The 55,840-nt window shown below is 67.1% G+C and carries 44 protein-coding genes (1 of these 44 running past the window's edge); 19 read left to right on the plus strand and 25 right to left on the minus strand.

All coding sequences use genetic code 11. The annotated features are described in order from the left end of the window. A protein-coding gene (locus ABD260_RS31605; RefSeq protein ID WP_344239501.1) for a hypothetical protein crosses the window boundary here: on the plus strand, nucleotides 1-244 show its end. The gene continues 413 nt to the left of window position 1, outside the view; only the last 244 of its 657 coding nucleotides appear in the window; the start codon falls outside the window, past its left edge; its stop codon occupies nucleotides 242-244. 31 nt (nucleotides 245-275) lie between these two features. On the opposite strand, the gene ABD260_RS31610 is transcribed toward ABD260_RS31605, so the two are convergent. Together ABD260_RS31610 and ABD260_RS31615 are read right to left on the minus strand one after the other, a co-directional pair. Continuing rightward, nucleotides 276-1,316, minus strand: a complete 1,041-nt coding sequence (locus tag ABD260_RS31610) for a LacI family DNA-binding transcriptional regulator (RefSeq protein WP_344239503.1) — start codon at nucleotides 1,314-1,316, stop codon at nucleotides 276-278. Between the two features lie 4 nt (nucleotides 1,317-1,320). Continuing rightward, nucleotides 1,321-3,693 carry a glycoside hydrolase family 3 N-terminal domain-containing protein gene (locus ABD260_RS31615; protein ID WP_344239505.1) on the minus strand — a complete coding sequence of 791 codons (2,373 nt, stop codon included), beginning with the start codon at nucleotides 3,691-3,693 and terminating at the stop codon, nucleotides 1,321-1,323. 234 nt (nucleotides 3,694-3,927) lie between these two features. On the opposite strand from ABD260_RS31615, the gene ABD260_RS31620 reads away from it, so the two are divergent. The 5 genes from ABD260_RS31620 (at nucleotide 3,928) to ABD260_RS31640 (ending at nucleotide 10,945) form a co-directional block, all read left to right on the plus strand. Continuing rightward, entirely contained in the window at nucleotides 3,928-5,274 is a 1,347-nt protein-coding gene (locus ABD260_RS31620; RefSeq protein ID WP_344239507.1) for an extracellular solute-binding protein, read from the plus strand. Nucleotides 5,275-5,369: 95 nt separating this feature from the next. Next, on the plus strand, nucleotides 5,370-6,212 hold the full coding sequence (locus ABD260_RS31625; protein WP_344239578.1) for a carbohydrate ABC transporter permease: 843 nt from the start codon (nucleotides 5,370-5,372) through the stop codon (nucleotides 6,210-6,212). 1 nt (nucleotide 6,213) lies between these two features. After that, nucleotides 6,214-7,059: a carbohydrate ABC transporter permease gene (locus tag ABD260_RS31630; protein ID WP_344239509.1), complete on the plus strand. Its 846-nt coding sequence runs from the start codon at nucleotides 6,214-6,216 to the stop codon at nucleotides 7,057-7,059. 114 nt (nucleotides 7,060-7,173) lie between these two features. Continuing rightward, on the plus strand, nucleotides 7,174-9,600 hold the full coding sequence (locus ABD260_RS31635; protein ID WP_344239511.1) for a penicillin-binding protein: 2,427 nt from the start codon (nucleotides 7,174-7,176) through the stop codon (nucleotides 9,598-9,600). A gap of 79 nt (nucleotides 9,601-9,679) precedes the next feature. After that, a complete protein-coding gene (locus ABD260_RS31640; protein WP_344239513.1) occupies nucleotides 9,680-10,945 on the plus strand; it encodes an aspartate aminotransferase type Ic in 1,266 nt (421 codons plus the stop codon). Here the strand turns inward: ABD260_RS31640 and ABD260_RS31645 are convergent. Continuing rightward, on the minus strand, nucleotides 10,933-11,451 hold the full coding sequence (locus tag ABD260_RS31645) for a PaaI family thioesterase (protein ID WP_344239515.1): 519 nt from the start codon (nucleotides 11,449-11,451) through the stop codon (nucleotides 10,933-10,935). The genes ABD260_RS31640 and ABD260_RS31645 overlap by 13 nt on opposite strands. A gap of 334 nt (nucleotides 11,452-11,785) precedes the next feature. On the opposite strand from ABD260_RS31645, the gene ABD260_RS31650 reads away from it, so the two are divergent. Beyond that, nucleotides 11,786-12,412: an excalibur calcium-binding domain-containing protein gene (locus ABD260_RS31650; protein WP_344239580.1), complete on the plus strand. Its 627-nt coding sequence runs from the start codon at nucleotides 11,786-11,788 to the stop codon at nucleotides 12,410-12,412. On the opposite strand, the gene ABD260_RS31655 is transcribed toward ABD260_RS31650, so the two are convergent. The 3 genes from ABD260_RS31655 to ABD260_RS31665 form a co-directional block, all read right to left on the minus strand. Next, entirely contained in the window at nucleotides 12,349-13,230 is an 882-nt protein-coding gene (locus ABD260_RS31655) for a hypothetical protein (RefSeq protein ID WP_344239517.1), read from the minus strand. The two genes, ABD260_RS31650 and ABD260_RS31655, sit on opposite strands and share 64 nt — an antisense overlap. 42 nt (nucleotides 13,231-13,272) lie before the next feature. Further along, nucleotides 13,273-14,724: a tetratricopeptide repeat protein gene (locus ABD260_RS31660; protein WP_344239519.1), complete on the minus strand. Its 1,452-nt coding sequence runs from the start codon at nucleotides 14,722-14,724 to the stop codon at nucleotides 13,273-13,275. A 137-nt stretch (nucleotides 14,725-14,861) separates the two neighbouring features. Next, the gene (locus tag ABD260_RS31665; protein ID WP_344239521.1) at nucleotides 14,862-16,223 is read right to left on the minus strand and encodes an NAD-dependent succinate-semialdehyde dehydrogenase; all 1,362 of its coding nucleotides are present in this window, start codon (nucleotides 16,221-16,223) and stop codon (nucleotides 14,862-14,864) included. Nucleotides 16,224-16,338: 115 nt separating this feature from the next. Between ABD260_RS31665 and ABD260_RS31670 the strand changes: the two genes are divergently transcribed. After that, complete coding sequence (locus ABD260_RS31670; RefSeq protein ID WP_344239523.1) at nucleotides 16,339-17,370, plus strand: beta family protein; 1,032 nt, start codon at nucleotides 16,339-16,341, stop codon at nucleotides 17,368-17,370. Nucleotides 17,371-17,471: 101 nt separating this feature from the next. Then, complete coding sequence (locus ABD260_RS31675; RefSeq protein WP_344239525.1) at nucleotides 17,472-19,565, plus strand: M6 family metalloprotease domain-containing protein; 2,094 nt, start codon at nucleotides 17,472-17,474, stop codon at nucleotides 19,563-19,565. Here ABD260_RS31675 and ABD260_RS31680 read toward each other — a convergent pair. Beyond that, a complete protein-coding gene (locus ABD260_RS31680) occupies nucleotides 19,555-20,055 on the minus strand; it encodes a histone deacetylase (protein WP_344239526.1) in 501 nt (166 codons plus the stop codon). The two genes, ABD260_RS31675 and ABD260_RS31680, sit on opposite strands and share 11 nt — an antisense overlap. 308 nt (nucleotides 20,056-20,363) lie before the next feature. Between ABD260_RS31680 and ABD260_RS31685 the strand changes: the two genes are divergently transcribed. Continuing rightward, a complete protein-coding gene (locus ABD260_RS31685; RefSeq protein ID WP_344239528.1) occupies nucleotides 20,364-22,514 on the plus strand; it encodes an HNH endonuclease signature motif containing protein in 2,151 nt (716 codons plus the stop codon). Between the two features lie 719 nt (nucleotides 22,515-23,233). Here ABD260_RS31685 and ABD260_RS31690 read toward each other — a convergent pair. From ABD260_RS31690 to ABD260_RS31715, 6 genes are all read right to left on the minus strand, one after another. Continuing rightward, nucleotides 23,234-24,115: an ABC transporter ATP-binding protein gene (locus ABD260_RS31690; RefSeq protein ID WP_344239530.1), complete on the minus strand. Its 882-nt coding sequence runs from the start codon at nucleotides 24,113-24,115 to the stop codon at nucleotides 23,234-23,236. Further along, entirely contained in the window at nucleotides 24,112-24,921 is an 810-nt protein-coding gene (locus tag ABD260_RS31695) for an ABC transporter ATP-binding protein (RefSeq protein ID WP_344239532.1), read from the minus strand. The genes ABD260_RS31690 and ABD260_RS31695 overlap by 4 nt, the downstream gene beginning before the upstream one ends. Then, nucleotides 24,914-25,789, minus strand: a complete 876-nt coding sequence (locus ABD260_RS31700) for an ABC transporter permease (RefSeq protein WP_344239534.1) — start codon at nucleotides 25,787-25,789, stop codon at nucleotides 24,914-24,916. Before ABD260_RS31700 ends, ABD260_RS31695 begins: the two co-directional genes overlap by 8 nt. 5 nt (nucleotides 25,790-25,794) lie before the next feature. Beyond that, entirely contained in the window at nucleotides 25,795-26,889 is a 1,095-nt protein-coding gene (locus ABD260_RS31705) for an ABC transporter permease (protein WP_344239536.1), read from the minus strand. Further along, on the minus strand, nucleotides 26,886-28,733 hold the full coding sequence (locus ABD260_RS31710; protein ID WP_344239538.1) for an ABC transporter substrate-binding protein: 1,848 nt from the start codon (nucleotides 28,731-28,733) through the stop codon (nucleotides 26,886-26,888). Before ABD260_RS31710 ends, ABD260_RS31705 begins: the two co-directional genes overlap by 4 nt. Before the next feature lie 279 nt (nucleotides 28,734-29,012). Then, nucleotides 29,013-32,366 (minus strand): hypothetical protein, encoded by a 3,354-nt coding sequence (locus ABD260_RS31715; RefSeq protein ID WP_344239540.1) that lies wholly within the window; start codon nucleotides 32,364-32,366, stop codon nucleotides 29,013-29,015. Nucleotides 32,367-32,405: 39 nt separating this feature from the next. On the opposite strand from ABD260_RS31715, the gene ABD260_RS31720 reads away from it, so the two are divergent. After that, nucleotides 32,406-33,203, plus strand: coding sequence for an SGNH/GDSL hydrolase family protein (locus tag ABD260_RS31720; protein WP_344239542.1), 798 nt, complete (start codon nucleotides 32,406-32,408; stop codon nucleotides 33,201-33,203). Between the two features lie 189 nt (nucleotides 33,204-33,392). Here ABD260_RS31720 and ABD260_RS31725 read toward each other — a convergent pair whose 3' ends face one another. Then, complete coding sequence (locus ABD260_RS31725) at nucleotides 33,393-33,566, minus strand: hypothetical protein (RefSeq protein WP_344239544.1); 174 nt, start codon at nucleotides 33,564-33,566, stop codon at nucleotides 33,393-33,395. A 74-nt stretch (nucleotides 33,567-33,640) separates the two neighbouring features. Next, the gene (locus ABD260_RS31730; RefSeq protein WP_344239546.1) at nucleotides 33,641-34,135 is read right to left on the minus strand and encodes a MarR family winged helix-turn-helix transcriptional regulator; all 495 of its coding nucleotides are present in this window, start codon (nucleotides 34,133-34,135) and stop codon (nucleotides 33,641-33,643) included. A 67-nt stretch (nucleotides 34,136-34,202) separates the two neighbouring features. Here ABD260_RS31730 and ABD260_RS31735 point away from each other — a divergent pair, with 67 nt between their 5' ends. Further along, nucleotides 34,203-34,973 (plus strand): hypothetical protein, encoded by a 771-nt coding sequence (locus tag ABD260_RS31735; protein WP_344239548.1) that lies wholly within the window; start codon nucleotides 34,203-34,205, stop codon nucleotides 34,971-34,973. Here ABD260_RS31735 and ABD260_RS31740 read toward each other — a convergent pair. Then, nucleotides 34,927-35,625, minus strand: a complete 699-nt coding sequence (locus tag ABD260_RS31740; protein ID WP_344239550.1) for a YqjF family protein — start codon at nucleotides 35,623-35,625, stop codon at nucleotides 34,927-34,929. The genes ABD260_RS31735 and ABD260_RS31740 overlap by 47 nt on opposite strands. Nucleotides 35,626-35,677: 52 nt before the next feature. On the opposite strand from ABD260_RS31740, the gene ABD260_RS31745 reads away from it, so the two are divergent. Then, nucleotides 35,678-36,733 (plus strand): epoxide hydrolase family protein, encoded by a 1,056-nt coding sequence (locus ABD260_RS31745; RefSeq protein ID WP_344239552.1) that lies wholly within the window; start codon nucleotides 35,678-35,680, stop codon nucleotides 36,731-36,733. A gap of 11 nt (nucleotides 36,734-36,744) precedes the next feature. Here ABD260_RS31745 and xylA read toward each other — a convergent pair whose 3' ends face one another. From xylA to ABD260_RS31765, 4 genes are all read right to left on the minus strand, one after another. After that, complete coding sequence (gene xylA / locus ABD260_RS31750) at nucleotides 36,745-37,905, minus strand: xylose isomerase (RefSeq protein WP_344239554.1); 1,161 nt, start codon at nucleotides 37,903-37,905, stop codon at nucleotides 36,745-36,747. Beyond that, on the minus strand, nucleotides 37,902-39,065 hold the full coding sequence (locus tag ABD260_RS31755; protein WP_344239555.1) for a Gfo/Idh/MocA family protein: 1,164 nt from the start codon (nucleotides 39,063-39,065) through the stop codon (nucleotides 37,902-37,904). The genes xylA and ABD260_RS31755 overlap by 4 nt, the downstream gene beginning before the upstream one ends. A 13-nt stretch (nucleotides 39,066-39,078) precedes the next feature. Beyond that, nucleotides 39,079-40,314, minus strand: coding sequence for an ROK family transcriptional regulator (locus ABD260_RS31760; protein ID WP_344239557.1), 1,236 nt, complete (start codon nucleotides 40,312-40,314; stop codon nucleotides 39,079-39,081). Nucleotides 40,315-40,384: 70 nt separating this feature from the next. Continuing rightward, nucleotides 40,385-40,933 carry a hypothetical protein gene (locus ABD260_RS31765; RefSeq protein WP_344239559.1) on the minus strand — a complete coding sequence of 183 codons (549 nt, stop codon included), beginning with the start codon at nucleotides 40,931-40,933 and terminating at the stop codon, nucleotides 40,385-40,387. Nucleotides 40,934-41,130: 197 nt separating this feature from the next. Here ABD260_RS31765 and ABD260_RS31770 point away from each other — a divergent pair, with 197 nt between their 5' ends. From ABD260_RS31770 to ABD260_RS31780, 3 genes are all read left to right on the plus strand, one after another. After that, nucleotides 41,131-42,825, plus strand: coding sequence for a glycoside hydrolase domain-containing protein (locus ABD260_RS31770; RefSeq protein ID WP_344239561.1), 1,695 nt, complete (start codon nucleotides 41,131-41,133; stop codon nucleotides 42,823-42,825). A 111-nt stretch (nucleotides 42,826-42,936) separates the two neighbouring features. Further along, complete coding sequence (locus ABD260_RS31775; RefSeq protein WP_344239563.1) at nucleotides 42,937-45,816, plus strand: S8 family serine peptidase; 2,880 nt, start codon at nucleotides 42,937-42,939, stop codon at nucleotides 45,814-45,816. Nucleotides 45,817-45,847: 31 nt separating this feature from the next. Next, nucleotides 45,848-46,579 (plus strand): SGNH/GDSL hydrolase family protein, encoded by a 732-nt coding sequence (locus tag ABD260_RS31780; protein WP_344239565.1) that lies wholly within the window; start codon nucleotides 45,848-45,850, stop codon nucleotides 46,577-46,579. Nucleotides 46,580-46,601: 22 nt separating this feature from the next. Here ABD260_RS31780 and ABD260_RS31785 read toward each other — a convergent pair whose 3' ends face one another. The 5 genes from ABD260_RS31785 to ABD260_RS31805 all read right to left on the minus strand — a co-directional run bounded on the left by ABD260_RS31785 (nucleotide 46,602) and on the right by ABD260_RS31805 (nucleotide 50,786). Next, nucleotides 46,602-46,922 carry a carboxymuconolactone decarboxylase family protein gene (locus tag ABD260_RS31785; RefSeq protein WP_344239567.1) on the minus strand — a complete coding sequence of 107 codons (321 nt, stop codon included), beginning with the start codon at nucleotides 46,920-46,922 and terminating at the stop codon, nucleotides 46,602-46,604. Nucleotides 46,923-46,938: 16 nt separating this feature from the next. Beyond that, on the minus strand, nucleotides 46,939-47,769 hold the full coding sequence (locus ABD260_RS31790; RefSeq protein WP_344239568.1) for an oxidoreductase: 831 nt from the start codon (nucleotides 47,767-47,769) through the stop codon (nucleotides 46,939-46,941). A gap of 32 nt (nucleotides 47,770-47,801) precedes the next feature. Continuing rightward, nucleotides 47,802-48,356: a flavodoxin gene (locus ABD260_RS31795; RefSeq protein WP_344239569.1), complete on the minus strand. Its 555-nt coding sequence runs from the start codon at nucleotides 48,354-48,356 to the stop codon at nucleotides 47,802-47,804. Nucleotides 48,357-48,531: 175 nt separating this feature from the next. Continuing rightward, nucleotides 48,532-49,389 carry an aldo/keto reductase gene (locus tag ABD260_RS31800; protein WP_344239570.1) on the minus strand — a complete coding sequence of 286 codons (858 nt, stop codon included), beginning with the start codon at nucleotides 49,387-49,389 and terminating at the stop codon, nucleotides 48,532-48,534. 8 nt (nucleotides 49,390-49,397) lie between these two features. Next, entirely contained in the window at nucleotides 49,398-50,786 is a 1,389-nt protein-coding gene (locus tag ABD260_RS31805; RefSeq protein WP_344239572.1) for an MFS transporter, read from the minus strand. 283 nt (nucleotides 50,787-51,069) lie between these two features. Here ABD260_RS31805 and ABD260_RS31810 point away from each other — a divergent pair, with 283 nt between their 5' ends. The 3 genes from ABD260_RS31810 (at nucleotide 51,070) to ABD260_RS31820 (ending at nucleotide 55,271) form a co-directional block, all read left to right on the plus strand. Then, nucleotides 51,070-51,948 carry a helix-turn-helix transcriptional regulator gene (locus ABD260_RS31810; protein ID WP_344239574.1) on the plus strand — a complete coding sequence of 293 codons (879 nt, stop codon included), beginning with the start codon at nucleotides 51,070-51,072 and terminating at the stop codon, nucleotides 51,946-51,948. 680 nt (nucleotides 51,949-52,628) lie between these two features. Continuing rightward, entirely contained in the window at nucleotides 52,629-53,558 is a 930-nt protein-coding gene (locus ABD260_RS31815; protein WP_344239576.1) for a phosphotransferase, read from the plus strand. Nucleotides 53,559-54,413: 855 nt separating this feature from the next. Next, complete coding sequence (locus ABD260_RS31820; protein WP_344239582.1) at nucleotides 54,414-55,271, plus strand: alpha-ketoglutarate-dependent dioxygenase AlkB; 858 nt, start codon at nucleotides 54,414-54,416, stop codon at nucleotides 55,269-55,271. Nucleotides 55,272-55,840: the final 569 nt, after the last annotated feature.

A 55,840-nucleotide genomic window follows, 5' to 3' on the forward strand; every position in this document is an offset into this window, starting at 1 on the left:
TCTGCTCTGTTCGCGGCTGGTCATTCCGCGGGTCGGCATCTCGATGCTCACTGCGGCCGCCGCGATTCTCGTCGTCCTGCTGGTCCGCTGGAGCTCGCCGATCCGGCCGATCATGACGGTGCTGTCGAACGAGAAAGCAGCGAGCACCAACGCCGTACCTCTCACGTTGCTCGCCGCCTTGTCGCTGGCGCTGCTGGTGGCCGCCACCTTCGCCACCAGAGGCCTGTCTGACCGCAAGGACTAGCCCGACCGGAGGGACTACGCGGTCGAAAGGACTAGGCGACCGTCGACATCTCGTGGGGTGCGGCCGACCCGCGGACGATCAGTGACGTGGCCAACTCGACGTGGTGCGACGCGACCTGCTCCCCCGCTGCCAGCTGCAACGCGGTCCGCAGCGCCACCGCGCCCATCTCGCGCAACGGCTGCCGCACCGTGGTCAGCGGCGGCGACGCGAGCCGCGCCACTTCGGTGTCGTCGAACCCGACCAGGCTGAGATCCTCCGGCACCCGCAGCCCACGAGCCCGGGCCGCTTCGAGTACGCCGAGCGCCACCTCGTCGCTGCCCGCGAAGATCGCCGTCGGCCGATCGGCCAGGTCGAGCATCGACGCCCCACCGGCCAGCCCGTCGTCGTACAGGAAGTCGCTCAGCCAGATGTACTCCGGCGGCACCTCCGCGCCGACCGAATCCATTGCGCTCCGGAAGCCGCTCATCCGCGCCTGGTTGCAGCCCGAGGTCGGCTGCCCACCGACGTACCCGATCCGGCGGTGGCCGAGTGACAGCAGGTGCTGCGCGGCGGCCATCCCACCGGCGAAGTTGGTCGAGCCGACGCTCGTCACGTCCGGCTGCGGGATGTTCGCCGGGTCGACGACCACCAGTGGCAGCCGCGCCCGGGACAGCGCGGCCAGATCCGCGGCAGACAGCTGGCTGGTCAGCCCGATCGCGGCGCGGCGGCCGTTGCCGATCAGGTCCCGGATCCAGCGCGCGGCTCGGCCGCTGCCGGCTGTCTGCGGGTGCGGCGGATGCGCGTTCAGTACGACGTCCACGCCGGCCGCCTGCCCGGCCTCGACCACACCTTGGATCACCTGGACCGAGTACGCGTTCAGGACGCCCTGGTAGAACAGCTCGACCGTGTCGCGATGCGCCGGCTCAGGACGCCGCCCGACGTACCCATGCCGCTCGAGCACCTCCTGCACCCGCGCCCGGGTCACCGCCGAGACATCGCTCCGCCCGTTGAGCACCTTGGACACCGTGGCAACCGAGACCCCCGCGGACCCGGCCACCGTGGCCAGGGTGACGCGACCCTTCAACCGCGACATCTCATCACCCTCCGCCCGGATCATCCTGAATCGTGACCGGCGTCGTCAGCACCCGGTCGTGTCCCACCACCCTCACATCCCCGGTGATCCGGACGGTGGCGCGACACGGCAGGTCCAGCGACGACGTGCCGACCATCACGTCCAGCTCCCCGGGCTCGACGATCCGCCGCAGATCCGGACCCGTGTACGCGGTGCGATCGGCATGTACGCGGAACGTGACCTCGGCCGCCTGCCCCGGCGCGAGCGTGACGCGTGCGAACCCGGTCAGCAGCTTCAACGGCCGCGCCACCCGCGCAACCACATCCCGTACGTACAACTGCACGACCTCGTCACCCGCACGATCACCGGTGTTCCGGACCCGTACCGTCGCAGTGAACTCGCCATCGACGGCAATCTCGTCCGTACTCAACCGCAGCTCACCAACGTCGAAGGTCGTGTACGACCCGCCGTACCCGAACGGATACAAGGGCCTGGTCTCGAGCCCGCTGATGCCCGCGCTCTCGACACTGCCGAGCGCCGGCTGCAGGTACGTACCGGGCTGACCGCCGACCTGCCGCGGGATCTGCACCGGCAACTTCCCGCTCGGCACGATCCGCCCGCTCAGTACGCCCGCGATCGCCGCCGCACCCTCCTGCCCTGGAATGAACGCCTGCACCAGCCCAGCCACCCGGTCCGCGAACTCACCCAGCGCGTACGGACGGCCCGAAACGACTACGACCACCACCGGCTTCCCGGTGTCGAGCAGTGCGTGCAGCAACTCGCCCTGAACTCCCGGCAACCGCAGGTCCTCGGCGTCGCACCCCTCCCCCGACGTCCCATGACCGAACAGTCCGGACAGATCACCCACGTACGCGACGCACACATCCGCGTCCCGCGCCGCCGCGACCGCGTCCGCGAATCCGGACCGGTCGTCGCCGATCACCTCACATCCCTTGACCTGAAGGATTTCCGCGGCAGGCAACTCGTTGCGTAGGGCATCGACCGGCGAGACAACCTCGATCCCCAACCCACGCTCGGGGTAGCGCGGCAGGACGTGGTTCGGGAACGCGTAACAGCCCATCATCGTCCGCGGATCGCCCGCGATCGGGCCGACCACGACGATCTTCGCCGCCTGCAGCGCCGTGCCCGGGTCCAGCGGCAGCGCCGAGCCCTGGTCCAGCAGCACGACCGACTTCTCGGCCAGCTCGCGCGCGATCGCCCGGTTCGCCGCCGAGTCCAGCTCGACACCGTCCGCGTGCACCTCGGGCGACCAGTCCTCGTCGAGCAAACCGAGCTGCACCTTCTGCAACAACACCCGCCGGACCGCGCGGTCGATCAGCTCCTCGGACAGCTCACCGGACTGCACCTTGTCCAGCAGACCCGCGTACCCGATCGTGTCCGGTAGTTCCACGTCGGTCCCGGCGGTCAGCGCCAGTACGCCCGCATCCGCTGTATCCGCCGCGACCCGGTGCATCGAGGCGAGGAACGGCACCGCCCAGTAGTCGGAGACGACGGTCCCCTCGAAGCCCCATTCGTCGCGCAGTACGTCGGTGAACAACCACGGATCGGCGCTCGCGGGCAGCCCGTCCAGGTCCGAGTACGAGCTCATCACCGACCCCGCGTTGGCTGTCGCGATCGCGGTCTCGAAGGTCGGCAGGATGAAGTCCAGCAACTCCCGCTTGCCCATCGACACCGGGCCGTGGTTCCGCCCGGCGCGCGATGCCGAGTACCCGGCGAAGTGCTTCAGGGTCGCCAGTACGCCGGCGCTCTGCAGGCCGCGGACGTACGCCGATCCGAGCATCGCCACCACGTACGGGTCTTCGCCCATCGTTTCTTCGACACGACCCCATCGGTAGTCGCGGACAACGTCCAGTACCGGTGAGAGTCCTTGGTGTACGCCGACCGCGGCCATGTCCCGCCCGATCGCGGCCGCCATGCGTTCGACCAGCTCCGGATCGAACGTCGCGCCCCACGCGATCGACGCCGGGTAAACGGTCGCGCCGTACGTCGTGAAGCCGGTCAGGCATTCCTCGTGGACCAACGCGGGTACGCCGAGCCGTGATCCCTTCAGCACCACTTCGTGCTGCCGGAGCACCTCGGCCACTCCCTGCTCGATCGTCTGCGGGTAGCTGCCCCAGACCCGGGTGAGGTGACCGAGCCCGTCCCTGCTGGCGTCCTCCAGCGACAGCGAGCCACTGGTCGCGAACATGTCCTCCATCGGTGCCACGTTGATGGTCTCGTCCGCGGGAAGCTCGGCGTCCGCCATGTCGTTGCCGGCCCAGCGGCTGCCCAGTTGCGCGACCTTCTCCGCCGGAGTCATCGCCGCGAGCAGCAACGCGACCCGCTCCGCGGCGGGCCGAGCGGGGTCCCGCCAGGGCCGGTCAATCGAACTGGACACAAAAAATCTCCCTTGATCATCGACCACGGCCGTGAGCAAGTTTCGAAAACATTTCGAAACTCTTGGGTGATACCGCGAAAACTGTGGATCACCTGTGCCACCAGGGCTTATGTGACCTCACTGTGACCCTGAAGTGCCCTTAGTTCAAGTCTTGACAGTCGTATCCACGAAATCTATGTTTCGAAAACAAGTCATCATGGCAGGTGCTTCCGCAAGGAGATCACAGTGGATCCCATGACTAGTTCCCGGCGTACGTTCCTAGGCCTCGTGGGTGGTGGCGCGCTGGCCGCCGGTCTCGCGGCCTGCGGCAGCTCCGGCCCGAAGAGCACACCCGGTTCCACCACCGGCGCCGCGGCCGGCAGCGGCGCCACCTACTGGTTCCTCACCGGACAGCCGCAGCAGGCCATCCGCGAGGCGCAGGTCAAACGGTTCAACGACGCGAACTCGGGCTCGCAGCTGAAGACCACCGAGTTCCAGAACGACGCGTTCAAGCAGAAGATCAAGACCGCCATCGGCGCCGGCCAGGGACCGACGCTGATCTGGGGCTGGGGCGGCGGCGGCCTGAAGAGCTACGTGGAAGCCAACCAGGTCGAGGATCTGACCGACTTCTTCAGCCAGAACGCGAAGCTGAAGGACTCGATCTTCCCGTCCGCGTTCGGCGCCGCGACGGTGAACGGCAAGGCGTACGCGATGCCGGTCGAGACCGTGACCCCGATCGTGCTGTTCTACGACAAGCGCCAGTTCGAGAAGATCGGCGCCGAACCGCCCAAGTCGTGGGGCGACATCATGGACCTGGTGCCGAAGTTCAACGCGAAGGGCATCGCGCCGTTCTCGCTCGGCGGGCAGTCGCGCTGGACCAACATGATGTGGCTGGAGTTCCTGTTCGACCGGATCGGCGGCAAGGAAGTCTTCCAGAACATCTACGACGGCAAGGCGAACAGCTGGTCGGATCCGTCCGCGCTGAAGGCACTGGACGAGATGCAGAAGCTGATCAAGGCGAACGGTTTCATCAAGGGCTTCTCGTCGATCACCGCCGACTCGAACGCGGATCAGGCGCTGCTCTTCACCGGCAAGGCGGCGATGATGCTGCACGGTGCCTGGACGTACGGGAACATGAAGTCCTCTGGTGGCGACTTCGTCACGGGCGGGCACCTCGGGTACATGAACTTCCCGCCGGTGGACGGCGGCAAGGGCGATCCGACCGACACGGTCGGCAACCCGGGTCAGTACCTGTCGATCTCGTCCAAGGCGAGTGCTGCCGACAAGGAGACCGCGAAGAAGTTCCTTGCCAACAACACCCTTGACGACGCGTCGGTCGAGGCGTGGGTGAAGTCCGGCAACATCGCGGTCGCGAAGAGCTCGAAGGACAAGCTGTCCGCGATCACCGACAAGAACGACTCGGAGTGGCTGAACTTCGTCTACGACACGTCGGCGAACGCGAAGAACTTCGCCCAGTCCTGGGACCAGGCGCTCAGCCCCACCCAGGCCGAAACCCTCCTCGACAACATCGCCAAACTCTTCCAGCTCTCCATCTCCCCCCAGCAGTTCGCGTCGAACATGAACGCGGTGATCGGCCAGTGACTGCTACCGCTCCGCCCGTAGCACCAACAGCGGGCAGTACGGCCGCGTCGCGCGCCGGGGCGTCCGCTGCTGGGCGGAGCGGGCCGGTGGCTTGGATGGTGCTGCCCGCGCTGTTGCTGTTCGTCGTGTTCGGGGTCGTACCGCTGGCCGGCGTCCTGGTGCTGAGCTTCACCCAGTGGGACGGCCTCGGCGCGATTCACGCCGCCGGGTTCTCGAACTGGAAGTCCGTGCTCTCCGATCCCCAGTTGCCGCACAGCATCCTGGTGACCTTCGAGATCATGATCCTGTCCTGGGCCGTGCAGACCCCGATGAGTCTGCTGCTCGGTACGTTCCTGGCCGGGCGGCAGCGGTACCGGGCGTTCCTCGCGGTGCTGTACTTCGTTCCGCTGCTGCTGAGCTCGGCCGCGATCGCGATCACCTACAAGGCGCTGCTCGACCCGAACTTCGGGCTCGGCGCCGGACTGCACATCGGCTTCCTGACCCAGGACTGGCTCGGCCAGAGCAACCTCGCAATCGGCGTGGTGATCTTCATCGTGTCCTGGCAGTTCATCCCGTTCCACTCGCTGATCTACCAAGGCGGCGTCCGGCAGATCCCGACCACGATGTACGAGGCCGCGTCGATCGACGGCGCCGGCCGGGTCCGGCAGTTCTTCAGCATCACGATTCCGCAGCTCAAGTACACGATCATCACCTCGTCGACGCTGATGGTGGTCGGGTCGCTGACCTTCTTCGACCTGATCTTCGTCCTCACCGCGGGTGGTCCCGGTGACGCGACCCGCGTCCTCGCCCTGGACATGTACAAACGTGGCTTCATGTCGAACCAGATGGGTCCGGCCAGCGTGATCGCCGCGCTGATCGTGCTGCTCGGTCTGGCGCTGGCCCTGCTGCTGCGGCGGCTCGGCGGCAGCACGACGGCAAGCCAGCAGGAAGGTGCCTGAGATGGATCGTGACGTCCGGGTCCGCAAGCTGCTGCAGCTCAACTGGTTCGGCGGGCTGGGCGGCTGGGTGTGGCTGCTGATCGTACTGATCCCGCTGTACTGGATCGTCGTCACCAGCTTCAAGGACCAGAGCGCCTACTTCACCCAGAACCCGTTCGCGCTGCCGTCGGCACCGACGATGACCAACTACCAGCTGGTGATCCAGTCCGACTTCCCGCGCTACTTCCTGAACAGCGTGATCGTCACCATCGGCACCATCGTTCCGGCGGTCGGGATCTCGTTCATGGCCGCGTACGCCATCATCCGCGGCGCGGGCAGCAAGTTCCTTGCCGGGGTCAACGGCCTGTTCCTGATGGGCCTGGCGATTCCGTTGCAGGCCACGATCATCCCGGTGTACCTGCTGATCATCCGGATGCGCCTGTACGACAGTTTGCTGGCCCTGATCCTGCCGTCGATCGCGTTTTCGATCCCGCTGTCCGTGCTGGTGCTGTCGAACTTCATCCGCGACGTACCGAAGGAACTGTTCGAGTCCATGCGCGTCGACGGCGCCACCGAGTGGGGCATGCTCCGCGGGCTGGCGTTCCCGCTGACGCGACCGGCGCTGGTCACGGTCAGCATCTACAACGGCCTCGCGGTCTGGAACGGCTTCCTGCTCCCGCTGATCCTGACCCAGAGCCCCGACAAGCGCACGCTTCCGCTCGCGTTGTGGACCTTCCAGGGTCAGTACAGCGTGAACGTACCGGCGGTGCTCGCCTCGGTCGTCCTCACCACCCTGCCGATCGTCATCCTGTACGCCGTCAGCCGCCGCCAGCTGCTCAGCGGCCTGACCGCCGGATTCAGCCGCTGATTGTCGCTCGACGGTGAAGATTTGGTCACGGAGGGTGAAATCGATGGGCAAATGCGTAAATTCTGTAACGAGGAGACTCCCGGAAGTGCCTGACCTGACGTAATCTGCCCAACCATGCACAGAGGCGAGCGGCGAGCCGGCCGGCCCAACGTCGTGGGGTCGGTGTTCGTGTTTCTCCTGGTCAGCGCTCTCGCGGGCGCGCTGGCGGCCGGCCTGGCCCTTCCGTTCGCCGGGCTGGCCGGGGTGACGACGGCAGCGGCGCACGACAGCGTCCAGTACCTGCCGCAGGACCTGAAGACCGCGCCGCTGGCGGAGCGGACCACGATCCTGGCCGCCGACGGCAGCACGATCGCGACGCTGTACCAGCAGAACCGGACGCCGGTGACGCTGAAGCAGATCAGCCCGATCATGCTGAAGGCGATCGTCGCGATCGAGGACGACCGGTTCTACCAGCACGGCGCGCTGGACGCGAAGGGCACATTGCGGGCGCTGCTGCGCAACCAGTCCTCCGGGGGCGTACAGCAGGGTGGATCGAGCATCACCCAGCAGTACGTGAAACTGAGCCTGGTCAACAAGGCCCGGACGCCCGAAGAGGTGAAGCTGGCCACCAACGACACGTACGAGCGCAAGATCGCCGAGCTGCGGTACGCGATCGCGGTCGAGAAGGAACTCAGCAAGGACGAGATCCTGACCCGGTACCTGAACCTGGCCTTCTTCGGCGACCGCTCGTACGGGATCGACGCCGCCGCGATGCACTACTTCGGCGTGCACGCCGCCAAGCTGAACCTGCCGCAGGCCGCGATGCTGGCCGGCCTGGTGAAGAACCCGAAGGGCTACGACCCGATCGACAGCCCGAAGCGGGCCAAGGACCGCCGCGACGTGGTGCTGCGCCGGATGAACGAGCTGAACATCATCACCGCCAAGCAGGCCCAGGACGCGATCAAGACGCCGGTGATCGATCCGGCCAAGGTCCGGGTGGTGCCGAGCGGCTGCGCGAACTCGCGGTACCCGTTCTACTGCGAGTACGTGGTCGCCAAGCTGAAGGCGAACCCGGCCTTCGGCAAGACGCCGGACGAGGCCGAGAACTACATCGAGACGGCCGGCCTGGTGATCCGGACCTCGCTCGACCCGAAGATGCAGACCGCCGCCGAGAACTCGATCAAGCAGCACTCGAAGGCCGGCGACCAGGCCGTCGCCGCGGTCACCCTGGTCGAGCCCGGCACCGGGCTGGTCCGGGCGATGGCGCAGAGCCGGCCGTACGGCGCGAAGAAGGGGCAGACGGCGTACAACTACAACGTCGAGAAGTCCTACCCCGGTGGTTTCGGCGGCTTCCAGAACGGGTCGACGATGAAGGCGTTCACCATCGCCGCCGCGATCAAGAAGCAGATCCCGACCACGTACCGGATCAACTCGCCGCAGACGATCGACCTGAGCGGCAAGGCGTTCAGCACCTGCACCGGGACCGTTTCCGATCCGAACTACACGCCGAAGAACTCGACCAAGACGATCGCCGACCCGTCCATGGTCGACGCCGCGAGGGCCTCGACCAACACCTACTTCCTGCAGCTGTCCCAGCAGATCGGTCTCTGCCCGATCGCCAGGGTCGCGGCCGACCTCGGGATGTACGACGCGCAGACGATGAAGCCGCTCCAGCAGGTGCCGTCCTTCACGCTCGGCTCGGTCGGTCTGATCACCCCGGTGATGCTGTCGAACGCGTACGCGACCTTCGCCGCCCGCGGGATGTACTGCACGCCGGTGGTCGTCACCTCGATCACCTCGCTGAAGACGAAGAAGAACATCCCGACGCCGGGGCCGAACTGCCACCGGGTGCTCTCGCCGGGGGTCGCGGACGGTGTCAACTACGTCCTGAACCAGGTGATGCAGAGCGGCGGCACCGGCGCCAAGGTGCGGTTCGGCAGCAGCGACCTGGCCGGCAAGACCGGAACGATCAACGAGAACCACGCCGTCTGGTTCGCCGGGTACTCGTCCAAGCTGGCCGGCGCGGCCGTCGTCGGCGACGCCGATCCGCCTGCAAAGGACATCATCGGCCAGGTCTTCAACGGCAAGAAGCTTCGCGACGCGTCGGGTTCCGGCACCGCCGGGCCGGTCTGGGAGACCGCGATGCAGCAGGCGCTGCAGGGCCTGCCGTCGACCAAGTTCGTCAAGGCCGACGACAAGATCATCCGCGGCAACGTGAAGGACCTGCCGTACCTGAAGGGCATGACGCCGGCCGACGCCGCGGCGAAGCTGCTGCAGATGGGCTTCAAGCCGGTCATGTCGCACGGCGACCGGGTCGACTCCGACGCGCCGAACGGCACGGTCGCCTGGACCACCCCGCGGCAGGAGGACGGCGCTCCGGAAGGCGCGATCGTCACGCTGATCATCTCGAACGGCAGCAAGGCCAAAACGCCGCCGCCGGTGACACCGCCAGTGACGCCGCCGGTCACCCCACCGGTCCCGCCGCCGACGATCAAACCACCGACGATCCCGAACTGCCCGCCCACGGATCCGAGGTTCCCGAGATGCAAGCGGGGCAGGTGAGCTTCCCCCCGGCGTAACTCGCCGGGTGGGAGTCACTACGCTGGTCCTCGAAGACCGGTACTTGTGAAAGGACTCCCCCGTGAGTGTCGAAGAGCTGACTGCCCAGGCCGAGCGTGCGCGCCAGGACTACGAGGCGCTGGTGGCGAAGGGCCTGAAGCTCGATCTGACCCGGGGCAAGCCGTCGCCGAAACAGCTCGACGCCGCCAACGGCGTGCTCGGGCTGGCCGGTGACCCGGTCGCCGCGGACGGCACCGACCTGCGCAACTACGGCGGTCTGCAGGGCCTGCGCGAGGTCCGGGAGATCTTCGCCGCGGACCTGCAGGTGCCGGTCGACCAGCTCCTGGCCGCGGGCAACTCGAGCCTCGAGCTGATGCACGACGCGATCGTGTTCGCGCTGCTCGGGAAGGTGCCGGGCGCGGAGCGGCGCTGGGCCGACGTCGACGGACTCTCGTTCCTCTGCCCGGTGCCCGGCTACGACCGGCACTTCGGCATCTGCGAGCGGTACGGCATCAAGATGATCCCGGTCCCGATGACCACCGACGGCCCGGACATGGACGTGGTCGAGCGGCTGGTCGCCGAGGACGCCGGCATCAAGGGCATCTGGTGCGTACCGAAGTACAGCAACCCGGACGGCACGGTGTACTCGGACGAGACCGTCCGGCGGCTGGCCGCGATGAACACCGCCGCACCGGACTTCCGCATCTTCTGGGACAACGCGTACGCCGTACACCACCTGACCGACTCACCGGTCGAGCTCGCGGACGTGCTCGCCCTCTGCGCCGAGAACGGGCACCCGGATCGCGCGTTCGTGTTCGGCTCCAGCTCGAAGATCACCTTCGCCGGATCGGGCGTCGCGTTCTTCGGGTCGTCGCCCGCGAACATCGAGTGGTGGCTGAGCCACACCGTCAAGCGCAGCATCGGTCCGGACAAGATCAACCAGCTGCGGCACGTACAGTTCCTCCGCGACGCGGACGGGCTGCGTACGCACATGCGCACCTTGGCGGGGCTGATCCGGCCGAAGTTCGACGTGGTCGACAAGGTGCTGACGACTGAGCTCGGCGGCACCGGACTAGCTTCGTGGACCGCGCCGGCCGGTGGGTACTTCATCAGCTTGCAGGTGCCGGAGGGCTGCGCCCGCGAGGTGGTCGCGAAGGCGAAGGCGGCCGGGATCGCGATCACCCCGGCCGGCGCGACGCACCCGTACGGCGATGACCCGACCGACCAGGTGATCCGGATCGCGCCGACGTACCCGGAACTGCCCGAGGTCGAGGCCGCGATCACCGGCCTGGCCACCTGCGTCCGGCTGGTCGCCACCGAGAAGCTGCTGGCGGATCAGACGGTTTGATGGCTCGGCAGCTCGAAGATCAGGCAGGTCGAGGTCGCGTGGGCGAGCAGCTTGCCGCGCTCGTCGTACAGGTGTGATTCCGCTACCGCGGTCCGACGGCCGCGGCTGATGATGCCGCCCTCGCAGCGGAGCACACCGGACGCGACCGTGACCGGCTTGACGAACCGGGTCATCAGGTCGAGCGACGTGTACCCGAAACCGGCCGGCAGCGTCGAATGCACCGTGCAGCCGGCGGCGGTGTCGAGCAGGGTCGCGATCACGCCGCCGTGCACCGACCCGAGCGGGTTGTAGTGGAACTCGGCCGCCGGCATGAACACGGTGACCTTGCCCTCCTCCGCCTCGAACCCGGTCGCGCCGACCAGCCGCAGAATCGGCGGCGCCGGCAACCGGCCGTCCTGCATCGCCCGCAACGTCTCGAGTCCGGTCGAGCTGCCGATCAGCGCCGCCGTCTCGGCCGGATCCGACCAGCTGAAGGTCCGGCTCCGATCCACCTGAGTCTCCGTCATGTCCTGAGCCTCACACCCACCGGCTGAGTCTGTCAACGAGACTTAGGCCGCATTCGGCGGGTGCCCGGGCGTGTTCGTGCCGGGATCGCTAGGCTGCCCGGCGGGGAGGGTTCGAGTGAGGCAATTCAATACACCACCGGAATGGCCGGAGCCGCCGCGGCGAGGCTGGCGACCACCTCGGCGCTGGCAGCCGCCGGAGAACTGGCCGGCCGCACCGGCTGGGTGGGCGTTCTGGGTGGACAAGCATGGGCGGGCGGTTCGGGGACCGATCGGAAGGTACGGCGGGCCGCCGCGGGTGGCCGCGCTGGGGATCGTCGCGCTGCCGGTGGGGTTGATGGCGTTGGTGGTGCTGAATCCCTTTAGTGGTGGGGAGAGCACTGGGACAGCGCCGGAGTTTGTGCCGAGCGCGTCGGCTAGGCGAACGGGCGGGCCGGCTGTGGCTCCGCCAGGTGTGGTGACGCCCGTGGGTACGGCGACTGAGGTGCCGAGCAGTTCGCCGTCGGCGGGTGCGGCGACGTCCGTGCCGGCACAGTCCCCGACGCCGGGAGCGACCGAGGCTGCGACTGGAGCACCGACTGGAGCACCGACTGGTGGTACGACATCAGCGCCGACGGTTGGGTCGACGGTTGGGTCGACTGCAGTGCCGACCGGTGCACCGACTGATGCGCCGACTGATGCGCCGACGGGGGTGCCGACTGGCGTGCCATCGACGGGGCCGACTTCGGGGCGGACGTGGACGCCGACGCGGGGTCCCACCTGGGGACCAACGTGGGGTCCGACCGACGGGCCGGGGCGGGCGAGCACCACCCCGACGGCACCGCGGACGACCGTGTACTACCGCAACTGCGACGAGGTCCGCGCCGCCGGCAAAGCCCCGCTGTATCGAGGTCAGCCCGGCTACTCCCGCGAGCTCGACCGCAACGGCGACGGCGTGGCTTGTGGCGACCGCGGCAACTCCTGACGCACTCCTTCGTTCCACAGCTCCTGCGTCTGGCTGATCCAGAAGGCCGCGAACAGCACGATCAGTGTGCCTTCGATCCACAGCACGGCGTGTGCCCAACCGAAGAGCGCCCGCCAGCCGACCATCGCCAACGGCAGGACCACCATCGCAAGGGCAATCACCGAGTACCGGTTCGCGAGCGACTGCGGTGCGGTGTGCCGGTACCGGAACTCCACGGCGTTCACCAGCACCACCACGATGATGCAGAGGAACATCACGATCGCCGCCGCGTAGTGCGCGTTCCCGATGAAGCCGGATCGATCGGCGAGGAACCAGGCCAGTCCGCCGCCGAAGATCAGTGCCGCGACGCCGAGCCCGACGACGTACATCGGTGTCCATCCGGCCGGCCGGCGCATCCGGTCGCGGATGATGAAGTACGCGGTCAGCAGCAGGCACGGTACGCCGAGGATGAACAACGCGAGCATGTTGTTCGAGACGTTGGCCGCCGCGTCGCCGAGCGCGACCGGTACCGAATGACAGCTGCCCTGTCCGGGCGTCGGCACCAGCGCGACGCCCGGCGCGAGGATGCCGGCCACGTTCAGCAGGATGTCCTCGGTCTCGGTGTTGCCCTTGAGCACCACCATGCACACCCCGATGGTGATCAGGCAGCCGACGAAGATCGCGCGCACCGGCGTGTAGTAGTACGCGCTGATCGACGTCTGCAGGCAGCGCGGATCGGTCTTCGACCATTCGATCACCAGCGCGACGGCGAGCAGCAGGATCATCGCCACCATCGCCATCCGCAGGTACCGGTAGGTCTTGATGGAGTAACCACTCATCCGCGGCCTCCCTCGTCCGGGCGTACCGTCAGTATGCGCGCCCTACCGCACCACCAGCGCGCGAAACGCGTCCTGGATCGTGGCGGTCGTCGGCCGGACGTCCTGATCGGGATCCGGCGCGCCGACACCCTTGAAGGTCATGTACGAGATGGTCGCCGGGCAGACCGTACCGGTGATCTGAATCGTGCCGGTGCGGATCAGGCTGCCGGTGCGCAACTCGTACACCTTCACGCCGACGGTGATGTTGTGGAAGGTCACGTTCGTCGCGCTGCCACCGCCGACGATGGGCGTGTAGCGGCAGGTACGAACCGCCGGCCCGGTGCCCTTCGAGCCGACGCACACGATCAGCGCGGTGTTGTCCGCGGTCGTGCCCTTCCACTGCGACGGCAGTTTGGCCGGGTACTCGCTCGAGCCCTCGAACATCGCCCGGTTCACGCCGGCCCGGATTCGCGGCGCGGGGCTGAACTTCGCGGGCGACGAGCAGTACTCGCCGGACCTGACCAGCTCACGTACGCGCTCCAGCTCCTGGCGAATCTGCGCTTGCAGGATCTCGTAGTTGGCCTTCTGGACTCCGGCCTTCGCCCGCGCCGCCTGCTCGGCCTGCGGGTAGCGAGTCAGCAGGAGCTGGTACGTGCGGAGCGCGTCCGGCCACAGCGCCTTGGCCGCCGAGGCGTCTGCACACCCGAGCAGCGCGGCCGGCTCGATCTTCGGCACCACTGTCGTCGCCCGGTCGAGCACCGTGCCGCTCGGCTTCCGCGCCCGCAACCAGCCGGCCAGCTCGATCGTCCGACAGGGGTCGCTCGTCGGCAGCTCGCTGACGAACCCGTCGACCACCTTGCCGACGGTCTGCGTCTGTCCCGGCTGGTTCAGTACATCGGACAGGACGCCGAACTGCTCGTCCAATGCGTTCACATCGGCCGTCGACGTCGCGATCCGCAGCTTCGACTCAGCCGTGTCCAGGCGATCGCAAGCCGAGACATCACCCTCGACGCGTACGGTCCGCGGTGCGTTGCCGAGCCGGTGGCCGACGTTGTACTTGGCCTGGGCCGCGCGTACGCCGTCACAGTTGCCCGCGTCGCGTGCGGCCACCGCCTGGTTGTCGATCCGCTGCGTGTCGTACCGCTCGAAGGCGAATCCGCCGAGCACCCCGGCCGTCACGCCGAGGGCGATCAGCCGCTTGGTGAGATCGGCCTTGCGGAGCGGTTGCCGGTACGCGAGAAACCAGCCATGTACTACTTGGAGCAGTCCCCACGCGATCAGGCCGAACTCGTACCCGGTTTGGCGTTGGGTGACCAGTAGGGCGATCAGGATGATCGTACCCAGCAGGCCGAGCGCGCCGAAGATCCAGCGGCGGATCAGGAAGTAGCCGAGACCCAGCAGCGAAGCGTTGCCCACGGCAACAGCCAGCGGGTCGTGGAGCTGGGTGGACGGCAACTTCGGTGCTGGTCCCGGGTACGGGAGCCCGGTCGGGGGCGGCAACTGCTGGAAGCTCATCGACATCGCTCTCGGTCATGAAAAATCGTCAGCTCAAGTGTGACCGGTGCGAGGTGCATCCGCAGCTTGAACGGCCGGGTCCGGACAGCGCCCCTGCCAGGTCCCGTCAGCAGCTTGTCAGCCGCTCTAGGCCCGTGTCAGCTCAGGCGGATGGACTTGCGGTTCATGAACTCTTCGATCCCGGCCGGACCGAGTTCGCGGCCCAGGCCGGAGCGCTTGATACCACCGAACGGGAGGTCTGCCTGCGACCCGCCGGCCCGGTTCAGGTACACCATGCCGGCGTCGATCCGATCGGCGACGCGGCGGTTGCGTTCCTCGTTCGTACCCCACACCGACGCACCGAGACCGAACGGCGTGTCGTTGGCCAGCCGGATCGCGTCGTCCTCGTCCGCCGCCCGGAAGACGATCGCGACCGGACCGAAGATCTCCTCGGCGTACGCGTCCATCTCCGGCGTGACATCGGTCAGGACGGTCGCCTCCAGGTACGCGCCTGGGGTGATCCGGTTGCCTCCGGCACGCAGCGTCGCGCCTTGCTCGACTGCCTTCGCGACCTGGGCGGCGACCTCGTCCGCGGCCGCCATCGAGGCCAGCGGCGGGAGTTTCGTCGCCGGGTCGGCCGGGTCGCCCCGTACGAAGTACTCGGTGACGCGCTTGGCGAGGCGGTCCACGTACTCGTCGTACAGGTCGGCGAGGACGATGATCCGCTTGGGCGCATTGCAGGATTGTCCACAATTCCGCATCCGCGCCGTCGCGGTGGCGTTGACGGTCTCGTCCAGATCGGCGCTGTCGAGAATGATCAACGGGTCGGAGCCGCCGAGCTCGAGTACGGTCCGCTTGAGGTGCTTCCCGGCCTCGGCGGCGACCGCGATCCCGGCCTGTTCGCTGCCGGTCAGCGACACCCCGGCGATCCGCGGATCCGCGAGAATCGCCGGAATCTGCCGGCTGGACGCGAACGTGTTCACGTACACATCGTCCGGTACGCCGGCCGCGTACAGGATCTCCTCGATCGCCCGGGCCGACCGCGGACAGATCGACGCGTGCTTGAGCAGGATCGTGTTCCCCAGCACGAGATTCGGCGCCACGAACCGCGCGACCTGGTAGCACGGGAAGTTCCACGGCATGATCCCGAGCAGCGCACCGATCGGCCCTTTGCTGATCACCGCCCGCCCACCCTTGATCTCGATCGGCTCATCCGCAACCAGGTCGGGCCCGCGCTCCGCGTAGTACCGAAAAATGTCTGCGACGATCCCGACCTCCCCCAGCCCTTCACTGACCCGCTTCCCCATCTCCAGCGTCATGATCCGCGCCAGCTCATCCGCCCGCTCCGCAAACAACTCCCCCGCCCGCGCCACCACCGCGGCCCTGTCCCCCACCTCCCACCGCCGCCACGCCGCGTACCCACCACAAACCCGCCCAACCGCCTCCCGCACCTCCACATCAGTCGAATTGACCACTTCCTCCACCACCACACCCGTCACCGGATCAGTCACCGAATACATGAACTCCTCCATCCGTCCGTTCCACCATACTGTATACAGTCTCCCATTCGAGTTCAGCTGCGCGATAGCCACGTACCGCTTAGGCTTGAACAACACTGCGTAACGGGAGGGCGACGTGGAGAACCCTGGCGACTTCCGGACACTCGTGGCACTACGGTCCAAACAAGGCGAACTCGAGGCTCTGAACACCCTCCCCCACGACCTGGGGGTACAACCTCTCCTCGTCCTTGAGGTGGACGAGGGCAAGACCGCGCAACGCATGCTGACCCGAGTCGAGAACGCGCTCCGGCGCCTGCACTCACTGGGTCGTGTGGTGATCGCGGATGTCAACACGATCCACTCCAACGAACAGCGCTTCGAATGGCTGGCAGAGTTGGCCGACCGTCTCGAGGCCCCCGCCGGCGAGCTGCCGCTTGATCCCGTTCCGTTGATCCCCGTAGTACGCCCAGGCGATCAGCCGCTCCTTCATCGGTTGCGAGCGTTCGCCGAGGAGTTCGGACATGGTTGCGCCTTACGCGTCCCGGCAGCGTCCTCCTCGGCAGCAGAAGTCGCCGAGCTGGTCGACGAACTCGACGTCGAGGCCCTCGACTTGATCGTCGACCTGAGCTACGTGCCGGCCCGATCCGAACACCTCACGCACGCGGCGATGGCGCTCCTCGATGGGCTCAGTAGCAGGTTCGAGTTCCGATCGACCACGTTGCTCGGCGGATCCATCCCCCAGTCGCTGTCGGAGAGGTCTGTCTGGGAGCAACCACGACACGAGGAAACAGCGTGGCGCACCGCCGTCGAATCCGGGTTCAGCTCGGTACGTTTCGGCGACTACGGTGTAGTCCATCCGATCTCCAGGCCTGGCATCAGGCGGAGCAATCATGTCAGCGTGAAGTACAGCTGCTCCGATCACTGGCTCTATGTCCGCGAGCCGATCAGGATCGTGAACAATGAACACTTTGTCGCCGAGGCTGTCGGGGTGGCCGGCCAAAGTCTGCTCGGCTCCGGCAGCTTTGCCGGGCCGGAGTTCTCCTGGGGAGATCGTGGTTTCGCGACCGTGGCGGCCGGCGGGACTCAGGGGTACGGATCGAAGACCAAGGTTGTCGCCTTCTCGACCTCACACCATCTGTCGTACCTGGCTGGTCTCACCGCAGCCTGACTTGGCCGTGTACGCGCCGTGATCTGTTGTGTGGTGGGGCTGGAGAGGGCATGCTCTGGTCAGCTCGATGTCCCCGCCCGTTCGTCGATCGGATACCGCCCGTGTCTGAGCTACGGAAGATTCGTCGTGTGGTACGGCTGGTGGCCGTACTGGTCGCTGTTTCGGTGCCTTCGCTGGCGCTGGCGTCGCCGGGTGGGAGCGCGCCCCCGGACCCCGCGAATGCTTGGCAGTACCCACATTGGCCGCAGAAACAGCCCTGGCAGGAGTCGGGGCCGGACGCGCGGGTGGCGAAGTCGCTGTCCACCGGGCTGCCGGGCGCGATCGACCCGCAGAACTGGGAGAATCCCGACCACATGACGTGGGACGACTACGTCAAACCGCCGGGGACGAACTGGGCCGACCCGGCCGTGAAGGGTTCCGAGCGGACCTTCAAGGGTGCGCTGGTGCTGCTCGACTACCCGAACCAGGACTTCGTCATCACCAAGCCCAAGGGTTCGACCGTGTTCGGGAACCCGAGCGCGGCCGCGAACGGAGTGCCGCGGGACCAGGTCGCGAAGTTCTACAAGGACTTCCTGAACACGCCGGAGTCGCTCAACCACGGTCACACCCTGCACGAGTACTGGATGGAGGATTCCGGCGGCCGGTACGGCGTGGACCTCACCGCCTTCGGCCCGTACCGGATGCCGGGGAAGTCCCACGAGTACGGGATGGAGTTCCAGAGCGCCGCCGACTGCCCGACCGGTGACAACTGCACCAAGGACATCCGCGCCGACGGCCGTGCGGCCTGGATCGCGGACCAGGGCCCGCAAGTACCCGCCGGGTACGACTTCGTGTTCTTCCTCAGCGCCGGCCAGGACGAGTCGTCGACCTGGCAGGAGTTCGGGATGATGAAGTTCCCGACCAAGGAGGACGTCAGCACCGCCTTCGGCCCGCCGAACTCGCAGGGCCGCAACTGGTCGGACACCCGCTACGTCGATTGGACCTCATGGGCAGCCGGCGCGTCGATCTGGCCGAACGCGGGCGGGGGTTCGTCGACCCAGGCGGAGAGCTCCGGGATGGGCGTGTTCGCGCACGAGTTCAGCCACATCCTGGGCATCGGCGACAACTACAACAACCCGTACGGGGTGCCGCCGCGACGCGCGTACACCGGGATCTGGGAGATGCTCAGCCGCGGCAGCTTCAACGGCCCCGGCGGACCGCACAGCCGCTGGATGATCCCGGCCACCGGCGGCACGTCGATGGGCGCGCAACACATGCTGCGGAACAAGCTCAAACTCAAGATGGTCGACGAGCAGAACGTACTGCGGCTGTCCCGCGAAGCACTCGCCTCGTCCGGTGTCGTGATCGCCAACGTGAAGGCGCGGAGCGTACAGCCCGGTGCTGACGAACTGTCCGGGATCAACGTCGAGCTCGGCGGCGCCGGCGATCTCGCTGCGCCGTGCGATGTGGCGAAGGACCCGCTGTGCGACGGCCGCGGGTACCAGAACTACACGGTCGAGGTGGTGGACCGGATGGGTACGGACTCGTTCACGCCCGACTCCGGGGTGCTGCTCGCGAAGACGAAGAACCAGGACCGCGCGCCGTTCGAGTGGGTGATCGACGCGAACCCGCAGGACATCAACATGACCGACTACGTGCTGCCCGACGGTACGAAGGTCCCGATCACGATCGGCGACTACCGGCAGCTGTCCGACGCACTGTTCCACGCCGGGACGAACTCGGGCAGTGAGTACGAGTACACCGACGCCGCGAACCGGCTGCACTTCTACGTCACCAATGTGCACCGGGACCGCCAGGGCGTGCTGTCGTACACGGTCGCGATCCGGTCGCTGGATGGCGCGGGACCGCAGAAGCGCGGCGTACGCCTCCTGCCGACCGTCGCGAAGCCGGACGGAAGCGGCGTACAAACCTGCAACTTCCGCCTCACCAACACGGGCCAGGCAGGTACCGGTCCGGACGAGGTCGCGCCGTACCTGAAGGGCGACGTCTACCGCCTCTCCGCCAAGGTCAACGGCAACGACTGGCCCATCGCCCTCCCCAACGCACTCGCCACCGCCAACGCCGGGGAGCAAATCACCGTCCCCGTCTACACCAAACCCGGCCGCTCCCCCATCGCCAAAATCACCCTCACCGCCACGTCCGAAAGCAACCCCACCAAAACCTCCACCGCCACCTGCACCGCCATCAAACGCTGAGCGCCACCTGGAGGGCGCCGGGTGTCCAGGCCAACTGAACACCCGGCGCCGCATGCAGATACTCCACAACGCGCGCGACGTCCCACCCGTGCGCCTCCACCAGACCGGTCGCTATCCACCGCAGGTACGCCGCCTTCGGAGCAACGGGCTCAAGTTCCGCAACGGAGCCATGGGTGACGGTGTACATCGGCACACCCTCGTACTCGCCGAGCCGGACGACAGTCTCGTACCGCCCGGGACCCAGCGTATGGATCTCCGCCACGTCCGGCAGAAGCGCGGCTAATTCCTGGGCGAAGGCGCCACCGGGTTCTCGCCACATCTCCTGCGCTGCGACATCACCGAGCTGCGCGGGCGTCAACAGATACGCCCGCCCCGCAACCTCCCCTACCGCACCCGGATCGTAGAACGCCGACCCACCACCCCAAACCTTCGACGCCCCGGCAAACACCAGACTGCCAGGCACCGCGACGCCCGCGGTCCGCTCAGGCACGGCGCGATCACGGCACCCCGGATACACCCGCGCCCCACCCCTCGGTCGCCCACCCGCGAGATAACACGCAAACCGCTCAAGCGCGAGATTCGACCCATACGCAACGTACCAGACGCGGTTCACATCTCTCCCCTCGTTGCATTGGTTGCCTCTAGCAACTCTCTGCTCGCATATCACGTTTGCTCAGGCATTCTTGCAGCCAGGTGCGGAATCGCCCAAATCTGTGGACAACCTCTGATCGCCGTAATCCCTTGAAAATAAGGGCTTTCCGGTTTGTCAGGCGATCGTGTGGCGGTTAAGGTGTGGGCATGAAGGTACTCGGAGAGCAGCCGGTGTGGTCGATGAGTGGTGGTGAGATGGTCGCCGCGCTCGATGCCACGTATGCCGAAATCGCCCGCCTGAAGACCTTCGCGCTGCGACTCATCGCCCGCCTCGAGACCGTTGGTCATGCCAAAGAAGTCGGCGCCGGCACCACCGCACGGTTCCTGACCTTCCGGTACCGTATCGACGCCACCGAGGCCCGGCGCGACGTCCAGCTGGCCAACGCCCTGCCGAACTACCCGGCCGTCGCCGCCGCCCTCCCCGACCCCGCCTCAGAGAACACCACCAGCGAAGGCGACGTGTTGTTACATCCGGCCCAGGCAGAGGCGATCGTGTCCGCCCTGGACAAGCTGCCCGCCACCGTACCGGTCGAGGACCTCGCCGTCGCCGAACGGGAAATGGTGGAACTTGCCCGCACCCACGGCCCGCTCGACCTCCGCAAGGCCGGCGTACAGATCCGCAACCTCCTCGACACCGACGGCCCCGAACCGGCCGAGCAGAAGGCGTACGACCGCGAAACCCTGACCTTGAAACCTGCCGACAACGGCGTCAGCTTCAACGGCTACCTGGCGAACGAGAACGCCGAACTGCTCCGCACCCTGATCCACACCCACGCAAAGCCCCACAAAACCACCGACGGCGCCCTCGACCCCCGCCCCCGCAGCAAACGCCACGCCGACGCCCTCACCACGATCCTGAACCTCACACCCCAACCCGCCACACCACAGTCCGCTACAGCCCGAGCTACTGCTGGACCTCCCGCCCCCTCGACTGCGACCCCCTCGACGGCACACACCGACAGCGCAGCCAACAGCTCCATCCGCGGTCCGCTTCCACGCCCGCACATCACCGTAACCATCGACTTCAACGACCTGAAGGCAGCCACCGCGTCCGCCACGGGTCGGCTGATCTACGGCGACGCCCTCTCCGCCGCCACGATCCGCCGGCTCGCCTGCGATGCACAGATCCTGCCGATCGTCCTCGGCTCAGACTCCCAGCCACTGGACGTCGGCTCCACCGTACGACTGGCCACCGGCCCCATTCGCAAAGCTCTCGTCGCCCGTGACAAAGGCTGCGTCTGCTGCGCCGCCCCACCCATCTACTGCGACGCCCACCACATCATCAGCTGGATCGACGGCGGCGAAACCAAGCTCACCAACCTGGCCCTCCTCTGCAAACGCTGCCACCGCGACCTCCACCGCGGCCACTGGAACATCAACATCACCAACGGCACCGTCCACGTATCCCGCCCCACCTGGGCCACCCCAAACCCCATCCCCCACAACAACGCCCACCCACCGTCCCCAACCCTCCGCCCAACCACCACCCCACACCACGTACCCACCCCGCAGCCACCCGCCACCCGCACCGCCGCAGACCCGACACCCTCCACAAGTCCGCCCGGCCCTGGTCTGTCCGGCCCTGGTCTGTCCGGCCCAGGCCAGTCCAGCACGGCCCTGCCCGGCACAGGCCAGTCCAGCACGGCCCTGCCCGGCACAGGCCAGTCCAGCACGGACCTGTCCAGCACACGGTCGCCCGGCGCTATGTCACCCTCGGCAGCGTCGTCCGGCGCTCCAGTACGTCTCTGGCCACGTGACACCGACCCACCGTGGATCACCCCCGACGACACCGCGCGCCTCGACCCGTGGGGCGACACCTCCCACGCCGTACCCCGACCCCGACCCCACGAAGCAGCTGACCAAGCACCACCCACCACAGACCTAAACGTGTGCGGCGAACCCCTCAACAAACAACCCAACCAGCCACGCAACCTCCACCACACACCCACCAACCGATGCGCCGACGACAACAGCCCAACACCCACTCCCCGAAACAGCCCCACTCCTGCCACACACGATGCCTACGACCCATGGGCAGACCATCCGCCCACCGACGCGAACCTCAACAACAGCGACCCCGACCACAACCGCCGTGAAAACTGGGCCAACTCCGATGACGCAGGCCACCCAGACATCCACCAGCAGCGCGGCGACGTACCCGACTCACCTGATCGCCCAGGCAAGAACGCCCACCCCGAAAACTGCCCCGCCGGTGAGGAACAGCGGTCGATGACCGGTAGCGCAACCACCCACCGGAGCGAACCCGGAGAACCCCACGACGGCCCCGCCGCAGCCTAGCCAGACCGAATGAGCGCACCCGGCACTCAGCACTCAGCACTCAGCACTCAGCACTCAGCACTCAGCACCACCGAACCCAAGGCACACCTTCGAGTCAACCCAAGCCACTCCAACCAGCCGGGACCGCCCGAGTCCAACGGAAAGCCTCATAGCCCCGAAGCCGCCGCACCTCGTCCCGCCGCATCTGCTGTCCCGCCGCATCTGTCGATGGATGCGAACCAGGGTCTGTCCACCGTGAACACTGGCCCCGACTTGTCCACCTGTGCGAAGGCGGCGCGCGGTCAGTACGGGCTGGGATCGCAGGTACCCGATGCTGGTTGTGTCGCCGTCGAGTACCTGTGGGTCCACCCAACGTCGTACGTGTGCCTGCTCCGAAGGGTTCGACTTTCGGTACGACGGCCACCCGCCCAGCGAAGGCGCCGATTACCTGCGCTTGCCAGGTGCCCGACAACAATCGGCACCACCCCGCCCGCTGTACCCCGCCGGCGTTACCACCTCGCTGTCCACGGCCCGAACCCCGCTGGTGCACGTCTCCGTTAGCCCGCCCGACGACGCCGCCTTCCCCGGCGCTACATCAGTCACGTGGAGACCCGGGTGCCGGGCCAACTAGAGCAGTAGGTTGCCGCGGGACCGGTGCACACATTCAGATTGTCGACAACAACACCGGCGGCTGCCGCACCAGCGCCGGCGACACCGCGATCAAACGAACTGATGAGCTGTCAGAGGATTGGTGTTTCGGGTTGGGTTGCTTCGGTGGGGGTGTCCAGGTGGTCCAGTTCGTCGGGGGTTATGCGGGTGGTCCAGCGTTGGTCGGGGTCGGGTTGGGGGATGGAGTCCAGGAGGAGTTTGGTGTACGGGTGGGTCGGCTGGTGCATCACCGTGGAGACCGGGCCGCGTTCGACGAGTTGGCCTTTGGTGATGACCATGACCTCGCCGCCTAGGTAGTAGACGGTGGACAGGTCATGGGTGATGAACAGGGTGGTCATGCCGTGTTCGCGCTGGAAGTCGAGGAGGATGTCGAGGAAGTGCTTGCGTACTTGGGCGTCCAGCATCGACACCGGTTCGTCGGCGATGATGAAGGACGGGCGGAGCATGTGTACGCGGGCCAGCATGATGCGCTGTCGCTGACCGCCGGAGAGCTGGTGTGGATACCGGCCGAGGACGTTCTCCGGTTCCAGGCGGACTGCGCGCAGAGACTCCTCGATCAGCTCCAAACCCGCCGCCCGCGTCGAAGCCAGATCGAACTTCTTCACTGCCTTCCACAGTGCGCGATCGACCCGGTAGAACGGGTTGAAGATCGCGTACGGGTCCTGGAACACCGGCTGTACATCGCGGCGGTACTCGTCGTACTCGGCGCGGTTCAGCTTGAAGATGTCCTTGCCGCCGTACAGCACCGTACCGGCCGTCGGCTTCTGCAGGCCGAGGACGTTGCGGGCGATCGTGCTCTTCCCGCTGCCGCTCTGCCCGACCAGACTGACGATCTGTGGCGGCGCGGCAGCCAGCTTGAAACTCACATCGTCAACGGCCGTCAAGTACCCGCCTGGTACATCCCGCGCGTGGAATCGTTGCTGTACGCCCCTAAGTTCGAGCTCCGACTTCATGAGGCCCTCCGTCCGACCTGGGGGATCGATTCGATCAGCCGGCGGGTGTACTCGTCGCGCGGGTCCTTGAACACCTGCCGTACGTCACCCACCTCGACCAGCCGGCCCTCGTACATCACCGCGACCCGGTCCGCGAGCTGCGCGTGCACGCCCATGTCGTGCGAAATCACCATCAGCGTCACGCCGAAATCGGTCCGCAGGTCGGCCAGCGACTGCAGGATCACCCGTTGGATCGTCACGTCCAGCGCAGTTGTCGGTTCGTCCGCGATCACCAGGTCGGGTTCGAGCGCGACCGCGATCGCCATCAGTACGCGCTGCTTCATCCCACCGGACAGCTCATGCGGGTACATCCGGCCGACCCGCGGCTCCAGGCCGACCTGTCCGAGCAGCCGCGGGATCATCTCGCCGAGCGAGTCCTTCCGGCCGGGCGCGTGCTCGAGGATCACGTCCTTGAACTGGTCCTCGACCCGCATCACCGGATTGAGCGAACTCATCGAACCCTGCGGGAGATACGAAAGCGCAGACCACCGCAGTACGCGCAGCTGCTCGCCATGTACCTTCAGCAGATCCACCGGCGAGCGCCCCGCCGGGTGGAACATCACCGACCCGCCGGCCACCTTGCCCGGCGCCTTCAGCAATCGGAGCAACGCGACCGCGAGCGTACTCTTCCCGCTGCCGGACTCCCCCGCGATCCCGAGGATCTCGCCGCGGCGAACGTCCAGGTCGATCCCGCGGACGGCTTTCACGTCGCCGCGGTTGGTGGAGTACACGACCTCCAGGCCTTTGACCTCCAGTACGTTATTCACCGGCCACTCCTCTCAGCCGCGGGTTGTAGACCTCTTCGAGCCCGATGTTCACCATGTTCAGCGCCGCGAACAGCAACGTCAGCAGGGCGATCGGGACCACGAACATCGGCCACGCGCCGAGCGTCAGCGCGCCGGTGCTGATCGCGTTGAAGATGATCTGGCCGAGGTCGATCACGCCGCCCGGCCCGAGCCCGATGATCTCCAGACCGACCAGCCCGAAGATCGCGCCCAGCGCCGACGACGCGAACCCGACACCGATGAACGGCAACAGGTTCGGCAGCAGCTCGGTGACGATGATCTCCAGGTCGCGGGCCTTGCTCACCCGGGCGAGATCCACATACGGCCGCGTTCTCAGCGAAAGCACCTGGGAACGAATCGTCTTCGCCGCGAACGGCCACGAGAAGATCGAAATCATCACGCCGACCTGGAACAAGCTCACGTTCTTCGCGTACGCGGACAAGGCGATCAGCAATGGGAATGTCGGGATGACCAGCAGGATTCCGGTGAACGTGGACAGCACATTGTCGATCCAGCCGCCTTTGTACCCGGCAACGAACGCGACAATCACGCCTGCGACAGTCGAGATCACGCCCGCGATCGCGCCGATCTGCAACGACACCGCGAGTGCTTTCACCACCATCGCGAACACGTCTCGCCCGAACTGATCGGTCCCGAGCAAATGACCCGGCCCAGGAACCAGCCATTTGTCGTACGCCGCCAATTCGACCGGATCTTGCCCGCCGCCGATCACCTTGGCAATCAACGGACTGAACAGTGCCAATAGCACCAGCAATCCAAGAATGGTCAATCCGGTCGCGAGCCGCCGGCTGTTCCGGATCGTTCGTAGTACCGCGCGCAGGATTCTCATCGTCATCACTTCCAGTACTTGACGCGGGGATCGAGGAGCGGGAGCACGAGGTCGAGGAGGAGGACGGCGGTGAGGACCGAGAAGATCGCCATGTCGGTGACGCCGAGGATGGTGTTGAAGTCGAGTTGCTGGATCGCCGTGACCAGCGTGGTACCGAGGCCCGGGTAGTTGAACAGCTGCTCGACCAGCACGTTGCCGTTGAAGATGAACCCGAGCGAGATGCCGAAGGCGGTGATTTGCGGAAGGTAGCAGTTCCGCAGCGCGTACCGGGTGAGGATTCGCCAGCCTTTCAGGCCCTTCGCCTCGGCGTACACCAGGAAATCCTCGCCGAGAATTGGGACCATCAACATGCGGGTGGACAGAATCCAGCTGAACGTCCCGATGATCACGATCGACAGACCGGGCAGCAAGCCGTACTTGAGTACGCTGCCGATGAAGTCCAGCGAGAACCCTGGATTGATATTGGAATCGTACGCGGATCTGGCGGGTAGTACGCCCATCGAGTACGCGAACACGTACACCAGGATCAATGCGACGAAGAAGTACGGTACGTGCGACAACGCGATGGACAAGTTGGTCGCGATCGCGGAGCCGATTTTGCCGCGCCGCCAACCGGCGATCGCGCCGATGATGATCCCGAGCACCCACGCCAGTACAGCGGAAATGCCGAGCAGACCGATTGTCCAGGGCAACGATCTGAGGATAACCGTCTGAGCCGGCGTCGGGTAGTTGATCAGCGACGGCCCGAGATCACCGTGCAGAACGAGCTTTTCCATGTACCGCAGGTACTGCGTGAGGATGTTTCCGTCGAGGCCGAACTCGTGCTTGTAGCGGGCGATCAGCTCGGCGCTCGCCTGCGCGTTGTACACATAGTTTTGCTGCAGGGTCTGGATCAGCGTCTGGATCGGATCCCCCGGCATCAGCCGGAAGAAGAAGAACGCGATCGTCAGCGCGCCCCACAGTTCCACCACGTACAGGCCGAGTCGGCGGATCGCGTACGCCGCCAGCGGATGTCGCGACAACCAGGCCCGCATCCCGGAGGAGGATGCGGTTTCCTCGGGCTTGTCGACAGTGACCACCGGCGGGGCTTCCGCCGTCACGACGGTCCTTTCTGCCCGGTGGAGCTGATCTTGGCCAGCACCAGCATGAAGTGCGGCCACCAGTTCAGCGGCACCTCGTACAGGTTGTCGTCGGTCGGCCAGTCCTTCCAGAACGTGGTGTTGAAGAACTGCGGATAGCCGGTCTGAATCACCGGCAGCAGCGGAAGCTTCTGGAAGTAGATCTCGAGCGCCTGGGCGAGCAGCGGCTTGGCCTCTTCGGTGTTCGGGTCGATCCCGGCCAGCTTCTGCGAGATCTCGTCGAACTGCGGGTCCCGGAATCGCATCTTGTTCTTGTTGGCGGCGTTCTTGCCGATCGGTTGCGCCTTGCTGCTCTCCCAGTCGGTGTAGAGCTGCTCGGGGTCGATGGCGAATCCGGCCCAGCTCGAATCGATGTCGTACTCACCGCGCTGGAACTTGTCGTCGTGCACGCTGCCGGACAGACTGCGCAGCGTCGCGGGGACGCCGACCTTGGCGAGGTCCGTCTTCAGCACATTGGCGATCGCGTACTCGTCCTTGTCGACCGGCGCGGGCGTGATGATCTCGAGGTTGATCTCCTTGCCCTTGTACATCCGCTTGCCGGCCGCGTTCTTCGGTGCGATCTCGTCCAGCAGCTGCGTCGCCTTGTCCAGGTTGTACTCGAACTTGTACTTGTTCGCGAGCTCGTCGTTCTTCCACTTGTCGTTCGTCGGGTAGTCCGCCCACGGGTACTGCGCGGGCGGCACCTGGACCTGCCACACCGACTTGCCGATCGTCTCCCGGTTCAGGCAGTAGTTGATTGCCCAGTGCATCTTCGGCTCCGCGATCACGCCCCGGGACGGATCGCAGTTCAGCCACATCACCCGCGGGTTCGGGTCATGGAACTGGGTGGTGATCAGATTCGGGTAGCCGGTGTTACGCAGCTGCGAGGCGTGCTGCGCGTCGATCGAACCGACGTCGAACTCCGCGCGCTCGAACGCCAGTGACGCCTGGTCGAGCTGCTTCGACGTGCTCTGGAAGACCACGTACTGCGGTTTGACGTCGAGCTTGTCCTTGTTCCAGTAATTCGGGTCCTTCTCCCAGATGAACATCTTCTGGTTCCGGATCGCCTGCTTCAGCTTGTACGGGCCGGAGCGTACGGGCGGGTTGTCCTTGTACTTCGTCGGGTCCTGCGACTTCCAGATGTGCTCCGGCATGATGTTGTTCGGCGCACCGGAGATCGCGGCGATGAAGTTGTAGTGGAACCGCGGCGTCGGCTTGAGGAACTTGACCACCGCGGTCTGGGGGTCCGGGACCTCGATGTCCTTGACGAACTCCTTCAGCTCGCCACCGCCGCCGAACAGGTCGGGCCGGTCCTTCAGCATCATCACGGTGAACTTGAAGTCCTTCGCGCCCAGCGGCTGACCGTCGTTCCAGTGCGCCTTCGGGTCGAACTTCAGCGTCAGCTCGGTGTGGTCGTCGTTGTACTTGTACTCGGTCGCCAGCCACGGCGTCAGCTTGCCGGTGGCGAAACTGAGGAAGAACAACGGTTCGGTGGAGAGCTCGACCCCGGCGCCGGACGGCGAACCGTTCGGGATCATGCCGTTGAAGCTGTCGAACACCGTGTACTCGACCTGGCCGACGATCACCGTCTGCTCCCGGGGGACCGGGATGTTCGCCTTGCCGATCTGGATGGTCTTGGCCGCGGCGGGCTTGTTGCCGGCCGGTTTGTCGGAGTACGACCCGCCGCCGCCGGAGCAGGCGGCCAGGAACGCGGTCAGCGCCGCGGCACCTCCGCCGATCATGCTGCGCCGGGTCAACTGGTAGCGGATGACCGCTGCGACGTCTTCGTACTGGGGACGCGGTTCGTCGTTGTGATCAGGGCTCATGACGAAAGTCACCTCTGTTTCCGTTGCACGGGCTCAGCTGTTACAGACCGAGAGGTGTCACGGACTATAAGTAGCGTTGACAACGTTGGCAAGAGTTCATTGCCACGTTGGAACTTTGCGGTCATATCCGCAGATCAGTCGATATACCAACCTTTGACAACGTTGGCTCGCTCTCCGTGACAGCCGCAGGCGGAAACGCTTCCAAGCGCGGTCACACGGCGTACAGATCAGCCCACCGCGACCGAATCCGGTCACCGCCACGACGGCAAGCACCCCGGGTCAGTCGTAGATGGCGTCCAGGAGGAGTTCGGCGTTGCGGTGTGGTTCGTTCAGGACGGCGCGGATCACGTGCCGGCGGTCCCAGCGGCCGGCGGACCAGGCGAGTGCCTTCGCCAGACCGTCGAAGGTCGCGGCATGCGGCGCGCCGTTCGCGTCCACCCACCACGAGACCTCGACGCCGTCAACAGTCAGTTCGTCGTGCTCCCACCACATCGACGGCACCTCGGGTACGAGCTCTCGCACCAGCTCCGGCACCTCGGCCGCCGTACCAGCACCATCAATCTTGCCCTCAGCAACTTCCTGCGCGAGCGGCACGTCGAACAGATCCCCAAGCCCATCCGCCGCCGCACCCGAGCCCACCACAAACCCGCCAAGGTCCTCACGCTGCACCCACATCGGCGCGTCCACGACGACCGCATCGTCCGTACCCGTCACCCGAGTGCGCCCGTCCAGGTCCAGCACCCGAACCTGCTCCGGCGCATCCCCCGGAAACAGCGCAAGCGTGCCAAGCCGATTCCACAGCCGAAGCATCGACGCCTCGTCAACGTCCCGCTCCGGATCAGCCAGCCGATCAAGCACCAGCCCGAGGCCGTCAGCGTCAAGATCACCGACCTCGCGGACCAACCCGACCGCGATCCGCACTTCCGGATCAAGCTCAGCTGTCCACTCCGGCGCCGGATCCAGGAAGGTCGCGAGCACCGGCTCAGCCTCCGGATCAGCCCGCCCCGCAAGCGGTTCGCCGTCCTCAAGCAGGACGTGCTCCCGAATCCACCAAGCCGCGTACGACGGCACGCCCAACGCGCGATCATCCGGCCCGACAACTCGTACCTGTTTGACCAGTGCCTCCCGAAGCTCGGGCGTTGAACCCAGCATCTGCAGCGCTTTCGGCCAGTTGTCGTCGGTGATCCAGTCCAGGTCCCGGATCGAGGGCAGTTCGCCGACGGTCACCCCGTACCGCGAACCATCCGGCGCGACGTCGTACGCCCAATCGTCAATGGCGTCGAGGTCCTGCAGAGCCTCGGGCAGCTGGTCGAGCGTCACGTCGGAGGCGGTGACGACGCCCAGGGTCGAGAGCACACCGACGGCCTCCAGCGCCGGCACCCCGTAGCGTTCCACCACCTCGCTCGCGACCGGCGCGACCTCGTCGGCGTCGAGCACGGCTTGTGCCTCGGAACCCTCCACTACCAAGGCATTCGCGGGTACAAGCTCACCGTCCGCGTCCCGGAGCACGAGGTCGGACAACCACCACAGACCGTCGGCCTGTGCCGGATCAGCGGCAACAAGACTGAGTACGGCGTGCGCGATCGCCTCTGGATCGTCGGCGTCCGCGGAATGTTCGACCGCCGTACGAACCGCACTGTCTTCGAGGAGCGATCGTGGTGTGGCAGGGATCGCACCGAGTCGTTCGAGGGCGGGATCGACCGCCTCGGGGTGGACGACGCGAACACCGTACGTGCCGAACGCGGCGAGAATCTCGACCGGGATCTCCGGACCCGGCAGGAGCAAACCGCGAGCGCCGCGTACGAGGCGGCCGTCGGCGAGCGGGACCGGGAGCGTACCGAGGGACTCGCGGAGAAGCGCATCGGTGACCATGTTCGTCAGCGAACCGTAGAGGGATCGCCACCAAGTTGGCGACTCCTCTCCCCCGAGCTGATCGACAATCTCTGCGAGCTCGATTCGCCTTGTTTTCAAGGCGTCCAGGGCTTGGCGATCTTCGCGGCGGTCGCGGATCAGTCCTTCGACAATTGGCGCGAGAATGGTGGAGAAGTTGTCGTCGGCACCTTCTACGACGACGGCATCCCGTGGGCGCAGGAGGTCGCCGTTGACCGCGCGGAGCAGCTCGGTTTCGGGGAGGCGGTGGAGGATCTCGTCGCGGAGCATGCGGTCGAGCGTGCCGGCGGCGAGGCCGGTGGGGATCAGGTGCAGCACGTTGTCACCGTCGGCGGCTCGCTGGCGGAGCAGTTCGGCGTACGCGGATGCTGCTTCGCGTACGAGCCGATCGGTTAAGGGGCCGTTGGCAACATGTCGACGAGTCGAGTCGAGGGGGAAAGTTGCCAGGAGCAACACTGGGAGGGACAGTGGTTCGTCGGTGGGGGTCGGTGCGTGGACGACGGTTGGGGTGGACTGTTCGGCATCTCGGGGTAGGGCCCAGACGACGGACCAGGTGGGGCGGGAGCGCTCTTCCGTGGGGCGGTCCGCGAGGAGTTGTTCGCGTTCGGCCGGGTCGAATACGCCGGCGGTGCGGTGGATCCACCAGCGGGATTCGGCGTTCTCGAGTACTCGGTTGGTGTCGTCGGTTTCGATCTCGATGCGCTCGAGACCGGGGAGGGCGAGCAGGAGCGCGTCGTCGGCCTCGGACAACAGGCGGCGTACGAGTGCGGCGGCTGCTTCGTCGCGGAGCGGGAGGATGACGGCGGTGTCGTAGCCGGTAGGCGGCTCACCCTCGGCCTCGAACGGCAGCCGCAACACCGGCACCTGCCCGTCTCGCCGCCGCACTTCCTCGTCAAGTCCCCCCGACCCCAACGCCCCAATCGCCGCCGCCGTATCCGCCTTCGAGAACCGAACACCCCCACCCCGAGACAACACCACCGGCTCATCACTCACGGCCAACACAGCCGAAAACCCAACCCCAAACCGCCCAACCGGCAGCACAGGACCACCCACACCACCCCCACCGGCCACCACACCCGCCCCGCCACCGGCACCACCATCCGCCGCGACACCAACGGCGCCACCCGCCTCACCACCACACTCCGTGGCACCAACCGCGACGCCGCCCGCACCACCACCCGCCGTGACACCAACGCCGGCGCCCGCCTCACCACCCGGCGTGACACCAACCGCGACGCCGGCCTCATCACCACCCGCCCTGACACCAACCGCGATGCCGTCCTCACTATCACCCGGCGTGACTCCAACGGCGACGCCGGCATCACCACCTGCCGTGGCACCAACCGCGACGCCGCCCGCACCACCATCCGGCGTGAGACCGACGGCGGCGGCGGCTTCGCGTGCTGTGGGGTGGAAGGGGGCGCGTTTGGCTGAGGCTCGTAAGGTCGCCAACGACTCGACGCCCTCGCGGTCCAGTGGGGCGCCGGTGTTTGCGACCACCAGGGTGTTGTTGCGGAATTCGTAGAGCACTCGACCCGGCGCACCAGCACGAGCCGCCGCGTCGGCAGCGTTCTGGGCGAGTTCGATCACCAAGCGGTCGACGTAGCCGCCCAGTGCGAGTTCCTCCTCCGCGTTCGCGTCTTCGCGGAAGCGGATGGGCGCCGCGGTCCAGCCGGCCAGTACCCGGTCCCGAATTGCCGCCGTACCGAACACGTCGGCCGTACCGAACACGTCGTCAGTCACCGGGGCAGTATGCCGTACCTCTTCGTCTATCGTGGTCCGGTGATCGCATCCGGCAGTCGGTACGTCGCACTCGGGAGTTCGTTCGCGGCCGGGCCGGGGATCAGTCCGATCGTGCATCCACCCGCCGGGCGCTCGGGCAGCAACTACGCGCACCTGGTCGCGGCCGAGCTCGGCCTGGAGCTGACCGATGTCACGTACTCAGGCGCCACCACCGCGCACGTACTGGACACCCCGCAGGACGACGCCCCACCCCAACTCGACGCCGTGACCCCCGACACTGCCCTGGTCACGATCACAGTCGGCGGCAACGACCTTGAGTACGTCGGCACCTTCCTCCGCGGCAGCTTCCTCAACACGATCGCCAAACCCGCCGTCCTCCTCGGCCGACGGGTCGCGAACCGGATTCGCGCGCGGGTCAGTTACTTGAAGGACGACGCGGCGTACCAAGCGGTCGCGGACTCACTCACCACGGTCGTCGAGCGAACCCAGGAGCGCGCACCGAACGCACGCATCCTCCTGGTCGACTACCTGACCCTCGTCGGACCGGCCACTCGCCCGCGCCTCGACGTACCGCTCAACGAAGAGCAACTCCCCAGCGTCGCGATGATGGCCGACGGCCTGGCCGACGCGTTCGCCAAGGCCGCGGCCGCGACCGGCGCCGACCTGATCGCCGCATCCACGGCCAGCAAGGACCACGCGATCGGCGCACCCGAACCGTGGACCACCGGCTTCACGATGCTCCCGCCAAACCTCGGCGGCTTCGTCCCGTACCACCCCAACGCCGCCGGCATGCACGCAGTCGCCAACCTGATCACGGAACGGGTACGCACGAGCTGACCGCACCGATCCGCCGGCGTACCGCGGAAGTCGCGTTCCTGATCAGCGGCAACGTGAAGAAAGTCAGCTGACCGCGACGACACCGGGCCGCTGCACAACCCGCGAGCTGTCGCGCGACCTGTCACCGCGTGGGCACCTCCGCGCACGGGCCGGGCAGCTGTACAACCCACAAATCTGCCGCGCGACCTGTCACCGCGTCGGCAGCTCGCGGACGCGGGGTGCCCACAGGCGCCGGACATTTCCGGCCACGCGGAGCTTCCGTTTCGGCCGCCGGCGGCCGGCTGGTTCGCTCAGGCCGTGCTTGTGCTTGCGGTTGTCGTTGGCGAAGTGGCTCAGCGACACCATCAGGTTCAGCGGTTCCATCGGTCCGCCCTCCGGGTTGATTGCTGCTTACACCCAGAAGTCGGACCAGATCAGCGGATCTTGACACGCCCTCGCTAAGAATCCGCCCCGGTCACCAGAACCAACCGCCGCAGCAGCTCATCAAGGCGGGTCCGCTCCGCAGCAGGCAGCTGATGAATCAGCTCCTCCTCAACTCGCAAGATGTCACCGATGCCGCGCTCCCACAGCTCGCTCCCGGCACGGGTCAGCGTCGCAACCACCTTCCGCCGGTCATCACGATCATGCGTACGCTCCACGTATCCGCGACGTTCAAGCGCATCCAGCCGATTCGTCATCGCCGCCGCCGACATCCCCAGCTGCCGCGCCAACGCACCCGGCGTCGCCGCGTACGGCCGGCCGCCCCGCCGCAGCATGTGCAGTGTCTTGAACTCCCACAACTGCAGCCCATACGTCGCAAGTACGGCCTCGCGGCGGCGCTCCAAGTACCGATTGAGCACCTGCAAGCGGACGGTGATGCCCTCCACGTCCCGATCCAACTCGGTCAGCTCACCCGCCCACAGCTCCACATGCGCATCCACGAAGTCCTTCACCCGAATAACCTTTCACCGACTGAAGGTTAATTGTCAAATATTTCGACCTCGAAATACATTGACCGACATGAGCACTCTCGCAGCCGCGTACGTCGTCAAAGCCGCGCACCAGCTGATGCTGGCCGGCCAATGGACCACCGCCATCAACCTCCTCACCGCCACCCACGCGGACGATCTCACCGAACACACGGCCCTCGCGCTGGCACTGGCCGAAGTCACCGTCGACTACGACTTCGGCCGGGACACGGACCACGTGTCAGCCGCACTAGCCGCCGTACCGGACAACTCATGGGACGTGAACCTGCTGAAGATCCGAAAGGACTACGCGACCGCGCTGTCCCAGTCAGGCGCGTACGACCTGCGCGACCGGCTGCTGACTCTCATCGACGAAGCACCCGACGACAACCGACGCGGCCGCGCCAACTTCTGGGCCGGCGCAATCGCCGACAACGTGTACGAGCAACCGGACCTGGCCTTCGAGCACTATGAGGTAGCACTGAAGCTGGCCGAGAAGTGCGATGACGACCTGCTGGCGGGACAAGCGCTCAGACATCTCGGCTATCACGCCCGCGCGGCCGGCGATCTCGTCCTGGCGCGCAACCAGTTGGAGCGATCGACCGAGCTCCTGCAGAAAGCCGGTCACCTGCGCCCCACACTCGCCCAGCAGAGCCTCCTCGCCGCCCTGCTCCGCGACGAAGGCGACACCGCCGGCTCACGCGCCCTCGCGACCGAAGTCAACCGCTGGGCCCGCCAGCTGGACGTGCCGTTCATCATCAACGAGACCGAACAACTCATGAACCAACCGGCAACCCGAACGCCGCCGGAACACCAGCACTGAACGCCACATGATCCGGTAGCCGACCCGGCACCACGAGACCCACCGACCGCAACAAACTGTTCACGTCCAGCAAGGTGACAGTCGCATTGTTCAGCGTCCAAGGCGGATGCTCATTCGGCAAATACCAGGTCCGCCCGCCGCGACGTACATGCAAACCCCACCGCGCCGTCAAGAACTCCTCCAGCGGCCCAACCTTCAACCGCTCCCCCACCTCGACACCAACCGCCGACTCAGCCTGAACCCCCGCCCACCGCAGCGTCGACGTGTACACGTGACGCCCGCCGTTCCGCTCATGCCCCATCCGCGCCCACCGGTACGGCAGCCCAAAGACCGTACGCGCAGCAGCCACCACCGCAAGCCGATCGGCATCCAGGCTCAAGAAGACAACACCCTGCCGCCCGGTCTCGTCGATCGAGTACAACCGGATGTTCGTCTCCAGAAACGTCCCGAAGTACGGCACCGCGGGACCGTACGGAAGCCCAGTCCCCACCATCCGGAACGGCACGAGACCGACGTACGTACGCCCCTCGAACGTGTCCGGCCGCGTACCAGCCGGGAAGAACCGCGCCACACTCGCCGGCTCGACCGCCCAGTGCAGGAAGGTCAAGTCGAGCCACTGTTGCCGCAGAATCCGCGGTCCCGCGAGAGGCATAACTCGAGCGTAGCGGTCAGTGCGTGTCCGCTACTGCTTCTAGGGTCGAGGTATGGAGTTTCGGGCAGAGGTACCACAGGAAGAGTTGGACGAGTTGCAGCGGCGGCTGGAGGCGGTCAGGTGGCCGGATCAGTTGCCGGGTGTCGAGTGGGCGTACGGCGTCGAGCTCGGCCGGCTGCGTGACCTGACGGAGTACTGGCGCACCACCTACGACTGGCGGCGCTTCGAAGCGCGGCTGAATCAGTATCCGCAACATGTAACCGAGATCGACAACCAGCGCGTGCACTACATCCGGACAGGCACAGGTACGCCGCTGTTGCTGCTGCACGGCTGGCCGGGCTCGGCGTCCGACTACCTCGACGTCATCGACGCGCTGGCCCAGGACTTCACGTTGGTCGTACCAACCATGCCCGGCTTCGGCTTCAGCGGCCCGACGAACGAAACCGGCTGGGGTACGGAGCGCATCGCCCGCGCGTGGATCACCTTGATGGAACAACTCGGGTACGAGCGGTACGGCGTGCACGGTTACGACTGGGGCGCCCGGATCGGACCCGCCTTGGCCCGCGTGGTACCCGACCGCGTCATCGGCCTGCACCTCGACGGCTACCTGGCCTTCCCGCAAGGCGAAGAACTCACCGAGGCCGAACAGCAGCGGCTCGGCGGCCTCGATCGCTGGCAGAAAGAACGGTCCGGGTACGCCGCGATCCAGAGCACCCGCCCGCAGACCCTCGCGTACGCGCTGACCGATTCACCGGTCGGGCAGCTGGCGTGGAACCTCGAGTGGTACGACGACTACGGCCACCGCACCGGTGCCATCAGCAACGACAACATCCTCGACAGCGTCACGCAGACGTGGCTGACCGGCACCGCCGGTTCATCCGGCCGGATCTACCGCGAAGCACTGTCATCGTGGGGCGCACCAACGCCATACAGCCGCGTCAAGACCGGCCTCGCCGTCTTCCCCACCGACAGCACGGTCCGCAAACTCGTCGAGCGCGAGTTCAATGTCGTGCACTTCACCGAGTTCGACCGCGGTGGGCACTTCGCCGCGCTGGAGGTCCCCAAGCTCGTCGCCGAGGACCTCCACGCGTTCTTCAGCAAGCTGTAGCTCCCTGCGAGCTACCGAACCCCGAGCAGATGCTCCATCGCCAACTGATCGAGCCGCTCGAACCCGAGACCTCGATCGGCCAGTGCCTCGCGGTCGTAGGACGCATTCCGAAGGTCGTCGAGCGACTCACCAGCGCCCAGCGTCGGTTCGTCCAGCTCGGCGACCTTCGCAGCGGCCAGCGCCTCCGCGACCTCGGGGTCGGCGCGGAACGCCTGCACCTTCGACCGCAGAATCAGGTAGTTCCGCATACACGCGCGTGCGGTCTCCCAGACACCGTCCTCGTCCTCGGTGCGCGGCGGCTTGTAGTCGAAGTGCACGTACCCGTCGTACCCCGGCCGGCCCGCCGACCCCTGCAGTACGTCGACCGTCCAGAACGCCTCGCGCAGGTTCCCGGCGCCGAACCGCAGGTCCTGGTCGAACCGCGGACCGTGCTGCCCGTTGAGGTCGATGTGGTACAGCTTCCCGTGCCACAGCGCCTGCGCGATGCCGTGCGCGTAGTTCAGCCCGGCCATCTGCTCGTGCCCGACCTCGGGGTTGATGCCGACCAGCTCCGGGTCGGCGAGGTCGTTGATGAACGCGATCGCGTGCCCGATCGACGGCAGCAGGATGTCACCGCGCGGCTCGTTCGGCTTCGGCTCGATCGCGAAGCGGATGTCGTACCCCTGCTCGCGTACGTACGCGCACAGGATGTCCATCGACTCCTTGTACCGATCCAGCGCCGCCCGCACGTCCTTCGACCCGCCGGACTCGGCCCCTTCACGACCACCCCAGAGCACGTACGTCGTCGCGCCCAGCTCAGCCGCCAGATCAACGTTGCGAAGCACCTTCGCCAACGCGTACCGGCGGACCTGGCGATCGTTCGCGGTCAGGCCGCCGTCCTTGAAGACCGGGTGGCTGAACAGGTTGGTGGTCATCATCTCGACGCCCATGCCGGTTTCGGCCAGCGCTTTGGTGAACCGCTCCAGGACCTGGCCGCGGGTGCTGTCGTCCGGCACCACGTCGTCGTCGTGGAAGGTGACCGCGGCGGCGCCGAGTTCGGCGAGCTTCTCGACCGCGTGGACCGGGTCCATCGCCGGGCGGACCGCCGTACCGAAGACGTCGACGCCCTGCCAGCCGACGGTCCACAGGCCGAAGGAGAACTTGTCGTCCTTGCTCGGGGTGTAGTCGTTCATTCCGCTATCTCCTGCCATTGACGGGATGCCGAGCTGGCCTCGACCGCGGCGAGGACGCGCTGCACCCGCAGCCCGTCGGCGAACGACGGCGCCGGGTCGGTACCGTCGGCGATCGCGGTGACCAGGTCGACGACCTGATGGGTGAACCCGTGCTCGTAGCCGAGCAGGTGGCCGGGCGGCCACCACGCGGCGACGTACGGGTGGTCGGCCTCGGTGGCGAGGATGCGGCGGAAACCCGCCGTCCGCGCGTCGTCGGCCGCGTCGTAGTAGTGCAGCAGGTTCATGTCCTCGAAGTCGAAGGCGAGACTGCCGAGGCTGCCGTTGATCTCGATCCTGATCGCGTTCTTCCGGCCGGTCGCGAACCGGGTCGCCTCGAACACCCCCAGCGCCCCCGACCGGAACGTCGCGAGGAACACCGCCGCGTCGTCGACCGTGACCGGCCCGCGCTCGGTACCGGCCGTACCGGCCAGCCCGGAATGTTCCGCCGCGACCGGACGCTCCTTGACGAACGTCTCCAGCCGCGCGCTCACCTCGCCGATCGTGTCGCCGGTGATGTACTGGGTCAGGTCGATGATGTGCGCGCCGATGTCACCGAGCGCGCCCGAACCGGCCTTCGTCTTGTCCAGCCGCCACGACAGCGGCGCCTCCGGATCGGCGATCCAGTCCTGCAGGTACTGGGCCCGGACGTGCCGGATGGTACCGAGCTTGCCCTCGGCAACGAGCTGCCGGGCGAGCCCGATCGCCGGCACCCGCCGGTACGTGAACCCGACCATCGACCTGATCCCACGCGCTGCCGCCGCCTCGGCCGCGGCCGTCATCGCCTCGGCTTCCGCGACCGTGTTGGCGAGCGGCTTCTCGCACAGTACGTGCTTGCCGGCCTCCAGCGCCGCGATCGCGATCTCCGCGTGGCTGTCCCCCGGCGTGCAGACGTCGACCAGCTGTACGTCGTCGCGGTCGAGCAGCTTGCGCCAGTCGGTCTCGATCTCCTTCCAGCCGAGCTTGGTCGCCGCCGCCTGTACCGCCTCGGCGTTCCGGCCGCAGAGCACGTTCAGCTGCGGGTCCAGCGGCAGGTCGAAGAACCGCGGCGCGCTCCGCCACGCCTGCGAATGGGCGGCACCCATGAAGGCGTAGCCGATCAAACCGATGCCCAGCTGTGTCATGCGTCTCCTAGGATCATTGCGCGACTCTGGTGGGGTCGAGGAAGACCTGGTCGAGTGAAATCTGCGCGCCGCCACGGACGGCGGCGGTGAAACCGAGCTCCGACTGGACGACCCGGCAGCCGCCTCCGTCCGGCGCGATGACGCGCTCGCGGATCGCCTGCTCCAGCGGGGCTTTCAGCCACGGACCGAGGACAGCGAAGTACCCGCCGAGAACGAGCACGTCCGGGTTCAGGATGTTCACCAGCACCGCGCCGCCGATCCCCAGCCAGTCGCCGACGTCCTGCAGCGCGGTCAAGGTGCGTACGTCGCCGGCTTCGGCGCGTCGGGTGATCTCAGCCAGCCGCTGCTCGACGTCCAGCGACGGATCCCGAGCCGGATCGTCGGCATCCGTTGCCTGATGCAACAGTGCGGTCAGGCCGACCACGGTCTCCCAGCAACCGGTCCGCCCGCAACCACAGGTCCGCCCGGCCGGAGCGACCGGCATATGGCCGACCTCCCCGCTGTACCCCTGACTGCCCCGGAGCAAGTGCCCTCCGGTGACGACACCACCACCAACACCGACCGCACCGGTCAGCAGTACGAGGTCGTGGACGTCTTCCTGCAACTCGGCGTACGCCGCCAACGCCGCAAGGTTCGCCTCGTTGTCGACGTGCACCGGGTACGGCGGATCACCCAGCCGGCGGCGCAGCTCGTCTGCGACCGGGAACTCGCTCCAGCCCAGGTTCGGCGCGAGTTTCAACTCGCCCGTCTCCCCTTGGACCAGCGCGGGCACCGCAAGCGTCACCCCTGCGACCTGCCCATTCACCGCGGCGACCGCCTGCTTGATCAGGTCCGTCAGCCGATCGAGGGTCGTACCAGGATCAAGGTTCGCCACATCAACCGGTACGCGCTGCTCGAACACCGCTGCACCGGACAAATCCAGCGCGATCACCGCGAGGTACTCGACGTTGATCTCGGCGCCGACGCCGCAGACGCCGGAACCGTCCAGTTCGACCAATTGACCCGGCCGGCCGAGCGTACGCGTCGAGTCGGGCGAGCCTTCCCGGAGCAGCCCACGCTCGACCAGTTCGGCGACAAGGCTGCTGACGGTCGCCTTGTTCAGCCCGGTGTCGTCCGCGATCCGCGCGCGGGACCGCGGTCCGAGGTCGCGGACATGGCGCAGTACGACCGAGAGATTGTTCCGCCGGAGCGAGACGTGATCAGCGGCAACGGCCCGGCTGCCAGGCCGGCGGCCATCGCTCAGCGTCATCCCGCAACCTCCCGCGCGACTTTGTCTGTTGATCCAACAAACTAAGTCGCGGGGCGGTCGGCGTCAAGGGTCAGAACAGCTCCATGCTGTCGGCCGCGGCGGTGATGACCGGGTTGTCGAAGTACAGCCGGCAAGCGACGGCGTGACCGGTACAGGTCAGCAAGGTCGGTCCCGCGGCGTCGACCACCCGGTACGCGACCGGGTGCTCGCAGCGCTCGACCGCTCCTTCGTTCGCGCGGCCGCAGCCGAGTACGTGACAGCTGACGGTTTCGCCGACGTTCATCAACGTCAGACCGTGCTCCGGGCAGACACCCCAGCCGACACCACACGCACGGCCCTCGGTCGCGGCCATCCGGACGAGCTTGCCCGCGGTCGCCTCGAGCCGGGACGCCGTCTCCCGGAACGTGGTCGCGGCCTGGTCGAGCTCGCGCCGGAACCGCTGCAGCTCCACCGACTCGGGCAGATTCCGCGTCGCGGCCTGCAGATCCTCGGCGAGCGTCAGCGCGGCAACGGCGACTTCGTCCACGCGCACCGGAGTGCTGAACTGGCGCAAGGGCATCCTGCTCTGTACCCGCGGGTGATCGCTGACTTCGTCACCCTGCGCGGTCAACCCGTTCATACTGCCCCGTCCCCTGGAGTACTTCCGGTGCATGATCGTGCCACGCGCCCGGTACCCGGGGCCAGAGGAAATACGTGGGCGTCACCCACGGTCGCCGAGTGGCAACAAGCTGTCGTTCCGGTCGAAAGGGTTGAGGTACGCGACGTACGCCGCTGAACTGAACCTGTCGACTGCCCTTCCGCCCCGGAGGACCGCCCATGTATCGCTCAGTCACGCTCGGTATCAGCGCCGCCTTGGCGCTCGGTGCGCTCGCCGTACCCGCCCAAGCCGACCAAACCGCCCAGGCCGACCAGGCCGACCAGGCCGACCAGGCCGACCGCACCATCAACTACCACGGCTACCAGGTGACCGTCCCCCGGACCTGGCAGGTCGTTGACCTCACCCAGGACCCGGCCGCCTGCGTCCGCTTCGACCGCCCCGCCGTGTACCTCGGCCGCCCCGCCGCGCAACAGAACTGCCCAGCGCACCTGGTCGGCCGAACCGAAGGCCTGATCATCGAACCGCTCGCAGGTTCCGCCCCACGTGCCGCCGCAGCCACCGCCGCCTCGACAGCACGTTCGGTCGACAACGAAATCCAGGTCGGCGTCGAAGAGGCCGGCGTACTCGTCACCGCTGTTCATGGTGCATCCGAAGAACCCGCCGTACGCTCCGTGCTCGCGACCGCCCGCGTCGTGCCCGGCGCGACACCGGCCAAGCTGATCCGCCCACGCGCCGCGTCGGCCGCCCCCGCGGCGTCGATCGTTGCCCCTGGCACCATGATCAACCAGCAGGCGTTCGACCAGTGCACAGCGCCGTCGCTCGGCGCGATGAACGCTTGGAAGGCCTCACCGTTCAAGGCCGTCGGCATCTACATCAGCGGCGCCTCCCGCTCGTGTACGCAGGCGAACCTGACCGCTTCGTGGGTCTCGTCGAACGCCGCGAACGGCTGGTCCTTCATGCCGATCGACGTCGGCTATCAAGCACCCTGCGGTACGAGGAACCCGAAGATGTCCTTGGACCTCGGCACCGCCCGGACCCAGGGCGCGGACTCCGCGTCAGTGTCGGTACAGGCCGCCCAGAACCTCGGTATCGGCGCTGGGTCGGCGATCTACTCGGACATCGAGGCGTACCCGACCGGCAACACCGCCTGCCGCGACGCGATCATGTCGTACATCAGCGGCTGGACCGAGCGGCTGCGGTCCCTCGGGTACCTCAGCGGCGTCTACAGCAGCGCCGGCTCCGGCGGGCGGGACCTGGCGAACTCGGCCGGCGACAGCCGGTGGCTGATGCCGGACCACCTGTGGTTCGCGTGGTGGAACAACGTCGCGAACACGGACGGTGGACAGTACATCCCCGCGAACCTGTGGACGAACCACCAGCGGCTGCACCAGTACAAGGGCGACCACAACGAGACCTGGGGTGGCGTCACGATCAACATCGACAGCAACTTCCTGGACGTCGCCGGCGCCGCTCCCCCGCCGCTGACCGACGGCGTGTACCGGATCAAGTCCGAGGCCGGCGGCTTCGACCTGGACGTCCGCGACTGCCAGTCCTTCAACGGCGCCGACGTCCGGATGTGGGATCGGATCCTGGACAGCCCCTGCCAGAAGTGGCACCTCGTCAACGTCACCGGGACGACCTTCAAGATCCTCGACGGCAACACGGGCAAGGCGCTCGACGTGATCGGCTGCTCGACCGCCGACGCCACCCAGGTCCAGCTCTACGACGACTGGGGCGGCGACTGCCAGACCTGGTCGATCGAACCGGTCGTGGGCGGCGCCTACAAGATCATCGGCACCGGCTCCGGCAAGTCGCTCGATGTCGCCGGCTGCAACCCGAACCGGGACGCGGACGTCATCATCTGGCCGTATCACGGCGGCTCCTGCCAGCGCTGGTACCTGACGGCAGTGTGAGCCGCAGGTAAATTTGCAGCTTTTGACATCCGGGCCGGGGAGCGAAGCGGACCAGACCTCTGTCATACTCCCGGCGAACAGTCAGTTCGCGACCCAATTTGGGGGGGTCCTGTGTCCTTCCGTCCTGCCCACCTGCTGCGCCTTGCCGTACCAGCCGCGCTGGTAGCCGGCGCACTGGTGACTTTGAGCGGTTCGTCCGGTACGGCGGCCCAGCCGCGCGCGTACCGGCCGTCGTTCCCGAGCCACCAGTCCGCGAAGCCGGAGTACGTGCCGAACTCGGTGATGGTCAAGTTCAAAGCCAAGGCGACCGCCTCTGCCCGGGCGGCAACGGTCGGCCGGCTGCGCGCCACCACCGAGGACCCGGTCTCGTCGCCGGTCGTGGAGCTCAAGAGCGACGTCCCGGCGCCGGAGCTGCTGAAGAAGGTGCAGGCCGACCCGTCGGTCGAGCTCGCCTCCCTCAACTACCTCCGCCGGGCCAGCGCGACCCCGAACGACCTCTACTACGCCAGCGACCAGCGGACGTCCTTCAACACGATCCGCCTCCCGCAGGCGTGGGACCTGTCCAAGTCCACGGGCAGCCAGATCGTCGCGGTGCTCGACACCGGTATCGACGCCGGCCACCCGGACCTCGTCGGGCACCTCGTCCCGGGCTACAACGCCGTCTCCAGCACCCGGCCGAACCCGGTCGACGACAACGGCCACGGCACCATGACGCTCGGCATCATCGCCGCCGCCGCGAACAACAGGATCGGCGTGGCCGGTGTCGGCTGGAACGTGAAGGCGATGCCGGTGAAGGTGCTGGACGCCGACGGCATCGGCAGGGACTCGGACATCGCCGAGGGCATCAACTGGGCGGTCGCGCACGGCGCCAAGGTGATCAACATGTCGCTCGGCGGCGCCGGGTACAACTCCGTCCTCGAGAACGCGGTCGCGAACGCGGTCGCCCGTGGCGTCGTCGTGGTTGCCGCGGCCGGCAACGAGGGCACCGACGTCGTGCAGTACCCGGCGGCGTTCTACGGCGTGATCGCGGTCGGCGCTACCAACCCCGGTGGCGTCAAGACGGACTTCAGCTCGTACGGCAACTGGGTCGACATCGCCGCGCCGGGCTGGGACATCCTCAGCACCGGATCGCGCGCGCTCACCCCGTCCGGGTACGAGCCGTACTGGTACTGCACCGGCACCTCCTGCTCCGCCCCGATCGTGGCGGGCGTCGCGGCGCTGGTGAAGAACAAGTGGCCGACGTTCACCCCGATCCAGGTGGAGACGCGGCTCAAGGTCCTCGCGCGGGACGCCGGCCCGCGGGGCACCGACCCGTACTACGGCGCCGGCATCCTGGACGCGTACGCGGCGCTCGGTGGCAAGACCACCACCGACTTCCCGATGAACGGACCGGACAACAACGACCAGCCCGAGCGGGCGATCTCGGTCAGCCCGGAGTCGAGCCCGCTGACGACCACGATGGGCGTCGAGGGCGACGTCGACTGGTTCGAGGTCACCTCGGAGGCCGCGCGGAACCTGAAGATCTCGGTGACCGGCGCCGACTACCAGCCGGTGTACGCGGTCAACATGGGACCGCGGGTCAGCGTGTACGACGGCAACCTGATCTCGCTCGGCCGCAAGACCCAGGCCTTCCCGGACATCGACCCGGTGACCAAGAAGCCGAAGTGGGGTCCGCAGACCGCGACGGTCAACGTCAGTGCCAAGGCCGGCTCGACGTTCATTGCCGTCAGCAACGACAACGGCTCGCGGGACACCCGCCCGTACTCGCTGAAGGTCACCGAAGAGGGCAACGGCGGCGTCGACAACGACCAGACGTACGACCTGATGGACGTGCAGCCGCAGGCCTTCTCGACCGTGTCGGACCTGACCACCAAGCCGACCGTACGGTTCGCGCGGGACGTCACCGCCGGCACTGTCACGGCCAGCACGGTCCGGCTGGTCAACGGCCGGAGCGGTGCTGCTGTCGGCGCTGCCGTCGCCTACAACGCGACCACGCGGACCGCGACGATTTCGCCGACCGTGCCGCTGGCGGAGAACACGCCGTACCGGATCCAGATCGCCGACGGCATCACGCAGACCGCCGACGGGAGCCGGGTCGCGCAGAGCACCAGCACCTTCGCGACCGCGGATCTCGCTCCGGCCAAGCTGACCACGTTCGACGCGAGCGGTGCGTATCTGGCGGCGAACCTGACCTGGAAGATCCCGGCGATCAGCGACCTCGACCAGGTCATCGTCCGGCGGAACGCGAACAGCAAAGTGCCGACGTTGACCACCGGGACACTCGTGTACTCGGGGACCGCATCGGCCTTCAAGAACACCGGCCTGGCGCAGGGCGTCACGTACACGTACGCCGCCTGGGTCAAGGACCGCGGCGGGAAGGTCAGCGCGGTCTCGACCAGCCAGCTGCTCGGTATGAAGACCACGCTCAGCCCGACGGCGTCCGTGCTCAACTACGGCGGGACCGTCACGCTGCGCGGAAGCACAGTGCGGATCGACAACAAGGCGTACGCCGGACTGCCGACCAACCTGTACGTGCGGCCGAAGAACTCGTCCACGTTCAAACTGCTCGCCGCGCTGAAGACGTCGTCGACCGGGGCGGTCAGCTACGCGTACAAGCCGGCCGCGTCGTCGGTGTTCATGATGACGTTCCCCGGCAACACCGACCTGATGGGCACCCGGACCCCGGACATCACCGTCCAGGTCGCGCCGACAATGTCCGCCACGCTCGCACCGACGGCGATCAAACTCGGCAAGACCACCGCGATCAGCGGGTACGTGGCGCCGGCGCACGCCGGACAGAGCGTTTACCTGCAGCAGTACGGCAGCAAGGTGTGGAAGTCGATCGCGTCGGTCAAGCTCAGCTCGTCCGGCAAGTACGCCTTCGGCATCAAGCCCGCCATCCGCGGACCGATCGCCTACCGCGTCTGGTTCCCGGGCGACGCCGACCACGCGCAGGCCTTCACAGCGAACAAGATCGTCACCGTCAGCTGACGCGATCCCACTTCCCCAGGGAGCAGAACAGATGAAACCGAACCGGCGCCACGTCCTGATGGCGGCCACCGCGGCCGCCGTGGCGACCGTCGCCACCAGCGAGGCGGGCACGGCCCAGACCGCCGCGGCCGCCGACCCGTACGGCTCGGGTGCGCTCGGGGACTGGACAGTCCTCAGCCACTCGGTCGCGACGGAGGCGACCATCACGTACGTCCGGGACAACGACGGCGTCTACATGTTCGGTGACAGCATCTCGGTACAGGACGGCAAGGCGCTCGCATCCCAACTGATCGCCCGCACCGGCAAGACCATCGCCGTACACAACTGGTCCGGCCGCCCCACCGCACCCGCCGTCGACGCGCTACAGAACTGGGCAGTCCGGTACGGCATGCCGCGCCGGATCCTGATGGCGACCGGTTCGAACGACATCTTCAACCCGCCCGTCTTCGCCGCCCAGGTGGACCGCACGATGCGGATCGTCGGCAGCCGGCGGGAGGTCGTTTGGGTCAACGTCCAGTGCGCCCGGACCGCCAAGGCGGCGGCGGTCCAGCTGGCGGACCAGCGGAACAGTGCGTGGATCAACTCACAGCTGTTGGACGCGGAGAAGAAGTACTCCAACCTGACCGTCGTCCGCTGGGCGGAGTCGCTCGCCGCGGCTCCGTCCCACCTGACGACGTACCTCCGCGAGGGCGTCCACACCTCAGTCCCCGCCGGCCAAACCGCCCGCAACAACCTCATCCTCAAAGCCCTTATGTCGGTCTAGAAACCCACCCGAGGCGTTGGGGTTACTGTCCTTCGGAGAAGACGGTCTTGGCCGCTTGGATCGCGGACATCGCTTTGGGCCAGCCGGCGTAGAAGGCGAGGTGGATGATCGCCTCTTTGAGCTCGGCTTCGGTGAGCCCGTTCTGCCGGGCGAGACGCAGGTGGTTGGGCAGCTGTTCGAAGCTGCTCGAGGTGAGCAGGCTGGCGACTGTGATGAGGCTGCGGTCACGCGGCGAGAGTTCGGTGCGTTCCCAGACGTCGCCGAACAGCACGTCGTCGGTAAGCTCGACGAGCTTGGGCGCGAAGTCGCCGATAGCTCGTTGGGCGGGTGTGGATTCAGCCATGGTGGATTCCTCCGGTTCAGGCGTCGAAGTCGGTGCTGCGGCTGAGGTCTTCCCACGCGTCCGCATCGGCGCGCAGGGCGTCGAGTGCGGCGCGGAAGCCATCGGAGGTGTCGTTGCCGAGCAGCAGCAGGTACGGCGGGTTGCCGGACTCGACGGCCTCGATGAGCGCGGTAGCGGCCTTGGCCGGGTCGCCGGGCTGCTTGCCGTGGCCGGTGTCGTGCTCCTTGCGGCGCTTGCCCGCGGTGTCAGCGTAGTCGGCGATCGGTACGGCGGACTGGGTCAACGACCGTCCGGCGAAGTCGGTGCGGAAGCCGCCGGGCTCGACGACCAATGCGGTGATGCCGAGTGGCGCGACCTCTTTGCGCAGCGACAAGGTGAGAGCTTCGATCGCTGCTTTGACGGCGGAGTAGTAGCCGGAGCCCTCGGGGCAGATCCGTGCGCCGATCGAGGACAGGTTCACGATGGTGCCGCGGCGGCGGGTGCGCATACCGGGCAGGACGGCCTTGATGGTGCGGACGGCACCGAAGACGTGGGTGTCGAAGAGTTGCCGGACAGCGTCGTCCTCGCCTTCCTCGACGGCTGCACGGTAGCCGTAGCCGGCGTTGTTGACGAGGACGTCGACGGCGCCGAACCGGTCCTCGGCCGCACTGACAGCTGCAGTGACTTGTGGATCGTCGGTGACGTCGAGCGGGAGAGCCAGGGCAGTGTCGGGGTACTTGTCGGCCAGGTCCCGCACTTTCGCGACGTCACGGGCGGTGACGACGGCGTTGTGCCCGCGATCGAGGACAGCCTCCGCGAAAGCGCGGCCGAGGCCGGTGGAGCAGCCGGTGATGAACCAGGTGGTCATGGAGTGCCTTTCGATTCAGTGTTCGCAGCTGGTCAGGGCAGCCCGATGCGTTGCAACCAGTCGGTGACCTGGGCCCGGGCTTGCTGGGCTTGCTCGCCGCGGACGGCCAGGCCTTCGCCGAGGGTGGCGCCGGCGCAGGTGCGGGCGTAGTCGCGTTCGGTCGTGCCCAGCCCGGACATGGCGTACGTGGTGAAGGGGTGAACGGTCTTGCCGGTGAAGTCGAGCTTTTCGGTGAAGGTCGACATGATCATCGGCGCGCGCACGTTCCAGATCGGGCTGCCCAGCAGTACGACGTCGTACTGATCGATGCGTGGAAGCGGTTTGGCGATCGCCGGGCGGACGTCGGTTTCCTGCTCGCGGACGTTGCGGGCGACAGTCTCGTCGTACCTGTCCGAGTAGGGGTCCGCGGCCTCGATCCGGTAGACGTCGCACGCGACGACGTCCGCGATCAGGTTCGCGACAACCTCGGTGTTACCGACCTTCAGCCAGGTACGGCCGCCATTGTCGTAGTTCTCGCCGGGCCACGAGAAGTACGCGACCAGAACCTTCGCCTCGCTGGTCTTTGCGGGCGCGGTCGACGGTTGCACCGTTGGGGATCCTCCTCGGCCCGTGCTCGGGCTCTCGGCGCCGGGTTCTGTTCCTTGGCTGCAGCCGCCGAGTGCTGCTGCGACGAAGGTGCCGGTGACGCCTGCGAGGGCGAGGCGGAGCAGTTGCCGGCGCGGCAGGTCGCTGGAGTTGCTTGGCTGTCGATGCATCGGGGCGTCAGTCGATCCTGAGGCCACCGAGGGAGATGACCATGGCGGGATCGCGGTGGTCGAAGAACTGGCTGTCGCCGGTGTCGAGGGCCGCGATCTGCTTGAGCTCGTCGTCGGTCAGCGTGAAGCCGAAGATGTCGAGGTTCTGGGCCATCCGGTCCGGGCGGACGGACTTGGGGATGACGACGACGTCGCGCTGGACGAGCCAGCGGAGCACGACCTGGGCGACCGACTTGCCGTGGGCCTCGCCGATCGCGGGGAGGACGGGGTTGGTGAACAGGTTGTTGCGACCCTCGGCGAACGGACCCCACGACTCGATCTGGACACCGCGCTCGCGCATCAGTTCCTGGTCGGCGACCCGCTGGTGGAACGGGTGAGTCTCGATCTGGTTGACCGCCGGCGTGATCTCGTTGTGCTCGATCAGGTCGACGAGCCGGTCGGGATAGAAGTTCGAGACCCCGATCGCCCGGGCCCTGCCCTCGGAGTAGATCTGCTGCAGGGCGCGCCACTCGCTGTAGTAGTCACCGAGCGGCTGGTGGATCAGGTACAGGTCGAGCTGGTCCAGGCCGAGCCGGCGCAGCGAGGCGTCGAACGCGCGCAACGTGTCGTCCTCCACACTGCCGGTCGGTGCGTGCTGGATCCACAACTTCGTGGTGACGAACAGCTCGTCGCGGGCGATGCCGCTCGCGGCGATTGCGGCGCCGACGGCTTCCTCGTTGCCGTACGAAGCGGCGGTGTCGAGGTGGCGGCATCCGGCCTCGATGGCGGCTTCGACGGCGGCCTGGGTCTGGTCGTCGGGGATCTGGAAGACGCCGAATCCGAGGATCGGCATCTCGACACCGCTGTTCAACGTGACGGTCTGCATGGCTGTGTTCACCTTTCTTCGGTGGGGTCGTGAGGTTTGCGCAGGGTCAGGCTGAGCGCGGCGGTAACGCCCAGGACGGCTACGGTGGCGATCAGGCCGGTCCGGAGCCCCTCCATGAAGAGCCGGTGCCCGGCGATGATGGCGCCGATGCCGGCGACTCCAAGGGAGCCGCCGAGCTGCCGGAACGTGTTGAGCACGCCGGACGCGGTGCCGGCGAGCCCGGACGGAGCGTGGTCGAGCACCAGCGAAGCGATCGGCGGAACCGTCAATGCACCGCCAACGCCGACCGGGACCATCGCGGCCGCCACGTTCCACAGCGGCGCGCTGACCGGCATCGCCACGATGAGAACCAGTCCCCCGCACTGCACCAGCAGCCCTGTCGTGACGAGAGCCCGAGGGCCGAACCGGGAGGTCAACGCGGCAGCTTGTGAGCTGATGATCGTGACCAGCCCGGTCATCGGCAAGAACAGCAGGCCGGTGAGCAGCGCTGAGGCTCCGCGTTGCTGCTGGAAGTGCAGGCTCTGGACGAAGACGACGCCGTAGAAGGCAGCCATCGAAGTGAACGCGATCGCCAACGCGACCGACAGTTGGCGCGACCTGAACAGCGACAACGGCAGCATCGGTTCCTGTCCACGTGCTTGCGACGTCACGAAAGCGATGGCGGCAACGGCTGTGGCCGCGGTGAGTCCGACGATGACCGGGCTGGTCCAGCCGCGGCTGCCACCTTCGATCACGACGTAGCTGAGCGACCCCAACGCAACGATCGCGGAAACCTGACCGACGGGATCGAAGCGGGCCGGGCGCCGGGGTGCCGACGCGGTCCGGGAGACGCAGGCGAGCGCAAACGCCGCGACGGGCAGGTTGACCCAGAAGATCAGCCGCCAGTCCAGCAGCGTCAAGGCGCCACCGGCAATCGGTCCGGCTGCGGCCGCTACCGACCCTCCGACCGCCCATAGCCCGACGGCGCGGGTCCGCTGGCGCGAGTCAGTGAAGCCCTCGCGAATCAACGCCAGCGAGGTCGGTGTCACGAGCGCCGCACCGGCTCCTTGGAGCAGCCTGGCGACGATCAGCGTTCCGAGGCTCGGCGCGAAGCCACACCCGGCCGACGCCACGGCGAACAGCAGCATGCCGAGGGCGTAAGCGCGCCGTGCTCCGATCCGGTCGGAGACAGACCCGGCGAACAGGATCAGCGCCGAGAAGGTCAGCGTGTAACCCGTGACCACCCACTGCAGCCCGGACAGGCCGCCGCCGAGCGTACGGCCGATATCCGGCAGCGCAACGTTAACGATCTGGGCATCCAGAGCCACCACAAAGAACCCGAGCATCGCCCCACCAACAGCGGCGACCTGCCGACGATCGAACGACCCCCGACCGGCCAGCGCGGCCGCTCCCGGCACCGGTGCGGCCGGTGCCGGTGTGGCCGAGGCCGGTGTGGCCGAGGGCGGGGCCGGTGTGGCCGGGACCGGTCCCGGTGCTGCCGGTGCAGCCGGTCCCGGTGCCGATGTGCCCGGTGCCGATGTGCCCGGGGCCGATGTGCCCGGTCCCGGGGCCGGTGTGGCGGTGGTGTTGCTGGTCATGTGTCCAGGAGACAGGTGCCTGGGCCGCGAGTGAGAGTTCCCGCTGTACCAGGTACCAGCAGACCCTCCCAGGCCGGACAGATCCCGCCGTACCGTGGTCACCGTGAGCAACAAGGACGACGTACGTGAGTTCCTGACCAGCCGGCGAGCCAACGTGACGCCGGAGCAGGCCGGGCTGCCCACGTTCGGCGACAAGCGCCGCGTCGCCGGCCTCCGGCGCGAGGAGGTCGCGCTGCTCGCCGGCGTCAGCGCCGACTACTACACCCGGCTCGAGCGCGGCAATCTGTCCGGCGTCTCCGATCAGGTCCTGGACGCCCTCGCCCAGGCACTGCGCCTGGACGACGCCGAACGAGCCCATCTGTACGACCTCGCGCGCGCCGCCACCGGCCCGGTACGCGGCTCGCGCCGTACCGCCGTGTCCAAGGTCCGCCCCGGCATCCATCGCATCCTGGAATCGCTGACCACCCCGGCCTACGTACGCAACGCCCGCACCGACATCCTCGCCGCCAACGACCTCACCTTCGCGCTGTACGGCGACATCCTGGACCGCGACCGGATGCCGCTGAATCTGGCGAAGTTCTTGTTCCTCGACCAGCGGGCGCCCACGTTCTTCCTCGACTGGGAAACCGTCGCCGACGACTCCGTCGCCGCCCTGCGCGTCGAAGCCGGGCACAATCCGCACGACAAGAGCCTGACCGACCTCGTCGGCGAACTGGCCACCCGAAGCGATGAGTTCCGCGTCCGCTGGGCCCGGCACAACGTCAAACACCACCGCACCGCCGCCAAACGCCTCCACAGCCCCCTGATCGGCGACATCGACCTCACCGGCGAAGCCATGGAACTACCCGGCGACGGCCTCGTCATCATCACCTACACCGCCGAACCCGGCAGCCCCGCCGGCGAAGCCCTCCGCTTCCTGTCCAGCTGGGCAAACCGCACCGCAGCCCAACCACAACAGGCCACACCCGAATACGACACCTGACCGTGACGGGGACGAATCCACGAGCACCGGCGCCCGGCGTACGAGATGATTCCCTTGCCTGCGACGTAACCGAGCCGATCCTCCCGGAAACGGCGCCCTGTCATCTTTGCCGCTCGGGCCGGGTTGCTCGATGAGCGCTCGGGCCGGTTGCTGGACGAGACCGAGGCAACGCACCACCTTCGCTCGATCTGGCCGAACCGGCTGCACCGGAGCTCACCAAGGCGCTCGAACACCCGCCCGGCCCGCACGGCACGCCCGGCGAATCACGCTTCGAGTTGAACTGAGACCGCCCGACGAGATGCGGTCATGGTCGCGCAACGGCAAGGACTTCACGCAATCATCCGGTCGACCAACTCGTCGGCCCGCGAAGTTCCCCGACCTCCGACCCGACATCCAAGCCGCGCTCCCGGCCCAGGCCGACACCGACTGCGTGCTCGACGTGGAACTGGTGGTGTGGAACTGGTGGTGTGGATCGGCGAGCGGATTGACTTCGACGCGGTCCTGCCGCGCACAAGCGGCGAACGCCGCACCGCGCGTTGACCTGTCGGAACGCAGCCCGAGCGGCCAACTGCGAACTCATGACCCAGCTCAATAGGACACTCACCGACCGCGAGCTGCGTCGAACGAGCGATCGGCATTTCAGCTGCGGCCGGGTTGCCTCAGTCCGTAGGCTGCGGCGCGTGGAATTGCGGACGACATTGGACCGACTGGTGGCTGCAGCATCGCTCCCGCCGGTGGCTGAAACCGCGCCCTTGCCCGGCCTGGGGCTGGACAATCAGCTACTGCTAGCGACGCTCGTCAACGATCAGCAGGTCCTGCTTCGGCAAGGGCCAGCTTCGATTTCGCCCGCGCCTCGGGCCCGGTTCCTCGAGTTGCATCAGGTCGGTGCACCACGCCTGTGGGCTGCGGATGAATCCGGTGCCGTCCTGGTCGACTTCGTGGCCGGCGAGACAATGGTCGCCGCGGCCGAGCGCGGCGCGGTGACCGATGAGGTGTGGCGGCGTCTTGGGCAGGCATATGCCCAGGTCCACAGGGTGCAGTTTCCGAGGACTCTTACCGGCAAGTTCGGCCCGCAGGGATTGGAACTTTCACCCGACGATCCGGTCGAAAATCTCCTCACGACGGTTGATTCCGGCGAGCCGTGGGTCGGTCGGCATCGACCGTACTTGACCGGGCATCTCGCACGGCTGAGGTCACGGATCAAAGAGCGTGCCGATGAGGTCCGTGCTGAGATCCCGTGCCTTAGCCACGGCGATCCGAACTGGCACAACGTCGTGGTGGGCGACGGATCGGCGACGTTGATCGATTGGGATTTTCCCGCGGTGCGGTATCCGTTGGATGAGCTGGCGGGCGTGGAGGAACACGCGTACATCCACGGATTCGCCGAGTTGCCTGCCGCGTTCTTCGCCGGGTACGGACGTGAAGTGTCTCGGCCGTTGCTGCGCCTCTATCGCATCGCGAGCTGTCTGCGGACGTTGAGTAGTCCTGACTGGGCAGGGATGCTTGTCGACGAAGCCATGCCCGCTGGGCAACTGGCGATGATTCGTCGCTTCTATCAGGGGTGGTCGAACTGGTTCGACGACCTCCCCGGTCTCCTCAACCAGACCTAGCCGACCGGGATCCACCACCCGCTCGAAATCGATCCACCAAGTTCGATCCAGAGGCCCGGACATCCCCCGGATCGCTACCGCTGGGTGGCGCGGTCGGCGTACCGAGATGAACGAGCGTGCGGCGGTCGTGCGCCGCACACTGATCCCCTCGATGATCTGGTCGCGCTCATTTGGTGAGAGGCCACCGACGTGTGTGCCTGGTGTGAACATGGCGCGCATGTAGCGCCGTACGTGCGTGGTGAGTACGTCGCGGCAGGTGCTTGGTGCGCGTTCGTGGTGCGTGCGTGCGTGCATCGTGCGTGCGTGCGTGCGTCGTGCGTGCGTCGTGCGTGCGTGCATGGTCCGTGCGGCCGTGCGTCGTGGTGCGTGCGTGGCGCGTACGTCGTGGTGGGTGCGCGGTGTAAGTGGGCGTTGGGCGTACGGGGCGTGGGCGTGCCTCGGGTGTGGGGTCGGCAGCGGCTCGTGCGGTGGTGGGCGGCTAGTGGTGGAGCGGTTTGGTGGATGGAGCGGTTTGGTGGATGGAGCGGTTTGGTGGATGGAGCGGTTTGGTGGACGGAGCGGGTTGATGGATGGGGCGCGGTGGGTGGATGGAGTCTGTTAATGGGTGGAGCGGAGGAAGTTGATTAGGGGAACAGGTGTTCGAGTTTCGGGTATGGTGGGGGGATGGGTGGTGAGATTCAGGGGTCGTTGCTGGACTCGTTTGGGGAGCCGGCGGTGGGGGCGTTGGGTGGGGTGCGGCGCACTGTGCTCGGGCGGGGGGCTTGGGTTGATGTGCTGCCTGGGTGGCTTCAGGGGGCTGATGAGGTTTTTGAGCGGTTGGCTCGGGAAGTGCCTTGGTACGCGGAGCGGCGGCAGATGTATGACCGGGTGGTTGATGTGCCGCGGTTGTTGTGTTTTTACGGGGAGGATGATGCGTTGCCGCTGGGGGTTCTGAGTGAGGCTCGGGATCGCCTCAGTGCGTATTACGCGGAGGAGCTGGGGGAACCGTTTCGGACGGCTGGGCTGTGTTACTACCGGGACGGGCGGGACAGTGTTGCGTGGCATGGGGATCGGATCGGGCGCGGGAACGACGAGGACACCATGGTTGCGATCTTGTCGGTGGGTGAGCCGCGGGTGCTCGCGCTGCGGCCGCGGCCCGGTGCTGCGGGTGGGGCAGGTCTGACTCGTAGGGCTGGAGGTGCTGGTGGTGCCAGTGGTGCTAATGGGGTGAATGGTGCTGGTGGGGTTGTTGGTGTGAGTGATTCATGTGGGTCTGAAGGTGCCGGTGGTGCTGGTGGTGTGGGTGGCACAAGCAGTGCCAGCCGCGCTAATGGTGCCGATGGTGTGGGTGGTGCCAGTGGTACCAGCCGCGCTAGTGGTGCGGATGGTGTGGGTGGTGCCAGTGAGGCTGGTGCTGTGGGTGGTGCCAGTGAGGCTGGTGCTGTGGGTGGTGCCAGTGACGCTGGTGCTGTGGGTGGTGCCAGTGATGCTGGTGCTGTGAGTGGTGCTGGTGGGGCTGTTGGTGTGAGACGTTCTAATGAGGTGGATGTTGTGAATGGGGCTGGTGGGGCGCGGGGGGCAGGTGGGGGGACGGTTCGGTATGCGCTTGGGCATGGGGATTTGATTGTGATGGGTGGGTCTTGTCAGCGGACTTGGGAGCATGCGATTCCGAAGGCGGCGGGGCGGGTGGGGCCGCGGATCAGCATTCAGTTCCGGCCGCGGGGCGTTCGGTGAGGGCGGGTTAGGCGGCTAGGGGTTGGGGGGCTGCTGGTTGGTAGATGGCTGTTGGGGCCGAGTAGGCGGATGTTGGCGGCTTGGCAGATGGCGATTGCGGCTTTGGCCCATTGGTCGTCGAGGTCGGGCCAGCGGGGTGGACCGGAGCGGCCTAGGGCGAGGATGAGGCCGGTGCCGGGGGCCGTTCGAACGGCGGGGATTACTGCGGAGAGCGCGGTGGAGCAGAGGCCGGCGGGTGCGCCCTCGGCCCCGGGCTCGGATGGATGCGCCGGTGGGTGCTCGGCCTCGCAACCGGGTGGATGCGCGGCTAAGCGCTCGACGTGACCAGGTCGATGGGCGGGTGGGTGCTCGGCCACGTCACAGGGTAGATGCGCGGGTCGGCGCTCGGGGACGTCAGCGGGTGGGTGCTCGGGGACGTCAGCGGACGGCTGGGCGGGTGGGTGCTCGGCCACGTCACAGGGTGGATGGGCGGGTCGGGGTTCGGGGAGGTCAGCGGGTAGATGCGCGGGTCGGCGCTCGGGGACGTCAGCGGACGGCTGGGCGGGTGGGTGCTCGGCCACGTCACAGGG

The organism is Kribbella hippodromi, from assembly GCF_039531045.1.
In the GTDB taxonomy this organism is placed as follows: Bacteria; Actinomycetota; Actinomycetes; order Propionibacteriales; family Kribbellaceae; genus Kribbella; species Kribbella hippodromi.

Coding starts and splice junctions, on each gene's coding strand:
- ABD260_RS31660 (WP_344239519.1), bottom strand. CDS start 14,724: ATGAGCTTCCAGCAGTTGCCGCCCCCGACCGGGCTCCCGTACCCGGGA.
- ABD260_RS31690 (WP_344239530.1), bottom strand. CDS start 24,115: ATGAAGTCGGAGCTCGAACTTAGGGGCGTACAGCAACGATTCCACGCG.
- ABD260_RS31790 (WP_344239568.1), bottom strand. CDS start 47,769: ATGACCACCTGGTTCATCACCGGCTGCTCCACCGGCCTCGGCCGCGCT.
- xylA (WP_344239554.1), bottom strand. CDS start 37,905: ATGAACGACTACACCCCGAGCAAGGACGACAAGTTCTCCTTCGGCCTG.
- ABD260_RS31740 (WP_344239550.1), bottom strand. CDS start 35,625: ATGCCTCTCGCGGGACCGCGGATTCTGCGGCAACAGTGGCTCGACTTG.
- ABD260_RS31630 (WP_344239509.1), top strand. CDS start 6,214: ATGGATCGTGACGTCCGGGTCCGCAAGCTGCTGCAGCTCAACTGGTTC.
- ABD260_RS31755 (WP_344239555.1), bottom strand. CDS start 39,065: ATGACACAGCTGGGCATCGGTTTGATCGGCTACGCCTTCATGGGTGCC.
- ABD260_RS31800 (WP_344239570.1), bottom strand. CDS start 49,389: ATGCAGACCGTCACGTTGAACAGCGGTGTCGAGATGCCGATCCTCGGA.
- ABD260_RS31745 (WP_344239552.1), top strand. CDS start 35,678: ATGGAGTTTCGGGCAGAGGTACCACAGGAAGAGTTGGACGAGTTGCAG.
- ABD260_RS31735 (WP_344239548.1), top strand. CDS start 34,203: ATGAGCACTCTCGCAGCCGCGTACGTCGTCAAAGCCGCGCACCAGCTG.
- ABD260_RS31780 (WP_344239565.1), top strand. CDS start 45,848: ATGAAACCGAACCGGCGCCACGTCCTGATGGCGGCCACCGCGGCCGCC.
- ABD260_RS31785 (WP_344239567.1), bottom strand. CDS start 46,922: ATGGCTGAATCCACACCCGCCCAACGAGCTATCGGCGACTTCGCGCCC.
- ABD260_RS31760 (WP_344239557.1), bottom strand. CDS start 40,314: ATGACGCTGAGCGATGGCCGCCGGCCTGGCAGCCGGGCCGTTGCCGCT.
- ABD260_RS31820 (WP_344239582.1), top strand. CDS start 54,414: ATGTATGACCGGGTGGTTGATGTGCCGCGGTTGTTGTGTTTTTACGGG.
- ABD260_RS31765 (WP_344239559.1), bottom strand. CDS start 40,933: ATGAACGGGTTGACCGCGCAGGGTGACGAAGTCAGCGATCACCCGCGG.
- ABD260_RS31700 (WP_344239534.1), bottom strand. CDS start 25,789: ATGAGAATCCTGCGCGCGGTACTACGAACGATCCGGAACAGCCGGCGG.
- ABD260_RS31725 (WP_344239544.1), bottom strand. CDS start 33,566: ATGGAACCGCTGAACCTGATGGTGTCGCTGAGCCACTTCGCCAACGAC.
- ABD260_RS31620 (WP_344239507.1), top strand. CDS start 3,928: ATGACTAGTTCCCGGCGTACGTTCCTAGGCCTCGTGGGTGGTGGCGCG.
- ABD260_RS31610 (WP_344239503.1), bottom strand. CDS start 1,316: ATGTCGCGGTTGAAGGGTCGCGTCACCCTGGCCACGGTGGCCGGGTCC.
- ABD260_RS31770 (WP_344239561.1), top strand. CDS start 41,131: ATGTATCGCTCAGTCACGCTCGGTATCAGCGCCGCCTTGGCGCTCGGT.
- ABD260_RS31665 (WP_344239521.1), bottom strand. CDS start 16,223: ATGTATTCGGTGACTGATCCGGTGACGGGTGTGGTGGTGGAGGAAGTG.
- ABD260_RS31710 (WP_344239538.1), bottom strand. CDS start 28,733: ATGAGCCCTGATCACAACGACGAACCGCGTCCCCAGTACGAAGACGTC.
- ABD260_RS31685 (WP_344239528.1), top strand. CDS start 20,364: ATGAAGGTACTCGGAGAGCAGCCGGTGTGGTCGATGAGTGGTGGTGAG.
- ABD260_RS31635 (WP_344239511.1), top strand. CDS start 7,174: ATGCACAGAGGCGAGCGGCGAGCCGGCCGGCCCAACGTCGTGGGGTCG.
- ABD260_RS31625 (WP_344239578.1), top strand. CDS start 5,370: ATGGTGCTGCCCGCGCTGTTGCTGTTCGTCGTGTTCGGGGTCGTACCG.
- ABD260_RS31650 (WP_344239580.1), top strand. CDS start 11,786: ATGGCGTTGGTGGTGCTGAATCCCTTTAGTGGTGGGGAGAGCACTGGG.
- ABD260_RS31645 (WP_344239515.1), bottom strand. CDS start 11,451: ATGACGGAGACTCAGGTGGATCGGAGCCGGACCTTCAGCTGGTCGGAT.
- ABD260_RS31655 (WP_344239517.1), bottom strand. CDS start 13,230: ATGAGTGGTTACTCCATCAAGACCTACCGGTACCTGCGGATGGCGATG.